The sequence below is a fragment of the Streptomyces sp. NPDC090045 genome (assembly GCF_044747975.1).
Classification (GTDB): domain Bacteria; phylum Actinomycetota; class Actinomycetes; order Streptomycetales; family Streptomycetaceae; genus Streptomyces.
On sequence record NZ_JBIVFA010000002.1, the window covers coordinates 150,525 to 206,258 of the forward strand.

General features: G+C 70.6%; 58 protein-coding genes (1 of these 58 cut by a window edge). 41 read left to right on the forward strand and 17 right to left on the reverse strand.

Going from position 1 to position 55,734, the window contains the following annotated elements; genetic code table 11:
• Positions 1-149 precede the first annotated feature (149 nt).
• On the reverse strand, positions 150-410 hold the full coding sequence (locus ACIPYQ_RS05600) for a WXG100 family type VII secretion target (protein ID WP_361753810.1): 261 nt from the start codon (positions 408-410) through the stop codon (positions 150-152).
• Between the two features lie 203 nt (positions 411-613).
• On the opposite strand from ACIPYQ_RS05600, the gene ACIPYQ_RS05605 reads away from it, so the two are divergent.
• Positions 614-1,183, forward strand: a complete 570-nt coding sequence (locus ACIPYQ_RS05605; RefSeq protein WP_401246469.1) for a hypothetical protein — start codon at positions 614-616, stop codon at positions 1,181-1,183.
• Positions 1,184-1,188: 5 nt separating this feature from the next.
• On the opposite strand, the gene ACIPYQ_RS05610 is transcribed toward ACIPYQ_RS05605, so the two are convergent.
• Complete coding sequence (locus ACIPYQ_RS05610) at positions 1,189-1,434, reverse strand: hypothetical protein (protein ID WP_401246471.1); 246 nt, start codon at positions 1,432-1,434, stop codon at positions 1,189-1,191.
• 78 nt (positions 1,435-1,512) lie between these two features.
• Between ACIPYQ_RS05610 and ACIPYQ_RS05615 the strand changes: the two genes are divergently transcribed.
• From ACIPYQ_RS05615 to ACIPYQ_RS05650, 8 genes are all read left to right on the forward strand, one after another.
• Positions 1,513-3,705, forward strand: coding sequence for an alpha/beta hydrolase (locus tag ACIPYQ_RS05615; RefSeq protein ID WP_401246473.1), 2,193 nt, complete (start codon positions 1,513-1,515; stop codon positions 3,703-3,705).
• Between the two features lie 50 nt (positions 3,706-3,755).
• A complete protein-coding gene (locus ACIPYQ_RS05620; protein WP_401246476.1) occupies positions 3,756-4,127 on the forward strand; it encodes a hypothetical protein in 372 nt (123 codons plus the stop codon).
• Complete coding sequence (locus ACIPYQ_RS05625) at positions 4,124-4,474, forward strand: hypothetical protein (RefSeq protein WP_401246478.1); 351 nt, start codon at positions 4,124-4,126, stop codon at positions 4,472-4,474. Before ACIPYQ_RS05620 ends, ACIPYQ_RS05625 begins: the two co-directional genes overlap by 4 nt.
• A 96-nt stretch (positions 4,475-4,570) precedes the next feature.
• Complete coding sequence (locus tag ACIPYQ_RS05630) at positions 4,571-5,791, forward strand: mucin-2 (protein ID WP_401246480.1); 1,221 nt, start codon at positions 4,571-4,573, stop codon at positions 5,789-5,791.
• Positions 5,792-5,801: 10 nt separating this feature from the next.
• Complete coding sequence (locus tag ACIPYQ_RS05635) at positions 5,802-6,383, forward strand: hypothetical protein (protein ID WP_401246483.1); 582 nt, start codon at positions 5,802-5,804, stop codon at positions 6,381-6,383.
• A 95-nt stretch (positions 6,384-6,478) separates the two neighbouring features.
• Complete coding sequence (locus tag ACIPYQ_RS05640; protein WP_401246486.1) at positions 6,479-7,072, forward strand: hypothetical protein; 594 nt, start codon at positions 6,479-6,481, stop codon at positions 7,070-7,072.
• A gap of 34 nt (positions 7,073-7,106) precedes the next feature.
• A complete protein-coding gene (locus ACIPYQ_RS05645) occupies positions 7,107-7,898 on the forward strand; it encodes a hypothetical protein (protein ID WP_401246489.1) in 792 nt (263 codons plus the stop codon).
• A 20-nt stretch (positions 7,899-7,918) separates the two neighbouring features.
• Positions 7,919-8,614, forward strand: a complete 696-nt coding sequence (locus ACIPYQ_RS05650) for a hypothetical protein (protein WP_401246492.1) — start codon at positions 7,919-7,921, stop codon at positions 8,612-8,614.
• Between the two features lie 112 nt (positions 8,615-8,726).
• Here the strand turns inward: ACIPYQ_RS05650 and ACIPYQ_RS05655 are convergent, their stop codons facing one another.
• Genes ACIPYQ_RS05655 through ACIPYQ_RS05665 form a run of 3 tightly spaced genes read right to left on the reverse strand, consistent with a single transcriptional unit; the run spans position 8,727 to position 10,822 of the window.
• Positions 8,727-9,773 carry a hypothetical protein gene (locus tag ACIPYQ_RS05655; protein WP_401246495.1) on the reverse strand — a complete coding sequence of 349 codons (1,047 nt, stop codon included), beginning with the start codon at positions 9,771-9,773 and terminating at the stop codon, positions 8,727-8,729.
• Entirely contained in the window at positions 9,761-10,414 is a 654-nt protein-coding gene (locus ACIPYQ_RS05660) for a hypothetical protein (RefSeq protein WP_401246498.1), read from the reverse strand. The genes ACIPYQ_RS05655 and ACIPYQ_RS05660 overlap by 13 nt, the downstream gene beginning before the upstream one ends.
• A 45-nt stretch (positions 10,415-10,459) precedes the next feature.
• A complete protein-coding gene (locus ACIPYQ_RS05665) occupies positions 10,460-10,822 on the reverse strand; it encodes a hypothetical protein (protein WP_401246501.1) in 363 nt (120 codons plus the stop codon).
• 250 nt (positions 10,823-11,072) lie between these two features.
• Between ACIPYQ_RS05665 and ACIPYQ_RS05670 the strand changes: the two genes are divergently transcribed.
• From ACIPYQ_RS05670 to ACIPYQ_RS05730, 13 genes are all read left to right on the forward strand, one after another.
• On the forward strand, positions 11,073-11,795 hold the full coding sequence (locus ACIPYQ_RS05670; RefSeq protein ID WP_401246503.1) for a hypothetical protein: 723 nt from the start codon (positions 11,073-11,075) through the stop codon (positions 11,793-11,795).
• A 27-nt stretch (positions 11,796-11,822) separates the two neighbouring features.
• Positions 11,823-12,689: a hypothetical protein gene (locus ACIPYQ_RS05675; RefSeq protein WP_401246505.1), complete on the forward strand. Its 867-nt coding sequence runs from the start codon at positions 11,823-11,825 to the stop codon at positions 12,687-12,689.
• Positions 12,686-13,993 (forward strand): CpaF family protein, encoded by a 1,308-nt coding sequence (locus tag ACIPYQ_RS05680; protein WP_401246508.1) that lies wholly within the window; start codon positions 12,686-12,688, stop codon positions 13,991-13,993. Before ACIPYQ_RS05675 ends, ACIPYQ_RS05680 begins: the two co-directional genes overlap by 4 nt.
• A gap of 7 nt (positions 13,994-14,000) precedes the next feature.
• Entirely contained in the window at positions 14,001-14,942 is a 942-nt protein-coding gene (locus ACIPYQ_RS05685; RefSeq protein ID WP_361753776.1) for a type II secretion system F family protein, read from the forward strand.
• Complete coding sequence (locus ACIPYQ_RS05690) at positions 14,939-15,874, forward strand: type II secretion system F family protein (protein WP_361753774.1); 936 nt, start codon at positions 14,939-14,941, stop codon at positions 15,872-15,874. The genes ACIPYQ_RS05685 and ACIPYQ_RS05690 overlap by 4 nt, the downstream gene beginning before the upstream one ends.
• Before the next feature lie 47 nt (positions 15,875-15,921).
• Positions 15,922-16,167: a hypothetical protein gene (locus tag ACIPYQ_RS05695; RefSeq protein ID WP_361753772.1), complete on the forward strand. Its 246-nt coding sequence runs from the start codon at positions 15,922-15,924 to the stop codon at positions 16,165-16,167.
• 105 nt (positions 16,168-16,272) lie between these two features.
• Positions 16,273-16,650, forward strand: a complete 378-nt coding sequence (locus tag ACIPYQ_RS05700) for a TadE family protein (protein ID WP_401247657.1) — start codon at positions 16,273-16,275, stop codon at positions 16,648-16,650.
• Between the two features lie 13 nt (positions 16,651-16,663).
• The gene (locus ACIPYQ_RS05705) at positions 16,664-17,089 is read left to right on the forward strand and encodes a TadE/TadG family type IV pilus assembly protein (protein WP_401246513.1); all 426 of its coding nucleotides are present in this window, start codon (positions 16,664-16,666) and stop codon (positions 17,087-17,089) included.
• Entirely contained in the window at positions 17,086-17,550 is a 465-nt protein-coding gene (locus ACIPYQ_RS05710; RefSeq protein WP_361753768.1) for a Tad domain-containing protein, read from the forward strand. Before ACIPYQ_RS05705 ends, ACIPYQ_RS05710 begins: the two co-directional genes overlap by 4 nt.
• A 49-nt stretch (positions 17,551-17,599) precedes the next feature.
• The gene (locus tag ACIPYQ_RS05715; protein ID WP_401246516.1) at positions 17,600-20,569 is read left to right on the forward strand and encodes a BTAD domain-containing putative transcriptional regulator; all 2,970 of its coding nucleotides are present in this window, start codon (positions 17,600-17,602) and stop codon (positions 20,567-20,569) included.
• 12 nt (positions 20,570-20,581) lie between these two features.
• Positions 20,582-21,319 (forward strand): prepilin peptidase, encoded by a 738-nt coding sequence (locus ACIPYQ_RS05720; protein ID WP_401246519.1) that lies wholly within the window; start codon positions 20,582-20,584, stop codon positions 21,317-21,319.
• A 105-nt stretch (positions 21,320-21,424) separates the two neighbouring features.
• Positions 21,425-22,624 carry a cyclic dehypoxanthinyl futalosine synthase gene (gene mqnC / locus ACIPYQ_RS05725; protein WP_401246522.1) on the forward strand — a complete coding sequence of 400 codons (1,200 nt, stop codon included), beginning with the start codon at positions 21,425-21,427 and terminating at the stop codon, positions 22,622-22,624.
• 13 nt (positions 22,625-22,637) lie between these two features.
• Entirely contained in the window at positions 22,638-23,282 is a 645-nt protein-coding gene (locus ACIPYQ_RS05730) for an imidazolonepropionase-like domain-containing protein (RefSeq protein ID WP_401246525.1), read from the forward strand.
• Here ACIPYQ_RS05730 and ACIPYQ_RS05735 read toward each other — a convergent pair.
• Both ACIPYQ_RS05735 and ACIPYQ_RS05740 read right to left on the reverse strand, forming a co-directional pair.
• Positions 23,248-23,613 carry a response regulator transcription factor gene (locus tag ACIPYQ_RS05735; RefSeq protein WP_401246528.1) on the reverse strand — a complete coding sequence of 122 codons (366 nt, stop codon included), beginning with the start codon at positions 23,611-23,613 and terminating at the stop codon, positions 23,248-23,250. The genes ACIPYQ_RS05730 and ACIPYQ_RS05735 overlap by 35 nt on opposite strands.
• 48 nt (positions 23,614-23,661) lie before the next feature.
• Complete coding sequence (locus ACIPYQ_RS05740; RefSeq protein WP_401246531.1) at positions 23,662-24,561, reverse strand: DUF3152 domain-containing protein; 900 nt, start codon at positions 24,559-24,561, stop codon at positions 23,662-23,664.
• A 289-nt stretch (positions 24,562-24,850) separates the two neighbouring features.
• Here ACIPYQ_RS05740 and ACIPYQ_RS05745 point away from each other — a divergent pair, with 289 nt between their 5' ends.
• Together ACIPYQ_RS05745 and ACIPYQ_RS05750 are read left to right on the forward strand one after the other, a co-directional pair.
• Positions 24,851-25,543, forward strand: a complete 693-nt coding sequence (locus tag ACIPYQ_RS05745) for a demethylmenaquinone methyltransferase (protein ID WP_361753754.1) — start codon at positions 24,851-24,853, stop codon at positions 25,541-25,543.
• Between the two features lie 32 nt (positions 25,544-25,575).
• Positions 25,576-26,472 (forward strand): glutaminase, encoded by an 897-nt coding sequence (locus ACIPYQ_RS05750; protein ID WP_401247660.1) that lies wholly within the window; start codon positions 25,576-25,578, stop codon positions 26,470-26,472.
• Between the two features lie 104 nt (positions 26,473-26,576).
• Here ACIPYQ_RS05750 and ACIPYQ_RS05755 read toward each other — a convergent pair whose 3' ends face one another.
• The gene (locus tag ACIPYQ_RS05755) at positions 26,577-27,104 is read right to left on the reverse strand and encodes a GNAT family N-acetyltransferase (RefSeq protein ID WP_401246535.1); all 528 of its coding nucleotides are present in this window, start codon (positions 27,102-27,104) and stop codon (positions 26,577-26,579) included.
• Between the two features lie 97 nt (positions 27,105-27,201).
• Here ACIPYQ_RS05755 and ACIPYQ_RS05760 point away from each other — a divergent pair, with 97 nt between their 5' ends.
• Positions 27,202-28,485 carry a geranylgeranyl reductase family protein gene (locus ACIPYQ_RS05760; protein ID WP_361753750.1) on the forward strand — a complete coding sequence of 428 codons (1,284 nt, stop codon included), beginning with the start codon at positions 27,202-27,204 and terminating at the stop codon, positions 28,483-28,485.
• A gap of 37 nt (positions 28,486-28,522) precedes the next feature.
• Here the strand turns inward: ACIPYQ_RS05760 and ACIPYQ_RS05765 are convergent, their stop codons facing one another.
• The 5 genes from ACIPYQ_RS05765 to ACIPYQ_RS05785 form a co-directional block, all read right to left on the reverse strand.
• Positions 28,523-28,840 carry a hypothetical protein gene (locus ACIPYQ_RS05765; RefSeq protein ID WP_401246539.1) on the reverse strand — a complete coding sequence of 106 codons (318 nt, stop codon included), beginning with the start codon at positions 28,838-28,840 and terminating at the stop codon, positions 28,523-28,525.
• 51 nt (positions 28,841-28,891) lie between these two features.
• Entirely contained in the window at positions 28,892-30,112 is a 1,221-nt protein-coding gene (locus tag ACIPYQ_RS05770) for an ABC transporter permease (RefSeq protein WP_401246542.1), read from the reverse strand.
• Complete coding sequence (locus ACIPYQ_RS05775; protein WP_401247663.1) at positions 30,109-30,855, reverse strand: ABC transporter ATP-binding protein; 747 nt, start codon at positions 30,853-30,855, stop codon at positions 30,109-30,111. Before ACIPYQ_RS05775 ends, ACIPYQ_RS05770 begins: the two co-directional genes overlap by 4 nt.
• Positions 30,856-31,190: 335 nt before the next feature.
• The gene (locus ACIPYQ_RS05780; protein ID WP_401246545.1) at positions 31,191-32,831 is read right to left on the reverse strand and encodes a peptidoglycan-binding protein; all 1,641 of its coding nucleotides are present in this window, start codon (positions 32,829-32,831) and stop codon (positions 31,191-31,193) included.
• A complete protein-coding gene (locus tag ACIPYQ_RS05785) occupies positions 32,828-33,280 on the reverse strand; it encodes a hypothetical protein (RefSeq protein ID WP_401246548.1) in 453 nt (150 codons plus the stop codon). Before ACIPYQ_RS05785 ends, ACIPYQ_RS05780 begins: the two co-directional genes overlap by 4 nt.
• Before the next feature lie 252 nt (positions 33,281-33,532).
• On the opposite strand from ACIPYQ_RS05785, the gene ACIPYQ_RS05790 reads away from it, so the two are divergent.
• Both ACIPYQ_RS05790 and ACIPYQ_RS05795 read left to right on the forward strand, forming a co-directional pair.
• Entirely contained in the window at positions 33,533-33,943 is a 411-nt protein-coding gene (locus tag ACIPYQ_RS05790; protein ID WP_401246551.1) for a hypothetical protein, read from the forward strand.
• A 23-nt stretch (positions 33,944-33,966) separates the two neighbouring features.
• Entirely contained in the window at positions 33,967-34,926 is a 960-nt protein-coding gene (locus ACIPYQ_RS05795; RefSeq protein WP_401246554.1) for a hypothetical protein, read from the forward strand.
• A 78-nt stretch (positions 34,927-35,004) separates the two neighbouring features.
• On the opposite strand, the gene ACIPYQ_RS05800 is transcribed toward ACIPYQ_RS05795, so the two are convergent.
• The gene (locus tag ACIPYQ_RS05800) at positions 35,005-35,856 is read right to left on the reverse strand and encodes an NlpC/P60 family protein (RefSeq protein ID WP_361753736.1); all 852 of its coding nucleotides are present in this window, start codon (positions 35,854-35,856) and stop codon (positions 35,005-35,007) included.
• 790 nt (positions 35,857-36,646) lie between these two features.
• Between ACIPYQ_RS05800 and ACIPYQ_RS05805 the strand changes: the two genes are divergently transcribed.
• Genes ACIPYQ_RS05805 through nuoN form a run of 14 tightly spaced genes read left to right on the forward strand, consistent with a single transcriptional unit; the run spans position 36,647 to position 52,553 of the window.
• A complete protein-coding gene (locus ACIPYQ_RS05805; RefSeq protein WP_030010013.1) occupies positions 36,647-37,006 on the forward strand; it encodes an NADH-quinone oxidoreductase subunit A in 360 nt (119 codons plus the stop codon).
• Between the two features lie 15 nt (positions 37,007-37,021).
• Positions 37,022-37,576, forward strand: coding sequence for an NADH-quinone oxidoreductase subunit B family protein (locus tag ACIPYQ_RS05810; protein ID WP_361753734.1), 555 nt, complete (start codon positions 37,022-37,024; stop codon positions 37,574-37,576).
• Positions 37,573-38,310 (forward strand): NADH-quinone oxidoreductase subunit C, encoded by a 738-nt coding sequence (locus ACIPYQ_RS05815; protein WP_401246559.1) that lies wholly within the window; start codon positions 37,573-37,575, stop codon positions 38,308-38,310. The genes ACIPYQ_RS05810 and ACIPYQ_RS05815 overlap by 4 nt, the downstream gene beginning before the upstream one ends.
• A complete protein-coding gene (locus ACIPYQ_RS05820) occupies positions 38,310-39,650 on the forward strand; it encodes an NADH-quinone oxidoreductase subunit D (protein ID WP_401246562.1) in 1,341 nt (446 codons plus the stop codon). The genes ACIPYQ_RS05815 and ACIPYQ_RS05820 overlap by 1 nt, the downstream gene beginning before the upstream one ends.
• Complete coding sequence (gene nuoE, locus ACIPYQ_RS05825; RefSeq protein WP_361753728.1) at positions 39,647-40,429, forward strand: NADH-quinone oxidoreductase subunit NuoE; 783 nt, start codon at positions 39,647-39,649, stop codon at positions 40,427-40,429. Before ACIPYQ_RS05820 ends, nuoE begins: the two co-directional genes overlap by 4 nt.
• Complete coding sequence (nuoF, locus tag ACIPYQ_RS05830) at positions 40,426-41,823, forward strand: NADH-quinone oxidoreductase subunit NuoF (protein ID WP_361753726.1); 1,398 nt, start codon at positions 40,426-40,428, stop codon at positions 41,821-41,823. The genes nuoE and nuoF overlap by 4 nt, the downstream gene beginning before the upstream one ends.
• On the forward strand, positions 41,820-44,324 hold the full coding sequence (locus ACIPYQ_RS05835; RefSeq protein WP_401246566.1) for an NADH-quinone oxidoreductase subunit G: 2,505 nt from the start codon (positions 41,820-41,822) through the stop codon (positions 44,322-44,324). The genes nuoF and ACIPYQ_RS05835 overlap by 4 nt, the downstream gene beginning before the upstream one ends.
• Positions 44,321-45,688 (forward strand): NADH-quinone oxidoreductase subunit NuoH, encoded by a 1,368-nt coding sequence (gene nuoH, locus ACIPYQ_RS05840; protein ID WP_361753722.1) that lies wholly within the window; start codon positions 44,321-44,323, stop codon positions 45,686-45,688. Before ACIPYQ_RS05835 ends, nuoH begins: the two co-directional genes overlap by 4 nt.
• Positions 45,689-45,691: 3 nt before the next feature.
• Entirely contained in the window at positions 45,692-46,303 is a 612-nt protein-coding gene (nuoI, locus tag ACIPYQ_RS05845; RefSeq protein ID WP_361753720.1) for an NADH-quinone oxidoreductase subunit NuoI, read from the forward strand.
• On the forward strand, positions 46,300-47,106 hold the full coding sequence (locus tag ACIPYQ_RS05850; protein ID WP_401246570.1) for an NADH-quinone oxidoreductase subunit J: 807 nt from the start codon (positions 46,300-46,302) through the stop codon (positions 47,104-47,106). Before nuoI ends, ACIPYQ_RS05850 begins: the two co-directional genes overlap by 4 nt.
• On the forward strand, positions 47,103-47,402 hold the full coding sequence (nuoK, locus tag ACIPYQ_RS05855; protein WP_030653455.1) for an NADH-quinone oxidoreductase subunit NuoK: 300 nt from the start codon (positions 47,103-47,105) through the stop codon (positions 47,400-47,402). Before ACIPYQ_RS05850 ends, nuoK begins: the two co-directional genes overlap by 4 nt.
• A gap of 9 nt (positions 47,403-47,411) precedes the next feature.
• Positions 47,412-49,307: an NADH-quinone oxidoreductase subunit L gene (nuoL, locus tag ACIPYQ_RS05860; protein WP_401246574.1), complete on the forward strand. Its 1,896-nt coding sequence runs from the start codon at positions 47,412-47,414 to the stop codon at positions 49,305-49,307.
• A gap of 1 nt (position 49,308) precedes the next feature.
• Positions 49,309-50,901, forward strand: a complete 1,593-nt coding sequence (locus ACIPYQ_RS05865; RefSeq protein WP_361753714.1) for an NADH-quinone oxidoreductase subunit M — start codon at positions 49,309-49,311, stop codon at positions 50,899-50,901.
• Positions 50,902-50,906: 5 nt separating this feature from the next.
• On the forward strand, positions 50,907-52,553 hold the full coding sequence (gene nuoN / locus ACIPYQ_RS05870; protein ID WP_401247666.1) for an NADH-quinone oxidoreductase subunit NuoN: 1,647 nt from the start codon (positions 50,907-50,909) through the stop codon (positions 52,551-52,553).
• Positions 52,554-52,621: 68 nt separating this feature from the next.
• Here nuoN and ACIPYQ_RS05875 read toward each other — a convergent pair whose 3' ends face one another.
• The 3 genes from ACIPYQ_RS05875 to ACIPYQ_RS05885 form a co-directional block, all read right to left on the reverse strand.
• A complete protein-coding gene (locus ACIPYQ_RS05875) occupies positions 52,622-53,242 on the reverse strand; it encodes a Uma2 family endonuclease (protein ID WP_401246577.1) in 621 nt (206 codons plus the stop codon).
• Positions 53,243-53,364: 122 nt separating this feature from the next.
• Positions 53,365-53,973: a hypothetical protein gene (locus ACIPYQ_RS05880; protein WP_401246580.1), complete on the reverse strand. Its 609-nt coding sequence runs from the start codon at positions 53,971-53,973 to the stop codon at positions 53,365-53,367.
• Positions 53,974-54,095: 122 nt separating this feature from the next.
• Positions 54,096-55,734, reverse strand: partial view of a fumarate reductase/succinate dehydrogenase flavoprotein subunit gene (locus tag ACIPYQ_RS05885; protein ID WP_401246583.1) — the 3' portion only. The gene runs 1,094 nt beyond the window's last position; the window shows 1,639 of its 2,733 coding nt (coding positions 1,095-2,733); its start codon lies off the right edge, out of view; its stop codon occupies positions 54,096-54,098.

Sequence of the window (55,734 nt, forward strand, 5' to 3'; positions counted from 1 at the left end):
CACACCTTCCGCCGCCACCCCCCCCCACCACACTCGCCCCCCCCACACCCAAATCACACCCCCCACCCGGCCCCCCGGGGGGGGGGCCCCCCCCCTCTTTCCGGGGGGCCCCCCCCGCCGCCGTGTGTGCCCAACGGTCGCAGGACCGATCAGGTGGCGCGCTCGATGTTGTCGGCGCTGGTGGACGCCGACTTGCTGGCGTCGTTGAGGGTGTCGACCCACTTCGTGAACGTTCCGCGAGCGGTCTCCCACTCCTGGCGGAACTGGTCCGACTTCGGACCCTTCCAGTAGCCGGTGCTACCGGAGGTGGAAGAGTTCAGGTTGTTGATCAGCGTCTGAAGGTCTCCGGCCTTCGTGCTGAACAGCTTCGACAGTGCCCTGAGCTGCTTGATATCTGCGCCACGATCCATGGCGGCCCTCCCCGTGTAACTGTGAACGACGGACGCTCCGTTCGCATCAACGGACGCTATCGCAACTCTAAGCGAAATGGATCCCTCTTCCGAACGCGCGTCCGTGACTATGCTGAGCCCGTAGGGACCAGAGTGGCGGCCCAGCACCGCCCTGACCGGGTGCCGGTGACCGACGGAACCAGGACGGTGACGAAGAGTTGCGTATGGGAACCATTCGGAAGATCTCGTGCTCCGTCCTCGTGGCGGCGGCGCTCTCCGGTTGCTCGGTGCTGCCCGGTTCCGGGTCGGAATCGGGGCCGAAGAAGGGTGACGAGAGCGGCCTCACGTACCAGGACGCCCTGGAAGCCATGCTCCCGGGTGTCCGGGACGCGATGAAGCCGGCGATGCCGGGGGTCGAGCCTCAGGAGGGCTTGCGGAGCAACGCCGACTGCGGAGGCCCGGACCTTCTCGACGGCAAGGACGCCAGCAAGGTGAAGTCCACCTTCGATGTCGACCTGACCGGAGTGGCCCCGGACGGACGTTCGCCGGAGGAGCTGGCGAGTGGAGTGGTGAGCCGTCTCGTGAGTCAGGGAGAGTGGAAGGCGGGTCAGCGGCAGGACACCACGCCTGTCAGCAAGCCGGACGGAGTGATCAAGTACGTGGACAAGCCCGGCGCCGGCAGCGTCATGGTCATCGCGTACCCGTTCAAGACGACATCGGGTGCGGTCATCCCGAAGCTCTCCGCCGTTATCGTGACGGACTGCCTCCGGAACCCGAAGTACATGAAGGAGTGAGCAGGTCAGTTGGGCTGGTTCGGGGAAGTCTTGTCCTTCCGGCTACCGGCCTCCTTCTCCAAGTCGGTGGCCATCGTTCCCAGGCGTGTCTTTCGCGTGGCGAGTTCCCCGCGAACGTGGGTCGCGGTGGGGCCCTGCCATTGCTCGCCCGGCTTCGCGTTGCGGTCCGCGGCGATCTCGATGGGCTCGTCGAGCAAGACCCTGATGTCGGCGGCCAACTTCCGCAAATCGGCTGCTTCGTTCGCCCCCATGGCAAATCGCCCCGCATCTCCGCCTAGTTGATCGCTTCGCTGGTCATCCAATCGCCCGCAGCAGTACGATACGCCGCCATGGCCATGGTTTTTGCTGATCCCGAGATGCTCGACCGACTGGCGAAATCGCTGGACAGCAAGGCCGGCGCGATTCCCCAGCTGAAGAGCAGGGCATCCGCACTCGATGCGGGCGGACACGTAGCCGGTCTGCTCGCGATCGCCTCCTGGCTGGGGGACACGGCCAAAGACCTGCGGCGCCGCGCGAACATCCTGCGGTCCCCCTCCGAATCGCCCTTCGACACTCTCGCGGCGTTCGGGCTGCCCCCGGGCGTGGCCGGTGATCCGGAGGCGGGCAAGAAGCTCCAGACCGATCTGAAGGTACTTCTCGACGAGCAGAAGAACGGCACTCCGCAGCAGCGTGCCCAGGCGGTCAAGGACTACTTCGCCAAACTCTCTCCCGCACAGCAGGCGGCGCTCGCGGCCACGGATCCGTTGCTTGTCGGGAACTTGGACGGTGTCCCGGTCAATGTCCGCTTTGCGGCCAACCGGCTGACGATTCAGTCGGAGTACACCAAGGAAGCCGCGTACCTGGCGACGCTCAAGCCTACGGACGCCGCGTACAAGCGCACCAAGGAGCGCGTGGACACGCTGCGGAGCTTCATGAACCCGCGCGTCAAGACCTTCCTCGACCCGAACACGGGCCAGAAGATGCAAGTCGAGGTGCCAAGGCAGTTCCTGGTCTTCGATCCTCACTTCGGCTCGACTGCCGATGCCAAGGCGACGCCCTTCCCGGATGGCCGGATCGCCGAGGTGGTGGGTGACCTGGAGAAAGCGGACAATGTCGCGTTCCGGGTTCCGGGCATCACCAACCGTCTCGACAACTTCAACGGTTTTTCGGACGGCGGGTACCAACTCGTCGCCGATGAGGACGGGGTCGAGCAGCCGGGTACGGCCGTGGTCAGCTGGCTCGGCTACGACACCCCGGAGCTCGGCGACTCCGTGGACCCGGCGAAGGCCTTCACGGGCGGGGCGGCCCTGAACGCGTTCCGCCAGGGCATATCCGTCAACCTGAAGCCGAACGCCGGGCTGGACATCTTCGCCCACAGCTACGGGACGCTGGTCACGAGCAAGGCGCTGCAGGCGGGGCTGACGAACGTCGACAACGTCACCTTCATGGGCAGTCCGGGCCTCGGCCCCAACATCAACTCCGTCGCCGACTTCAAGATGCCGAACACCAAGTTCTTCGCCATGCGCGCGCCCGGGGACTGGGTGTCGTACACGCAGGGCCACGGCAACGACCCTGCGGACTTCAAGGACATCACCCGCCTCGCGACCGACGGCGCGAGCGGTCACTCGCAGTACTACAGCTCGAAGACCGGGTCGCTGGCCAACATGCACCGGATCTTCTTCGGCGGCGACGCCAAGTCCCTGACCTTCACGCACACCTCCCTCGACGACGAGCAGGTCGGCGCGGCCGAGGCGCGCGAGATGGTCGGCTTCCTCCACGGGAAGATCCCGCCGGACGTCGTGGTGAAGATGGGCGGCGACCTCGACGCGGCGGTGCAGGCCCACTTCGCGGGACGCATGGGGGTGAAGGAACTCCTGGTCGAGGTCCACTCCGTGCTGGGCAAGCACAACATGTGGGACCGCGTGCCGCCGGACGAGCTGTTCGGCAAGATCAACGACCTCGCCGGCAACCTCGCGTACAAGCAGGCGTACCAGGCGGCGAAGGACAAGGGTGTCCCGGACCTCGTCGCCGCCGCGGCGGGCAAGGCGGCGGAGATCGCCTCGGAGCACCTGCTGTACGTGACCACGTGGCCGGTGGTCAAGCTTCTGGAGGTCGACCGGATCGCGAACAACGTCAAGCAGTTCGGCGACATCGTCGACCAGGGGGCCGAGGAGATCGGCGGGCACGTCAAGGAAATGGGTACGGAGCTCGGCAAGGACGGCGCCCAGATCTACAACGACACCAAGGACCTGACGGGAGGGCTCTTCAAGGACGGCGGGAACGTGGTCCTGGAGCTCGGCGACACCTTCGTGCGGCCCTGGAAAGCGGGCGAGAACGCCGGGGACATCTGGAAGATCGCGGACGGCGCGCAGGACAAGATCTTCGACAAGGTGCCCGACATAGCCGGGGGCTTGAACGACGCCAAGAACACGTTCGTGGACAAGAGCGGTGATATCGCCCGCTCCGCGGCCGAGACGGGCGGCAAGGCGGTCGACAAGGGCAAGGACATCGGGAAGAGCGTGGTCAAGTTCGTCTTTGGCTAGGCTCACGGCGGGGGTGTGCGGGGAATCGGGAAGGACTGGTGGGACAGGGCATGGGACAGCACAACGGGCAGGGCAAGAGGGACCGGAACCGCCTGGTGAAGGAGGCCGGGGCGGTGCTCACTGCGGTCCTCGCGGACGCCACGCTGATGAACCTGCCCTCGCCCGTGTCGCCGGAGGCCGTCTCGGTCACCGCCTTCGACGAGTCCGAGACCCGGTCGTTCGAGGACCTGACCGCCGCCCTCGTAGCGGCGCTGGGTGAGGCCGGCTGGACGATCCAGGAGGCCGAGACCGACTCCTCCGCCCCCTCGGCCCCCTCCGCCGACTCCGCGCTGTACGCAGTCCTGCCCGGCCTGGGCAGTGGCTCCTTCGCAGTCCAGCCTCCCGCGATCTCCTTCGCCGGTCTGCTGGAGGGCGACGCGTGACCGGCGTGCCCGAGCCGAGCCGGGAGACCGTCCCGGAGGCCGTCCTGTCCGCCGAGATCCGGGCCGCGATCAGGGCGGCCGCACCCGGGGCCGTGTACCCGGACGACGAGTTCGACGCCGACTCCGCCCGCATCGCGGGCTGGGACCCGCAGGAGACGGCGTCCAACGCCTCACTGCTGCGCGCGAGTACGGAGTACCTGGCGGAACACGGCTGGCGCGTGGCTCCCGAGGCGACGGACAGCGACGACCGGTCCGCCAGGGTCTCCAAGGCGGGCGTGGGGCGGGGCCGCCTGTACGCCTCCGGCCGCGGGCTGACCTTTACCGGAAGCGTCACTCCGCTTCGCTGACGCGATGTGGAGGCCCCTTGGTCACTTTGGCTCAACCGCCCGTATATGCTGCGCAGTTTGTAGGACTGTACGCATGTTCGCACGGGGGAGTTAGCGATGCGGAAGGCCAACCCGAAGGACCTGGAGCAGCTCGCGAAGCTGCTGGACGGCAGGGGCGGATCGCAGGACAAGATCGCCGAGGCGTTCACGCGCGCGGCGTCGCTCGGCGTCACGGCGAAGCTCGGCCCTCTGAGGCCGATCCAGACCTGGACGGGAGAAACGGCGCCGGACCTGCGCAAGCGCGCCGGCATCATGCGCGCGGAGGACGGGGACCCGACGGGCGGCTTCCTGTGGGCCGGCTTCTCGGCCGAGGACGCGGCGCTGCTGGCGCTCAACCCCCAGCTGGCGATCCTGGCGGGCGCGGCCTCCCTGGCCGACGACGGCAAGTTCGACTGGGTGAAGCGCCAGAAGGGCGAGACGTACACCGACTGGCAGAACCGGATGAAGAGCGACGCCGTTGCCAAGATCACCGGTGACAAGAACATGGGCGAGGTCGTCGCCGATTACTACGACTTGGTCGAATTCATCTCGACAGCTCCCACCGCTCTGTTCAAGGGCGGCAAGGCGCTGTGGGACCTCAAGAAGTACTGGGGGCCGGATGGCAAGGCGCTGAAGGCGCCGGGCACCTTCCTTGCGCAGATGCTGCGCGGCCAAGGGTCGACCTTCACCCATGGAATGGCCCGTTACGGCGGACGGGTCGGCCGGATGATGCCACCTCCCCTGCTCAACTTCCTGGCGGGCAACAACGCGTACGCCGCTCTCCACGGTGGCAAATTGTGGGCCTGGGAAGCGAATCTCCTCAAGGTTGCAGGACCGGCGGCGCGCCTGCAGGGGGCGATGGGCGGCGGGGGCTTCTCGCGATTCGCCGCAGGCGCAGGAGCCACTCTGAAGACCGCTGGATGGATTCGAGGCGCCGGCGTTGTGGGCAGCGTCGTCGCCACGGGTGTGGGTGCCTTCGAGCTGTATCAGAAGGGCAACCCGGTCGAGGCCTTCAAGAAGGACAAGGTCGGATACGCGAAGGACGTCTCGGGCGTGCTCTTCAACGCGTCACTGACGGCCGCGATGATTGCACCCAACCCGTGGACGATCGGTGCGGTCGCGGTTACCGGACTCGTCTACGGAGGGCTCGCGATATGGGACAACTGGGATAAGGTCAAGCAGTGGCCGGGCAAGGTGGCGGACGCTGCGGGCAAGGCGGGTGAGGTGATCTCGAAGGGTGCGGGAAAGCTGGCCGATGGCGCCAAGAACCTGGTGAGCAAATACAACCCATTTGACTGAGGGTTGCCGAATGAACACCATGCGCATCGGGCTCGCATACGTGGACCACAACAACACGCACCACCCCGCCGTGCTCACTCACTCGTGGTCCGGTTCGGTGTCGGGACTTGGTCCCATTTCGTTGGCGTTTCCGGTCAACCGGGATATGGGGGGATTCTCCGGTCATACCACGGTCTCCGGAGTCGGGCTGCCGCACGTCTTGTTCAGCGGAGTGCCGTTTCGCGGATACCCGCGGATGGCCGGCATTGAGCTCAGCGTCGACGGCCGCCCGGCACGGGTCTCGCGTCGGCATCTGGGGCTGACGAAACGGGGGCGCGCGCTGCGCATCAGGATCGACGGACGGGACTACCGCTACCAGGTGCTCGGGAGCAAGCGGCAGCATGAGCTGAGCCGGGCCGGCGCCGCCGTCAGGATGTCCCGTTCGGACTGGAGACTGCCCAGCACCATTTCCGGTACCGCCCAGGGGCAGGCCGACGGGCTCGATGTCGCCTTGGCCGTCGTGCTGGAGGGCGTCTACACGCGCAACCTGTCCTTCTCGGGTGCGGTCTACTCCTGGCCCGGGCGCTTCTTCAGCAGGTTCGACGCGATGTGACGTCGATCATCCCGGGCCGTAGCCTCCCGTGCTCCCATCGGAGTCGCCAGGAGACCGGGCAGTAAACTCGATCCATTCGACTAAGGGGGCGCCGAATGCACCACATTCCATTCGAACTTACCTACCGAGGGCCGGCCGAGGGATACATCGAACGCGTCACGACTCACGCATGGTCGGGAGATGTGCCCGGATTCGGGCAGATCGAAATGAAGTTTCCGATCAAGATTATCGACAGGAACCAGAGCGTCCTGCTCTCCGCAGCCTGGGGAGAGCAGTTCCCCTCCGTCACCTTCGCCGGAGTCGGCTTCCGCTACTACCTGCGGATGGCCATGATGAAGTTGACCGTCAACGACGAGTGGGAAGCGGTGTTCAAGCGGCGGCGCCTGGCCGTGACGCGGCGGGGGCGCGCCCTGCGCATCAACATTTGTGGGCGTGACTACCGCTACCAGGTGCTTGCAAGCAAGCGTGAGCACGCGCTCACGCGTGACGGCGCCACCGTCACCACGACCCGTTCGGAGTGGAGACACCCCCGGACGATCTCCGGCGTGGCACAGGGGGACATCGACAACGTCGACATCGCCCTGGCGGTCGCCTTGCAGAGCATGTACACCCGCAACCTCACTTTCGCCGGCGCTTTGTATTCCCTTCCCGGCCGAATGCTGAGCCGGGCAGATCTGCCGGACATCTGAGCACCGAACCGACTTAGTCCCAAAGGAATATGACATGCCCTCGATTGACGCAGCCCGACGTCGACTGCGCCTCGCCGATTCCCACATCAGCGTGCTCGGCCTCCTCGTGGAAGAGGAATCAGTGCCAGGCGAGCTCGACACAGCGCTGACCGAACTCCGTTCGGCCGGAATCGTCGGAGACGACGGATCCATCACCGGCGAGCTCTACCCGCTGGTCGCCACGCTGATGGAGCCGCGCGTCATCGTCAGTACGGAGATAACCGGTCCCCAGGGCGTCCTGGAGAGTGGCGCGGTGATCGGCAACGACTTCGTCTTCGTGCACGAGGGCTGGCCCGGCGAGTCCGAGTCCGAGTACCTCCCGGTGGAGGCACCCCTGCTCGTCCCGGCCCTCGCCCGGAGCGTCGACCTGCACGAGGACGTCCTGAACGGCCTGGACTTCACCGAGGTGATCACCTCGACCACCGGTGAACTCGACGCGCTGATGGTGCGCATGGAGTCCGGCCGGGGGAGCGTGGAGACCGAGGAAGTCGTACGGGAGACGGGCGCCCCGGCGCGGCTGGTCGAGGTGCTCGCGCAGCTCAACTGCATGTGGCGGATGACGGTGGTGTGGAAGAACGCCCACGTCGAGAACCCCGAGCCGACCTTCACGGGTCTGGCGGTCTGGGACTGCGGGATGGAGGGCTACTGGGTCCGAGAGCTGCCCGTGGAGCCCGTACGCGAGGGGGACGTCACCCTGGAGAGCCCGCTGCGGGTCCGCCGCACCAACGCCAAGGAGCTGTGGCAGGCGATCGCCGACCTCCTCCCGGAGGGCTCGGAACTCGGCTGACCCTCGTGAGGGCGCAGTGCGTGGCCGCCGCCCGCCAGGTTTCCCCGGCGGGCGGCGGCCCCGCACTGTTCACGGTCCTGTCCGGCCTGGGCAGTGGCTCTTTCGGCTCGACTGAGGGGCGCCGGATGCACAGCATCCCATTTGAACTTTCCTACGCGGGCGCCACCGAGGGGCTCGTCTACAAGGCATCCACCCATGCATGGTCAGGATCCGTGCAGGGATTCGGACCCATCGAGCTGAAGTTTCCGCTGGAGCGGGTCGACCGTCACGCCAACCTGCTCGTCGGAGCGGCCTGGGGCGAGAATTTTCCGACGGTCACCTTCATCGCCATAGGCTTCCGCAACTACCTGCGGATGGCCGAGATGCAGTTGAACGTGAATGAGTGGCCGGCGCTGTTCAAACGACGGCGCCTGGCCTTGACGAGGCGCGGACGCGCACTGCGCATCAACGTCTGTGGGCGCGACTACCGTTACCAGGCGCTGGCCGGTAAGCGTCAGCACGTACTCCTGCGTGACGGAGCCAGCGTTACCACGAACCGTTCCCAGTGGAGACACCCTCGGACGATCTCCGGCGTCGCGGAGGGGGACATCGACAATGTCGACGTCGGTCTCGCGATTGCGCTGCAGAGCATGTACACCCGCAATCTCACTTTCGGCGGCGCCTTGTACTCCCTGCCAGGGCGCATGCTGAGCCGAGCTGACTTGCCGGACTTCTGAGCACCCAGCTCGTCCCGTCCCTTGCCCGGAATCTTCTTGGTGCAGGCGTGAAAAAGCCCGTCGGGATGGTTCCCGGCGGGCTTTGTTCGGGTTGCTTCTCGCGCTTGTGCGGTCAGCGGGTGACGGCCTGGATCTCCTGGACCGTCACGTTCTGGGGCTCGCCTTCGAAGGTGCCCGGGGGAAGCTGGGTGGGGGCCGCGTTGTTGGTACTCGTCCAGGAGACCGCCCAGGTGACGGTGGCCTGGAGCGGGTACGTGCCGCTGCCGGAGGAGCGCAGGTAGGTCACTCCACACGGAGGGGTCTGGCTCTCCGAACCCGCTGCGAACGGGGCTCCGATACTGCCGTCGTTGATCGTGCACTCACCCGAGCCGGGGTGGAGCGTGGCGTCCTGGGTGCCGGGCTTCAGCCGCATCGACTGCGGGGTCGCGGTGACGGTGGCCGAGAGAGTGGTACCACCCGCGTCGAGTGTGGCGGTGACACTGACCGGCTTGAAGACGCCCTTGTCGAGCCACGCCCACGTGGGCAGGTTGACCTTGGTGTTGGCAGCGGGAGCCAGCGAAACCTCGGAGTCCGGGATCGAGATCCGGCTGTAGGCGGCCTCCGCGAGGATCTGCGGTGTGATGGCCTGACGGAAGGGGGGAGGGGTGCCATTCGGCACCCACTCGGGCAGATCACTACAGGCAGAGGCTGCAGGATCGTTCCTGCGGGCAGGGTCGTAGGCGGCGACCCAGAAGGCTCCTTGGCCGGCCTTGTCGAGGTTGTAGTTCTTGTACTTGCCGTTCTTGTAGATGTCCCGGTACTGCCCCACGGCGGTCTTCGCGTAGCTGTGCTGGCCGGGATAGTTGACGGTGTCGTTGTAGAAGGCCTCGACGGCCGCCTGGAATTCGGCGGGAGAGCGGGGCTCGTACCAGCACGCAGGGGGCGTCCAGTTGTTGGCGGCGACGAAACCCTTGCCCTTGTTGCCCCCTGATCCGTTGGTGGACCCGCTGAAACTGACCTTGGATTCCAGGGCCTGGCCCTGCCGCGTGCCGGTGGTCTGACCTCCCTGAGAGTCCGTCGGTGGCCAGTCTGCCGCTGCGGTTCCCGGCAGGAGTGCAATCGCGGTGGCTACGGTTCCAGTGGCCAGCCAGTTCCGCCAAGGTCGTCTTACGGCGTGCATTTCTTGTCCCCCCTCTGCGAGACGAGCTGCGTCGTTTGCCATACACCCTGCGGGTTCTTGTCCACCCTGATCCTGTACGTGACGTATGAGTTGTCGGTAACGGGAGTGGTGAGAACCTTGCCGGTCTTTCGCTCCTTGGCGAACGCCTTGCCTTCATCCGAGCAGTAGCCGACGCCTGCGGAGGTTTCGTTGAACATCTCGATCTGCGGGTTGAAATAGCGCGCAGACCCTGTCGGCGTCAGCCCGTCGTTCTTGAGCTTCGCGATCCATGTCGAGGCGCCGAGGAGCGCCTCACCCTTGTAGTAGAAGGGGATGGCGGCAGACTCGGCCTCATCGCTTGCGATCGCGGCGTCGGTGGCGTTGATCCGCTGGCTGATGTCCGAGAGGAGGGCGTCCTTCACGGGATCCCCCGTGGTCCAGCCCTCGAACTCGTTCTTGAAGTCCGCCGGCAGCGTGATCTTCGGTCGGCCCGCCGTGTCGGACGGGCTCGCGCTCGCCGACGCCGGCGCCGACGGCGTCGCGCTCTGTTCCGAGCCCGCGATCTTGTCGTTGGTCTTGCCGCCACCCCCGCCGCATGCGGACAGGAACAGGGCGGCAGTTGCCGCAGCGGCGACTGCAACGGGCAAAGTGCGGCGGTTCACTGGGCGGCTCCTGTTGGGGCGAGGGTCATCCGAAGCGTTCAGACGCTACCCGCGCGGAGAATGGTTTCGCCAGGGCGAATGTGACTGGATCCCGACGGGATCGGCGCCGCGCCGCCGGGCGAGGAGGATTGCGGCGAACGTAGCGACTGCGACGCACCCGCACACCGCCGCGGCGATGAAGGGCCCATGCGGCCAGGCGGGCGCCTGGTAGCCGGGCTCGTAAGGAGTCTTCGCGCATTCGGTGGTGGCGTCGCATGCGAAGTGCTTGCCCGTGGTGAGGAGTAGGCCGGCGGTCACGCCGACACCCGTGAGGGCGAGGGCGGCGAGCAGCAGTGCCGCCGGTGCGGCGTACCAGGCTCCGTGGGGCCGGGTGCGCGGCCGGGGTGGGCCGGTCGACGGGGTGTGCATCGCGAGCTCCTCCGGCTGTGGGGTGGTCGTGGCCCCATCCTCCCCACTTGGAGGGGGCGTCGTCTGAGTACGCGTACTCATTTATGGGCCGCCGCGCCCCACAGAGGCGAACTCGCCTTGAGGTGCTTATGTGCTACTGCTACCGTGCGATCATCTTGCTTTTCTATAGTCCGGTCAGCTCATCAACAGGCAATGTTCTGTTCATGGATGACCGGTTTTGTCTGTCGCGGGTGCACGGGGGAGCGTTGGAGTGAAGGTCCAGGAACGTGCGGGCTCGCCGAACCACAGGGGTTCCGGGTCCGCCCAGGGCGTTGGTGAGCGGCTGCCCTCCTCGGGGCGGGAGCGCAAGCCCGCGCTCGCCGCGTTGGCGGTGCTGCTCATCCTCATCGGCGCCCTCGGCGCCACCGTGCTCGTCCTGCGGGCCGGTGATCGCATCGAGGTCGTCCGGATCTCGGCGGACATCCCCGCGGGCAAGTCCGTCACCAACGGCAACATGACGCCCGTGATGGTGGCGGACGACCCCGCCGTCCACTACGTCCGCTGGGAGCAGCGGGAATCGCTGAAGCAGCTCCAGGCGAAGAACACGTTGGTCAAGGGCACCATCGCGATCGGCGAGATGTTCTCGGAGGGCAAGGGCCTGCCGGACGGCAAGGCTTACGTCGGCCTGTCCCTCAAGGAGGGCCAGTACCCCACCGGGCTCAAGGTCGGCGACCACGTCTCCGCCTACCGCGTGACCGCGGACTCGGCCGCCGCCAAGCCCGGGAGCACCGGCTCGCCCGGCGCCGGCGAGGCCAACACGCTGCTCGTGAAGGACGCCAAGGTCAACGACGTCGTCGTCAGCAGCGACGAGACCATCGGCAGCGGCAACCTGCCCGTCACCGTCATGGTCAGTGCCAACGAGATCGCGCCACTGACCCAGGCGGCCGCGGCCGGACAGGTCGCCCTGGTGCTGATCCCGTCGGCCGCCAACTGATTCACGGGCGCACAGGAAGCAGAAGAAATGGCGCTCATCGCACTCGCCGCCGACAAGGGGTCACCTGGCGTGACCACCACGGCCGTTGCGCTCGCGGCCGTCTGGCCGCGTCGCGCGCTGCTCGCGGAGGCGGACCCCGCGGGCGGGGACCTCGTATACCGCAGCTCGGCCGCCCACGGCGGACCGCTCAACCCCAACTCCGGCATGCTGTCGATCGCCGCGACCGCGCGTCGCGGCCTCGCCCCCGACCAGCTCTGGGACCACGCCCAGACGATGTCCGGCGGCCTCGACGTCCTCGTCGGCCTCGGTTCCGCCGAGCAGTCCGCGGGCCTCGTCGGCCAGTGGCCGCTGCTCGGCCGGGCGTTCGCCACGCTCGCGGAGTCCCCGCACGCACCCGCCGACGTCATCGCCGACTGCGGACGCGTCAGCGGCGACGGCCCCGCGCTGGAGCTGTTCGCCCACGCGAGCCTGGTGCTGCTGGTGGCCCGGACGCAGCCCGAGAGCATCGCCCGGGTGCGGGACAGGGCCCTCGCCCTTTCCGCCCGGCTGCAGGGCTCGCAGCGTGGCGCCGCACAGTTGACCGGCCCGCAGCTGGGGGTGCTGCTGGTGGCCGACCCCAAGGACTCGTCGAAGGTGTCCAACCAGGTCAACGACATGCTGGTCGCCTCCCGTTCGGGTGTCCGCGTCATGGGCACCCTCGCGTACGACCTCCAGGGTGCGGAGCAGTTGGCAGGGCGCCGGCGAGGCCGGCTGGACAAGTCCCTGCTGATCCGGTCCGCCCGTCAGATCTCCTTCGATCTGAACCAGCAGTACGGGGCCGCGTGGGCCGTTCCCACTGGCCCCGGTGGCTACGGCGGTCCCTCCTCCGGCTCCGCCCCGGGCACGGCCCGATGAGCGCCGTGGACCACCAGCTCGTCAAGCGGTTCCGGCAGGAGGCGGGCGACCGCATCGCCGAGCAGCGCCGCGTGGACCAGCTGTCGGGGCTCATGCAGATGTCCGGCGAGGACGAGCGCCAGTACGCTCGCGCCGTCATCGCCCAGATCCTGGAGGAGTACGCCCGCGGCGAGATCAACGCGGGCCGGACCCCCTTCGACGCCGAGACCGAGGAGCAGTTCGCGGCGGCCGTCCACGCCGCGCTCTTCGGCGTCGGCCGGCTCCAGCCCCTGCTCGACGACCCCGAAGTCGAGAACATCGACATCAACGGCTGCGACCAGGTGTTCGTCGGATACGCGAACGGAAACGAGGTCCGCGGCGAGCCGGTCGCCGAGACCGACGAGGAACTCGTCGAGCTGATCCAGGTCCTCGGCGCCTACTCCGGACTCTCCTCCCGCCCCTTCGACTCGGCCAACCCCCAGCTCGACCTGCGGCTGCCCGACGGCTCCCGCCTGTCGGCCGTCATGGACGTGACCCGCAGGCCTTCGCTTTCCATCCGACGGTCCCGCATGGGCAAGGTCTTCATGTCGGACCTGGTCGGCAACGGCACGCTCACCCCCGAGCTGGGCCACTTCCTGTCCTGCGCGGTCCGGGCCCGCAAGAACATCATGATCGCGGGCGCGACCAACGCCGGAAAGACCACGCTGCTGCGCGCGCTCGCCAACGAGATCCCGCCGCACGAGCGCCTCATCACGGTGGAGCGGGCCCTGGAGCTGGGCCTCGACACCTTCTCGGAGCTGCACCCCAACGTCGTGGCCTTCGAGGAGCGACTGCCCAACTCCGAGGGCCACGGCGCCATCATGATGTCCGAGCTGGTGCGCCGTTCGCTGCGTATGAACCCTTCCCGGGTCATCGTCGGCGAGGTGCTCGGCGACGAGATCGTCACCATGCTCAACGCGATGTCCCAGGGCAACGACGGCTCGCTCTCCACGATCCACGCCAACAGCTCCAGCGAAGTCTTCAGCCGCATCTCCACGTACGCGCTGCAGGCGGCCGAACGGCTGCCCATCGAGGCCAGCCAGATGCTGGTGGCCGGAGCCATCAACTTCGTGGTCTTCGTCCAGCGCCGCAACGCCTTCCAGAGCGGGGGCCGGCTCCGCCGTGTCGTCACCTCCGTGCGTGAGGTGAACGGCGTCGACGGCCGGGTGCTCTCCAGCGAGGTGTTCGCGGAGACCGCCGACGGCCGGGTCGTCGCGCACGCCCCGATCTCCTGCATAGACGAGCTCGTTCCCTTCGGTTACCGACCCAGCGGATCCTGGGGGTGAGGCGGACATGAACGGCATCACCTCCATGGGCGGGCTCTTCTCGCTGCCCGTCCTGTACGCGCTGGTGTGCGGCCTGGTGGTCGGCGGCGGGCTCGCCCTGCTCACCGCCGCCATCCGCGGCCTCCCGGTCAAGGCCGAACACGAGAAGGCCAGTTCCCGAGAGCGTCTCGCCGAACTGGCCCGGTTCGCCGGCCGGCGGGGCTCCCTCGCGATCGGTGCCGGCCTGGCCATCCTGCTGCTGACCCGCTGGGCGGTGGCGGGCATCGCCACCGGTGTACTCGTCTTCTTCTGGGACCGTCTCTTCGGCGGCGCCGCCGAAGAGCGGACCGCGATGCGCCGCGTCGAGGCCCTGGCGTCCTGGACCGAGTCGCTGCGCGACACCATCGCAGGGGCGGTCGGCCTGGAGCAGGCCATCCCCGCGTCCGCCCGCGCCGCGGCCCCTGCCCTGCGCCCCCACCTGGACACGCTGGTCGACCGGCTGCGGGCCCGCATGCCGTTGCCGGACGCCCTCCAGCACCTCGCCGACGAGATCGACGACGCGTCCGCCGACATCATCGTCGCCGCGCTGATCCTCAACGCCCGGCTGCGCGGCCCCGGTCTGCGCCAGGTCCTGGGCGCGCTGGCCAAGTCGGCCCGCGAAGAGGTCGACATGCGCCAGCGCGTGATGGCCCAGCGCTCCAGCACCAGGCGCAGCGTGCAGATCGTCGTCGGCGTCAGCGTGTCCTTCGTCCTCGGCCTGTCGATCTTCAACCCGGACTTCGTGTCCCCCTACAACTCGCCGGTGGGTCAGATGGTCCTGGCCTGCGTGTGCGGCCTCTTCGCCCTGGGCTTCTGGTGGCTGCGCAAGCTGTCCACGATCGAGACGCCCGAGCGCTTCCTGGTCCACGACGCCCAGCCGGTGCGCTTCGTGCAGCCCCCGTCCGAACGTGAGGAGGTCGGTCCGAGGTGAACCTCACCCTTCCCGTCGTGATCGGGGCGATCCTCGGTCTCGGCATCTACGCGCTCGTACGGGCCCTGGTGCCCTCGAAGCGCGGCGCGGTGGCGACCGTGGCCCGGATCGACGCGATGCGGGCGCGCGGCGCCCTGTACGAGTCGCCCACGCGCACGGCCCAGCAGGACGAGGACTCCGGGCGGCTCGGTGCGTTCCGGGCCGGTGTCGGCGTCCGGATCGCCGACTTCTACCGGCAGCAGGGCTGGGAACAGCGCTCCCTGCGGGCCGACCTGAACGTGCTGGAGCGCAGCTGGGAGAACTTCCTGGCGACGAAGATCCTGCTGGGTGCGGCGGGCCTGTTCTTCGGCCCGTTCCTCTTCGCGATCGTCTGGACGCTCAGCCTCGCCAGCGGACCCGTCATCCCGGTCTGGATGGCTCTGGTCTGCGGAGCCGTCTTCTTCTTCCTCCCCGACCTGGAGGTACGGCGGGACGCGGCGGACAAGCGCCGTGACCTGAGGCGCGTCATCGGCGCCTATCTCGACCTGGTCGCGATGAACCTGGCGGGCGGCCGCGGTCTGCCCGAGGCGCTCATGGCCGCTGCCGAGATCAGCGACGGCTGGGCGCTGCGACGCATCCGCAACACCCTGGCGGACGCCCGGATCACCGGCACCAGCCAGTGGCAGGCGCTCGGCACGCTCGGCGAGGAGCTGGGCGTGGAGGAGCTGAAGGACCTGGCGAGCGCGCTCGGCCTCGTCGCGGAGGACGGCGCGAAGGTACGGGACTCCCTGGCCTCCCGCGCCGAAACGATGCGGCACCGGGAGATGGCCGAGATCGAGGGCAGCGCCGGCGAGAAGTCGCAGTCGATGCTCGTGGCCCAACTCCTGCTGTGCGCCGGCTTCCTGGTCTTCCTGATCTACCCGGCGGCGATGCGCGTCTTCCAAGGCGCCTGACCCCCCCGAACCACCCCCCTTCCCCCACTCTTCGAGAGGACTTCCTCGTGAACGGCTTCCGCAACAGCCACCCGGCTGTCGATTTCCTGGTCATCTTCCTGCAGGGCCGTGTGCAGCGCGCACGCTCGGGCGAGCTGGACCGCGGCGCGTCGGCCGTCGAATGGGTCATCATCTCGGCGGTCGTCGTGGCGATCGTCGGGGTCGTCGCGGCGATCATCAACGCCGCGCTCGGCGAGGGCGCCAAGAAGGTCGGCGACTGCATCAAGGGCGCCAACCAGTCCAAGACCTGCTAGCAGCAGTCCCATCCCGTGACCGACGCCGTGATCCGCTGCGCAGCCCGGCTGCGCGGCGCCGTACGCCGCAGGACGGAGGCCGCCTCCGTCCGGGGCGACTCCGGCATGTCCGCGATCGAGTTCGTCTTCCTCACACCGCTGCTGTTCTTCATGATCTTCGCGGCGGTCCAGTTCGCCATGTACTCCTTCGCGGAGCAGGTGGCGCAGGCAGCGGCCCAGGCGGGTGCCCGCGAGGCGCGGGCGTCGGCGGACGCCAACCCGGGTGGCTGGCGGGGCAAGGCGCGTGCGACGGTGGACAGCTACATCGAGCAGCTCGGGCCGCAGCTGGTGCTCAGGCCGGTCGTGGTGACCGACCAGCCGGCGCCGGACACGGTGCGCGTAGAGATCACGGCCCACGCGCCGAGCATCGTGCCCGGGCTCGACCTGACCATCCACGCACAGTCGAGCGGGCCGGTCGAGCGTTTCGTGCAGGACGGGGGGTGACGGTCCGTTGACCATGTGGACAGAACAGTGGGCACGTGACCGCGTGGCCGGCGACCGGGGGATCTCCACCATCGAGGTGGTCATCATCGCCCCCGTCTTCTTCCTCTTCATCCTGGTCCTCGTCGCGTTCGGCCAGTTGGCGAACGGGCGCGGGGCGGTCGACGGCGCCGCGCGCGACGCGGCCCGGGCCGGTTCCATCCAGCGGGACCAGAACACCGCGATGGCCGAGGCCCGCAGGGCGGCCGAGGCCGATCTGCGCGATGTCTGCTCGGGCCCGGTGACGGTGACGAAGACCAGCGCGGGGTTCGAACCCGGCGACGTCTTCAAGGTGGAGGTCTCCTGCGAGATCCGCGGCCTCGCCATGCTCGGCCTCGACGTCCCGACCCGGATCAGCGGCAAGGCCATCTCGCCGCTCGACCCCTACCGGAGGGCGGCATGAGAAACCTCCTGGACGGGCTGCGGGCCCGCCTCGCGGCGCGCGGAGCGGCCCTGGACGACCGCGGTTCCGGCGCCGGCGCCCTGATCATCTTCAGCATCCTCTTCCTGGCCCTGGCCGCCTTCGTGGTCGACGGCGGCATGTCGATCGCCCAGCGGGAGCGGGCGGCGGACATAGCCGAGCAGGCCGCGCGGTACGCGGCGCAGGACATCGACCGTGCCGCCCTCTACGCGGGCACGGGCGGCGCCCCGATCAGGTACCAGAACTGTGGCGCCAGGGTGCGTCAATTCACCCAGAAGGCGGAGATGTCGCTCCCTGACCAGACGGCGTCCGGCTGTATCGCGGCCGACGCACAGCGGGTCCAGGTCGAGATCCAGCTCACCTACCGTCCCGTGCTGGGCCTGTACCACCGCGGACCGGTCACGGTACGCGGCAGAGCGACCGCCGAGTCCCTGACCGGATAGTCCGCCCCACCCGTCCCGCCCACCGCACCTCTCCACACAGGAAGCCGCCATGGCACGCAGAACCTCCCGTACGAGCGCCGCACCGAGACCCCGACGGACCTTCGGCGACTTCGTCAAGGCGTTCCTCGCGTTCCTGGCGCTGGCCGCCCTCGTGTTCGGCGTCCCCGTGGCGCTCGCGTCGCAGATCGGGTGGCCGTTCCCGGACGAGGTGCCGTCGCTGGACCTGCTCCAGCAGCAGATCACGGTCGACACCTTCATCTACGTGCTGTCCGTGGTCGTGTGGCTGGCCTGGGCACAGTTCACGGCGTGCGTCCTGGTCGAGGTCAAGGCCGCCGTGTCCGGCTTCGGCATGCCGACGCGCGTGCCCGCCGCGGGGGCGAGCCAGGCCCTCGCCCGGCAACTCGTCGCGGCCCTGCTCCTGGTGACCGCGGGAGCGGCGAGCTTCGCCCCCGGTCTCTCGCAGCTCGGCCAGTCCCTGGAGGACCAGCACCGCCCGGGCGTGACGGCCTCCGCCCAGCAGACCCCCGGGCAGCAGGCGCAGCAGGCGGCCCAGGACCGGGCCGCGGAGCAGGCGGAGTCCGACCGCCAGGCGGCCGAGCAGGCCAAGCAGGACGGCACGAAGTTCTACCGGATCCAGCCTCCCGAGGGCCGCCACCACGACTCGCTGTGGGAGATCTCCGAACGGCACCTGGGTGACGGCCGCCGCTACTCCGAGATCTACGAGCTCAACAAGGACCGGGTGCAGCCGGACGGCGAGAAGCTCTCGAAGGCCAGCCTGATCCGGCCCGGCTGGATCATGGAGATGCCCGCGGACGCGTACGGCGGCGACCTCGTGGAGATGCCGGACGAGGCGCCGAAGGTGTCCGAGAAGGTACGCGAGCAGATCGTGGAGTACTCCAAGAGCGGCGACCACGCGCTGGGCTCGGGCAACACGGCCGAGAAGGGCGCGGCCGCGTCCACGGGGTCCGTGGACCGCGACACCACGCAGATCGTCCTCCCCCGGGACTGGGCCACGCAGGACAGGTCCGGGGCCGCGGACAGCCACGCCGACGCCGCGAAGGGCTCCGCCGCCGGAACCGGCGACCATGCGCAGGCAGCGGACGCCGACGACTCCTCCTTCGGCCTCCCCGAGGCCCTCCTCGCGTCCCCGCTGCTGGCCGCGGGCCTGCTGGCCGCGCTCGGCCGCCGTCGCCGCACCGCCCTGTGGCAGTCCGCGATGGGCGCGGTCACCGGCCGCGCTGCCACGCCGCCGCCCGTCCCCACGGGTGAGGCCGCCAACGTGCAGGACGCACTGTTCGTCGGCGCCGACCCCGAGGCCGTACGCCGCCTCGACCGCTCCCTGCGCCGCCTGTCCGAGGCGCTCACCGCCGCTTCCCGCCCGCTGCCGACCGTGTACGCGGCCTGGCTGGTCGGCGGCGAGATCCACCTCCAGCTCGGCGACGGGGAGGACGCCCCGCCCGCGCCGTGGCAGCAGGGCCAGGACCAGACGGTCTGGCGCCTGGACGAGGCCGCCGCCGAAGCCGCCCCGGCCGGCGACACGGCGGCCCCCTACCCCGGGCTGGTCAGCCTCGGTACCGTCGACGGGAACCGGCTGCTGCTGAACCTGGAATCCGTACCGGGCGTGGTCTCGCTGACCGGCGGCCCGGAGGACCGGGCCGCGGTCATGTCCTCCATCGCCGCCGAACTCGCCACCAACGGCTGGTCGGACCGGATGGCGATCACCCTGGTCGGCTTCGGCGAGGAGCTCGGCGCGCTGGCCCCCTCCCGGCTGCGCCACCTGCCCACGATCGAGGACCTGCTGCCCGTCATGGAGGCCGAGACCCGGCAGCGGGCCGGCGCGCTGGGCGCGGCGGGCCACGACTCCATCCTCACCGGCCGCAGCGGCCACGCGCAGAACAACCGGTGGGCGCCGCACCTCGTGCTGCTCGCCGCCGAACCGACCGAGGCCCAGGCCGCCGAGCTCGCGGCACTGGGAACGGGCGCGGCCCGTCTCGGCATCGGCTACCTCATCGGTACGGCCGTGAACAACCTCCCCGGTGCGGTCTGGGAGCTGGAGGTCACCTCCGACGGCCGGCTGCTCGCCCCGGTGCTGGGCCTCGAACTCCGGGCCCAGACGTTGCCCCGGGCCCAGCACGAAGCCGTCGTACAGCTCTTCAGGGACGCCGACGGCGGGGCCGGTCACGACCCGAACCCGGACCCGGGTGCTCCGCCGTTCCTCGTGGACGTCACCGAGCAGGGCCGCCCGGCGGTCTACGCCCGGCTCATGGGCCCCTTCGAGATCATCGGCCTGGAGTCCCCGGATCCCGACCGCGCGGCCCTGATGCGCGAGGCGCTGGCGATGCTCCTGCTGCACCGCGAAGGGGTCAACCCGCGGGTGCTCGCCGCCGCGCTGTGGCCCCGCGGTGTGACCGACGACGTCCGGGACGCGCTGATCGAGCGACTGCGGGAGTGGCTCGGTTCCGATCCCGACGGCACTGCCCGGCTGCGCGCGGGAGCCGCCGGCCGGCTCACCCTGGCCCCTTCCGTCGTCTCCGATCTCGACGTGGTGCGGTCGCTGCACCACGAGGCCACTCAGGGCCGCGGCACCCGCAACGCCGGCATCCGCGAGCGTCTGCTCAGCGACGCACTGGACCTCGTACGGGGCGGCCTGCTCCCGGACCGGCCCGAGGGACGGTACGGCTGGCTCTCCCACGAGATCATCGACGCGCAGCTGCCGCTGCTCGTCACCGATGTCGCCCTGGCCCTCGCCGAGCACCGGCTGGGCAACGACCAGCCCGAGCAGGCCATCGCCGCACTCTCCAGCGCCCTGACCCTGTCGCCCGCCGACGAGAGGCTGTGGAACGAGCTCCTGCGGGCCACCCACGCCACCGGCGACACGGGGCGCCTGACGTCCCTCGCCGCCTCGCTGACCACGCGCGCCGCCGAACTCGGCGGCGGCCGGGGTCTGCCGCCGCGCACGACGGCCCTCCTCGACGAGCTGCTGCCCACCTGGCGGGACGACAGCGCGGCGGCGGGCTGACGGATGGACGTCATGGAGGCCTTCGTGGTGGCCGGCGCCGCCGGGTGGGGCGCCGCCACCGGCCTCCTCGTGCCGCGCGCCGCCTACCGGCTCTCCGTCGGCCCCGACGACCCGTGGCGTACGCGGTGCCCGGCCGGGCATCCGCTGACGGGCCCGGCCGGAGGATGGCTCGGCCGCGCGGTGTGCCCGTCCTGCGGCGTGCACACCGGGGCGTACGCACCTGCCCCGGTCCCGGTGCTCCTCGTCGTAGCGGCGTGCACGGCCCTCGCCGTGGCCGTCGGCGCCCGCCCCGAACTGCTCGTGTGGCTGGCCCTCACGCCCTTCGGCGTCCTGCTCGCCCTCGTCGACCGGGCGGTGTTCCGGCTGCCCGACGTACTGACCCTGCCGCTCGGGGCCGCGACGGCGGCGGGCCTGGGCCTGGCCGCGCTGCTCCACGGGACAGCCGGCTCATGGCCGACGGCCCTGCTCGGCGGTGTCGCCCTCGGAGCCTGCTATTTCACGCTCTTCCTCATCAACCCCCGTGGCATGGGCTTCGGTGACGTCAAGCTGGCGCTCACACTGGGCCAGGTCCTGGGCTGGTACGGCTGGCCCGTGCTCTTCGCCGGGACCTTCGCGGCCTTCCTCGCGGGCGCGGTCCACGGCCTCGGCCTGATGCTGCTGCGCCGGGCCGGCCGCAAGACCGCGATGCCCTTCGGCCCGTACATGCTCGCCGGGGCGCTGGCGGGTGTGGTCTACGGCGGGCTCGGCTGAGCCGAGCGGCCTTCGGGGGGTGTGCCCGAAACCCGCCCGAGCCCTGGCGTAGGCTGGATCGGTCCGGACCTTGACACAGACACACCGCCGAAAGGTGACGCACCGGTGACCGACCAGGCCGTTCTCCAGTCTGTCCTCGACCGCGCCGCCGCGGGGGGCCGGATCACCAAGGAAGAGGCGCTCGACCTCTACCGCCACGCGCCGCTGCACGCGCTCGGCCAGGCGGCGGACGCGGTGCGCCGCCGCCGCTACGCCGGTACCGAGCACATCGCGACGTACATCATCGAGCGCAACATCAACTACACGAACGTGTGCGTCACGGCGTGCAAGTTCTGTGCCTTCTACGCGGCTCCCAAGGACACGAAGAAGGGCTGGTCCCGCGACCTCGACGACATCCTGCGCCGCTGCGCGGAGACCGTCGAGCTCGGCGGCACGCAGATCATGTTCCAGGGCGGGCACCACCCGGAGTACGGCGTCGAGTACTACGAGCACCACTTCTCCGCCATCAAGAAGGACTTCCCGCAGCTGGTCATCCACTCCCTCGGCGCGTCCGAGGTCGAGCACATGGCCCGCATCTCGGGCGTCTCGGCGGAGGAGGCCATCCAGCGCATCCACGCCGCCGGCCTCGACTCCTTCGCGGGCGCCGGCGCCGAACTGCTGCCGGAGCGGCCGCGCAAGGCGATCGCCCCGCTCAAGGAGTCCGGCGAGCGCTGGCTGGAGATCATGGAGATCGCCCACAAGCTGGGCGTGGAGTCCACCTCCACCATGCTGATGGGCACCGGCGAGACCAACGCCGAGCGCATCGAGCACATCGCGATGATCCGGGACACGCAGGACCGCACGGGCGGCTTCCGCGCCTTCATCCCGTACACCTACCAGCCCGAGAACAACCACCTCAAGGGCCGCACCCAGGCGACGATCTTCGAGTACCTGCGCATGATCGCGATCGCGCGCCTGTTCCTCGACAACATCGCCCACATCCAGGGCTCCTGGCTGACCGTCGGCAAGGAGGCGGGCCAGCTCTCGCTGCACTACGGCGCCGACGACCTCGGCTCGATCATGCTGGAGGAGAACGTCGTCTCCTCGGCCGGTGCCAAGCACCGCTCCAACCGCCAGGAGATCATCGACCTGATCCGCAAGGCGGGCCGCACCCCGGCGCAGCGCGCGACGACCTACGAGCACCTGCTGGTGCACGACGACCCGGCGAACGACCCGGCCGACGACCGCGTCGTCTCGCACATCTCCTCCACCGCCATCGAGGGCGGCACGGCGCACCCCGAACTGAAGCTCATCTCCACGAACTGAAGCGTCCGAGACGATGCTGACGCTGCACACCGCCGAACTCCTCGTCCCCGGCCCGGGTTCCGCACCGCTGCCCGGCGGTGCGGTCGTCGTCGACGGCGACCGGATCGCCCGCGTGGGGCCGTACGAGGAGCTCGCCGCGGCCTTTCCGCACGCGCGCACCCGCCGCTGGCCCGGGGTGCTCACCCCGGGGCTGCAGGTGCGCGGGGCGGACGAGCTGCTGGAGCGCACGTACTACCCGGACGACCCGTACGAGGTGCCCGAGCTCGGCGCCGAGCCCATCAGCGGTGAGGCCGCGCTGGAAGCGTTGAAGATGACCGAGGCGCGCTGGGGCAACAGTGCCCGGCGCGGCACGCAGAAGCTCCTCGCGCGCGGGGTGGTCGCGGTGTGCGGCCGCTTCGCGATCGCGTCGGTGCGCACGGCGGTGACCCGCTCGGGGCTGCTGATCCTGCCGCCGGCCGCCTACGAGGGGCGGCCCGCCCTGGATCCCCTCGCCGGCCGCGACACGGCCGGGGAGGCCTTCCACGGGCACCTGGAGCCGGGCGTCGTGGCCCGCTTCGCGGTCTTCGCGGTGGCGGACGAGGCCGAGCTGCTCGCGCAGGGCGCGACCACGTGCGTGGCCACGGTCATCGGCGGGCGACTGCTCCACCGCCGCCGCTGAGGCGTGCGTCCTCGGTGCGCCGGGTGTCCTCGCGGGCGAGGGCCGCGAGCAGGCAGGCCTGGAGGCGGCTGATCCCGCCGAGCTTGGCTCTTATGTTCACCACGTGGAACTTGACCGTGCTGACGGACAGTTGCAGCTCGACCGCGAGTTCCTTGTTGGAGGCACCGGTGGCCAGGCACAGGAACACGGCCGACTCCTGCTCGGTCAACAGGGTCTCGGTGGACGGCGCGTCGGCGGGCAGGACCTCGTCCGGCGTCTGCGGCCCGGCCGGTTCCCCGTACGACTCGTAGGAGGGGAACCATGTGGGGACGCTGAAGCTGACGACGCGCACATGATCTCCTAGCCCCGGCCGACCCGCCCTGTGATCGGCTCTCTCCCCCTATAGGACGGACGGACCGGACAGGTAGGTTCCATTCGAGTCGTACGGCCAGGCGTTGGACTTGCAGCCGAGGAGTCCCTTGATCTGCTGCATCATCGCCGGAGCGGGCTGGCCAGGGCCCGGGCACGACTCGTGCCCGCGGCCGAGCTCGTGCCCGACCTCGTGGTTGACGATCAGCGCCCGGTACTCCTCGGGCGAGCCGTTGAACTGCGGCGAACCCTCCTGCCAGCGCTTGAGGTTGACCACGACGGTGTGACCCAAGCTGCAGTTCGTCTCGCCTATGAGCTCGGGCGTTTCCACGTTGCACAGGCTGTCGGTGGTCTTGGGCGTCGCGATCTTGACGGTGAAGTCGACGGGCTGGCCCGCCGCGACGAGCTGGAAGCCGTACCGCGGGTCCTTGGTCCAGCCGCGCGGGTCCCCGAGGATCGCCTCGACCGAGCGGGCGGCCGCCTCCGGGTCGACCCCGCTGCCCTCCTCGACCTCGATCCGCCAGCGCCGCGCGGGCCCCTTGCCCTGCGCCTTGCCGGCGGCGGCGGAGGCCTTGAAGACACCCGGCCGGGCGGCCGGCGGGGAGGACTGCGGCGAGGGCGACTCCGCGGGCTTCACCGACGGCGACGCGGAGGGCTGGGGGGAGGGGGACTTCTGGCCGCCCTGCGGGACCGCGTTCCCGGAGCCGTCGTCGGACTCCGCGTCCGTCGGGTCGGGCGAGGCCGAGGTCCGGCCCGCGGCGGTCTTCGCGCCGTCGTCCTCGGGAAGCAGCGTGTACGCGGTCGCCGAGACCACGACCAGTGCCGCCGAGCCGAGGAGGATCGTGCGCCGCAGCCGCTTGCGCCGCTCGGCCCGGCGCTTGGCGCGCGGGCCGCTGCGGCTGGAGCGACCGGTGGAATGGCCTGCCGGCATCGTGAAGCTTTCTGTTCGCGGCGGCCACTGCCGGGCCGGCCACGATTCGGGTGCCGGTCCGGTGGGTGACCCTCACCGGGCCGCACTCTGTCAGTCAACGGGTCCGCGGGGTCGCGGCGTAACTGTCCTTCGGAACAGTTTCCGACATCCGTGCGGTGGGTGGACCCGCCGGGGGCCGCGCGGGCCGTCGCCCGGGGGTGGCGGAGCCCCGGCGGCCCGGAGGGGGCGCGGCCTGAGAGGATGGGGCCGTACCCGCCGATCCGCATCGCACACCGAGGGGCGAACGCCAGTGACAAGGGCCTCCCTGGACAAGCAGCCGCACGAAGTCGCCTCCATGTTCGACAGGGTCGCGGCGAACTACGACCTGACCAACGACGTGCTCTCCCTCGGCCAGGACAGGGTGTGGCGCAAGGAGGTCGCGAAGGCGGTCGGCGCGCGCCCCGGGCAGAAGGTCCTCGACCTGGCCGCCGGCACGGCGACCTCCTCGCTGCCCTTCGCCGCGACCGGCGCGTATGTGGTCCCCTGCGACTTCTCCCTGGGCATGCTCCAGGAGGGCAAGAAGCGGAACTCCTGGCTTCCGCTGACCGCCGGCGACGCGACGAAGCTGCCGTTCAAGGACGACGTCTTCGACACCGTGACGATCTCCTTCGGCCTGCGCAACGTCCAGGACACCGACGCCGCCCTGCGCGAGCTGTACCGGGTCACCAAGCCCGGCGGCCAGGTCGTGATCTGCGAGTTCTCGCAGCCCACGTGGGCGCCGTTCCGGACCGTCTACACCGAGTACCTGATGCGCGCGCTGCCGCCGGTGGCCCGCGCCGTGTCGTCCAACCCCGACGCGTACGTGTACCTCGCCGAGTCCATCCGCGAATGGCCCGACCAGCCCGCGCTCGCCGCGCTGCTGCAGAAGGCCGGCTGGTCCAAGGTCGCCTGGCGCAACCTCAGCGGCGGCATCGTCGCACTGCACCGGGGCACCAAGGCCTGAGGGTGGACACCGCACCCTTCGACTACGGTGCGCTGCTGGAGCGGATCGTGGCGGACATCGCCCCGCTGCTGGGCAGCGGCACCCCGGCCGAGTACATCCCGGCGCTCGCCTCCGTCGACCCGGGGCACTTCGGGATGGCCGTCGCCGACCTCGACGGGAACGTCTTCGGGGTGGGCGACTGGCAGGTCCCGTTCTCCGCGCAGTCCATCACCAAGGTCTTCGCGCTCGCCCTGGCCCTGGCCGAGGGCGGCGACAGCCTGTGGGAGCGGGTCGGCCGGGAGCCCTCCGGCAACCCGTTCAACTCGCTCGTACAGCTGGAGTACGAGAACGGCATTCCGCGCAACCCGTTCATCAACGCGGGCGCCCTCGTGGTCACCGACCGGCTCCAGACCCTCACCGGCGACGCGAGCAGCGAACTGCTGGAGTTCCTGCGGCAGGAGAGCCAGAACCCCGCCATAGGCTTCGACGCCGACGTCGCGGCCTCCGAACAGGAGCACGGCGACCGCAACGCGGCCGTCGCCCACTTCATGGCCTCGTACGGGAACATCGACAACCCGGTGCCCGCACTGCTGGAGCACTACTTCTGGCAGTGCTCCATCGAGATGAGCTGCGCCGACCTGGCCCGCGCCGGACGGTTCCTGGCCCGGCACGGGCTCCGGGCGGACGGCTCGCGGCTGCTGACGCGCAGCGAGGCCAAGCAGATCAACGCGGTGATGCTGACCTGCGGGACGTACGACGCGGCCGGCGAGTTCGCGTACCGCGTCGGCCTGCCGGGCAAGAGCGGCGTCGGCGGCGGCATCGTCGCGGTCGTCCCGGGCCAGTGCGTCCTGGCCGTCTGGAGCCCCGGCCTCGACGCCCGCGGCAACTCGGTCGCAGGCGTAGCCGCCCTGGACCGCTTCACCACCCTGACAGGCCTCTCCGTCTTCTGACACGGACCCGCGCGGCGCCGCTGCCGGGGGCACCTCCCAGCGGTAGCTGGGGGAGAAACGGTGAAAGGGCGGGGCGGGGAGACGGCTCCGCGCAGCGGCCCCGGTCAGCTCCGGCCGAGCGCCAGCTCGTAGCGGCGGGCCGGGTTGCCGGCCGGCGTGGTGAACTCCTCGGCCAGCTCCATTCCGATCCGCTCCGCCACCGCGACGGACCGCGCGTTGCGGGCGTCGATCATCGCCACCACGTACGGAACCCCGGCCGCCCGGACCCGGTCCAGCGTGGCCAGCGCAGCGGCATACGCGTAGCCCTGCCCCCACGCGGAGCGCCCCAGCCGCCACCCGATCTCGATCTCGCCGACCGGCCCCCACGACTTCTCCGCCGGCCACGGCTGCGCGCCGGTGAAGCCGATCACCGCGCCCTCCCCGTCCAGCAGGGTCCACAGGCAGTAGCCGAGCTGGGCGTCGTGCATGCGCTGGCGCGCGGACAACTCCTCGTACGCGGACAGTTCCGCGGGACCGCCCAGGAACTCCATGACGTCGGGGTCGGCGAAGGCCGCGTGCCAGGCATGCGCGTCCTCGTCCGTGGGCACGCGGAGCTGTACGGCGGGGAGCGGCCGGGTCGGCGAGGTGTTCATGGGAGGCACCCTTCGGATCGTGATCTCTCTCGCTGCATAGACTGCACATGTCCGGTGCCGTTGGGCACCCTTTATCGAGCCTTCGGGAGACCCCGCAGTGACCGAGCTCCTCTCCGAACACTCCGCGGACGTGATCGTCGTCGGGGCCGGGCCCGCCGGCTCGACCACCGCCTACTACCTCGCCAAGGCCGGATTGGACGTCCTGCTGCTGGAGAAGACGGCGTTCCCGCGCGAGAAGGTCTGCGGTGACGGCCTCACCCCGCGCGCCACCAAACAGCTGGTGGCGATGGGCATCGACATCTCCGAAGAGGCCGGCTGGCTGCGGAACAAGGGTCTGCGCATCATCGGCGGCGGCCAGCGGCTGCAGCTGGACTGGCCGGAACTCGCCTCCTACCCGGACTACGGACTCGTCCGCAAGCGCGACGACTTCGACGAGACCCTCGCCCGCCAGGCGCAGAAGGCCGGCGCCCGGCTGTACGAGCGCTGCAACGTCGGCGAGCCCGTACGCGACCCGCGCACCGGCCACATCACCGGCGTGCAGGCGAAGCTCGGCGACGAGAAGACCCCGGTCACCTTCCACGCCCCGCTCGTCGTCGCCGCCGACGGCAACTCCTCCCGGATCTCCCTGGCGATGGGCCTGCACCGGCGCGAGGACCGCCCGATGGGCGTCGCCGTCCGCACCTACTTCACCTCCCCGCGGCACGACGACGACTACCTGGAGTCCTGGCTGGAGCTGTGGGACCGGCGCGGCGCGCAGGACCGGCTGCTGCCCGGCTACGGCTGGATCTTCGGCATGGGCGACGGCACCTCCAACGTCGGCCTCGGCATCCTCAACTCCTCCTCCGCCTTCAAGGAGCTGGACTGGCGCGAGGTCCTCAAGGCCTGGTGCGCCTCGATGCCCGCGGACTGGGGCTACACCCCCGAGAACATGACGCAGCCGATCCGCGGCGCGGCCCTGCCCATGGCCTTCAACCGGCAGCCGCACTACACCAAGGGCCTGCTGCTGGTCGGTGACGCGGGCGGGCTCGTCAACCCGTTCAACGGCGAGGGCATCGCGTACGCCATGGAGTCGGGCCAGATCGCGGCCGACGTCATCGTGCAGGCGCACGCCCGGGCCACCCCGGCCCAGCGCGAGCTGGCGCTGCACAACTACCCGAAGGTGCTCAAGGAGACCTACGGCGGCTACTACACGCTGGGCCGCGCCTTCGTGAAGCTCATCGGCAACCCGAAGGTCATGAAGGTCGCCGCGCAGCGCGGCCTGACCCACCCGGTCCTGATGCGGTTCACGCTGAAGATGCTGGCCAACCTGACCGACCCGACGGGCGGCGACGCGATGGACCGCATCATCAACGGCCTGTCGAAGGTGGCCCCGAAGGCCTGAACCGGACGGCGGCGGCGCCCGCGCGGGCGCCGCTCGTTCAGTCCTCCGTGTCCGCGGTCGTGGCCTGGGCCGCGGCCGCGCCCGCGTTCACGTCCGGGTCGGTGCCGGTGCCGGTTTCGGTGTCCGGGCGGCCGTGGACCGTACGCACGCACCTCGCCAGCAGCACCAGCCCGCACACCAGCAGCACGCCCGAGGCGGTCCAGCCGAGCCCCAGCGTGAGCGGGTGCCCCGGCTTCTGCCAGGGGCGGGCGGTCGTCAGCAGCCAGCCCCCCACGGCGAGCAGGCCGAGCCCGAGCGCGGCCGGGACGGCGGTGGGGTCGCCGGCGCCGTGGGACTCGTACGGCTCCGGGTTCACGGGACCACCACCTCCGGTGACGGGTCGGCTCTGACGTTCAGGGCGCCGCCGCTATCTTCGCAGGGCCTCGGCCGGTTCCACACGGGCCGCCCGCCAGGCGGGATAGAGCCCGGCCAGCAGCCCGGTGACCAGGCCGACGAGCGGGGCCGCGGCGACGGTGACCGGGTGGATCACCGGGGTCCAGTCCCGGGCGAGGGAGACGGCGACCACGGTCAGCTCGCCCAGCGAGGTGCCGACCAGCCCGCCGAGGGCCCCCAGGGCCGCGGACTCGGTGAGGAACTGTGCCGACACGTGCCGGCCGCGGGCGCCGAGCGCACGGCGCAGTCCGATCTCGCCGGTCCGCTCCAGCACGGCGACGAGCGTGGTGTTGGCGATCCCGACGGCCCCGATGACCAGGCAGATCCCGGCGAGCAGCAGGAAGAGCGCGCTCAGGTCGGAGGTGACGCCGGAGCGCAGCGTGCGCGGGTCCGGCGGCGGGACGGCCTTGAGGTACTCGGGATGGTCGGGGCGCAGCGCCAGCGGGGCCAGGTCGGCGACCTGCCGGGCGGCCCCGAGCTCGGTGGCGATCAGCATGGTCGCGGAGCCGGGCGACGGGGGACCCCACAGCTGCTCCGCGGTGGTGCGCGGGACGAGGACCGACATCAGGTGCTCGGGCCGGCGCTCCAGGTCGGCGACGATGCCGGCCACGGTGAAGGGCTCCTGGCCGATGTAGAGGGCGGGCCGGGTGGCCAGGGTGGTGATGCCGAGGCGGGCGGCGAGCCCGCTGCCGATGACGACGACGCGCTCGTGGCCGCGCTCGGCGAACTCGTCGTAGAGCCGTCCCTGCTGGAGGGTCGGCACGAGCGCGGCGACGGCCCCGGGGGAGGCGGCGACGACGGCCACGCCGGTGGTGGCCGCGCCGGCGCCGGACGGCAGGGGGCCGACGGAGGTCCGCGAGTCCAGCCGCACCGTCCACATCACCCCGGCGTGCTCGATGCCCGCGACCGCGCGCAGCCGGCGGTCGGCGTCGGCGGGGAAGCCGGGGCCGGCGAACTCGTCCTGTTGGCCGGCGACGTCCTCGATGCTCACCTCGGTCGCGGTCAGGACGTTGAACCGGCCGTCGATCTGCGAGGAGATGGTGGCGGTGAGGCCGAGGACGGCCACGAAGCTGCCGACGCCGAGAACGGTGCCGAGGGCGGTGAGCGCGGCCCGGCCGGGGCGGCGCAGCATGCCGGCGACGGCCTCGGACAGGGCGTCGCGCACGGACAGCCGGGTCGGTTCGACGGTGCTCACAGGTGCAGCCGCCCGTCGCGGATGGTGACGGTCCGGCGGCCGCGCCGGGCCACCTCGAGGTCGTGCGTGATGACGAGGACGGTCATTCCGGAGGCGTGCAGTTCGTCCAGCAGCCCGAGGACGGAGGCGGCGTTGGCGGAGTCGAGATTGCCGGTCGGCTCGTCGCACAGCAGCAGCGAGGGCCGTCCGACGAGGGCGCGGGCGATGGCCACGCGCTGCCGCTCACCGCCCGACAGCCGCCCGGGCACGGCCCCGGCCCGGTGCGCTAGACCGACCTGGTCCAGGGCCTCGCGGGCCCGTACGAGGCGCTGGGCGCGCGGAATTCCGGTGTAGAGCATGGCGAGGGTGATGTTCTCCAGGGCGGACCGGTGGGGCAGCAGGTGGAAGGACTGGAAGACGAAGCCGATGCGGCGGCCGCGCAGGGCGGTGCGCTCCCGGTCGGGGAGGGCGGCGGTGTCGATCCCGTCGAGGAGGTACCGGCCGGTGGTGGGGGAGTCGAGCAGCCCGGCGACGTTGAGAAAGGTGGACTTCCCGGAGCCGGAGGGCCCGACGACGGTGATGAACTCCCCCCGCCGCACGAGCAGCTCGCAGGGGCGGAGCGCCTCGACGGGCGGCGGCCCGGGGTAGACGAGCCCAACCCCCCGAAACTCGATCACAGGAACGCCCCCGCCACCGGTCCCCTGGCCCCCGTCCCCGGCCGCGGCTTCGGATGCCCCGGCTCCGGCCACGGCAGCGGGCGCCATGGCCCCGGTGTCGGACGCGAGCGTGCGGGCCCCAGCCGCGGAGCCGAGCGCCTCGGCTTCGGCCCTGATCCCGGCCCCGGCCCCGGCCCGGTCCTCGGCTCCGGCCTCGGACACGGGGGCCTCGGACCCGGGTGCGCCGCCTCCGGCCTCGGCAGTGGGCGCCCCGGCGCAGGTGTCGGACCCGGGTGTGCGGGCCCCGGTCGCGGTGCCGAGCGCCTCGGCCTCGGACACGGGTGCTCCGGCGCCGGCCTGCGCAGCGGGTGCCCCGGCTGCGGGCTGGGCCTCGGGGGCCTTGGGGGCAGGGGAGGGGGTGTGGGAGTGGCGGGGGAGGAGTCTCATTTGGTCGTCCCGCGGGTCTCGCGGGTTCCGCGGGGTGCGACCCCGATCACGACCCGGGTGCCGGCCGCGAGGGAGCCCGCCTGGGCCGGGGTGACGGCCACGAAGCCGTCGCCGCTGGTGCCGGTGCGCACCTCGATGCGCCGCTGGGTGCCCTCGGCGGACACGGCGGTGACGACCGTACGCCCGTCCGCGCCGGCCGACACGGCGGTGACGGGGACCACGAGCGCCTCGCCGTCGGTGGAGGCGGACTCGATGGTCAGCCGGACGTCCTGGCCGGCGAATCCGGCGGGCAGCGGCTGGTCGGCGCGGACCACCATCCGGTAGCCCAGGTCGGCGCCGCCGCTGCCGCCGCCCGTGCCGTCCCCGCCGCCGCCCTTGGAGTTCTGGCCCTGGGCCTGCTGCTGGGGCGGCCCGGCGGGCTGCGCGGCGGACCGCTCGGCGGCGACCGCCGCCACCTTCCCGCGGATGTCGGTGCCGGAGACCTCGGAGGAGACCACCACCGTCATGCCGGGGCGCAGCAGCTGCTTCTTGTCGTCCTTGAGGTAGGCCTCGACGACGAGCTCCCCGGCGGAGAGCGTGAGGACCGGGCCCGAGACGGGGGAGCCCACGCGGGCGCCGACGGAGCTGACGCGGGCCGGGAAGGAGCCCAGGAACACGGTCTCGGCGGCGGGCAGCATCGGACCGTCGGCGGCCTCGGCGGCCGCCAGCGCGGCCTGTGCCTCCGTGAGGGCCTGCCGCGCCCGCACCAACTCCCGCCCGGAGCCGGAGCCGGAGCCGGAACCCGAGGTCCCCGCCGCCGCTCCGCCCTTGCCGGAGCCGGTGCCCGCGGGTGCGCCCGTCGGGCCCGCGCCCGGACCGTTGGCGGAGCCGACGCTCGCACCCGCGGAACCGGCGGAGCCACCCGGCCCGCTGGTGGAGCCGCCGGCCTGACCCGCGGAACCGGCGGAGCCCACCGCGTCCTCGACGGCCCACGTCGCCGTCCGCACCGCCTCGCGCGCCGACTTGAGCGCCGTGCCGCCGTCGGCGACCGCGGGCAGCGGCTCGTACCCGATGGCCCGGTAGCGGGCGGCGAGCGCGGCCTTCGTACCGGCCCCGAAGACGCCCTTCGGGTCGGAGCCGGTGCCGTGTCCGAGCTCGCGCAGCGCCTGCTGCACCTGCGCGACGTCGTCCCCGGTGGCCCCCGGCTTGAGGTCCCGGTACATCGGCTGGGTGCCGTGCAGGGTGAACACCGGCCGCCCGGAGACCTCGGCGAGCAGCTGCCCCGCCGTGACCGGGTCCCCGGCCTTCGGCGGCAGCTTGGTCACCACGGCCGCCCCCGACCCCGAGCCGTCACCGGAGCGCACCCCCTGCGGGGACACCTCGACGCTCTGGTCGGCGACGACGGAGCCGCGCATCACCAGCGTCTGCGCGAGCACCCGCCGTTCGACCTCCGCCGTCAGGGCCCCCTGCGCGGGCGGTCCGGTCTCCGCGGCCACCTGCGCGGGGGACTTCACCAGGGTGGTGGCCAGCAGCCCCCCGATCGCCATCAGCGCGGCCCCGCCGACGACGCCGAGCACCACGCGCCGCCCCCGCGCCAGCCCGCTCCGGTCGTCCTCCGGGACCTCGGTGTGCTGCACGACCTGCTCCAGTTCGCTCATCTCTCCGGCCGGCACTTCCGCAACGCGTCCAGGTGGTCGCGCTTGAGCGCGGTCCACTGCTCGGGAGTGCCCTTGGTCTGGTCGATCTCGCCGGTGACCGGGTCCGGATCCGGATACCAGGACACGCCCTCCGCCCGCAGGCACGCGGCCTCCTTCTGCGCGGCGGCGAGCACCTCCGGCTCGGCCGGCTGGGGCTTCGCCGCGGCCGGCAGCATCGACTCGCAGGCCTTGTGCGCCTCCTCGTTCCAGGGCTTCGACTTGTCCACGCGGGGCGCGCCGTAGTCGGTGTAGACGATGGCCACGCCCTGCTTCTTCAAACAGTCGTGGTAAGCGATTTCCTCGGCGGTGGGCGGCGGACTGTCGCTCGCCTTGGGTTCGTCGTTCCCGCCGCCGCATCCCGTCAGCGAAATGCATATGAGGACGAGCGGAGCGAAATAGCGTGCGTGCACGACGGGAGTTCCCTTGCGGCGGTAGAAGTGGGATCGGCGCGCCCGTGCGAGAAGTGCGAGGAGTGCGCGCCGGGCGATAGTAGGTAGCAGAAAGTGCGCGCACAAGTTCCTGGTCAGTAACCAGACATGACTGTCCATCAGGTGAGAAGGGCTTGGTTTTCCGGCGCCTTGACCTGTTGAATCCCGCCGGACGGAGAGTCGTGATCACGGTTGCGGCTCTGCGCCACCATTTCACCTGCAGAGGGGCAGATCATGAACAAGGCATTCCGCGCGCTGACCACGGGCGGCGTCGCCGCCGTATCGATGGGCGCGATTCTCCTGGGTGCGGCCGGACCGGCGGCGGCCATGGGCAAGGACGGAAATCTGGAAGTCCACGAGTTCGGTCTTTTCTACTACCAGAATCAGTCCGGTTGTGTCTTTGACCTGTACGGCGAGGACCTGAACTTCAACGACAACTACTTCAGGAGCGGGTGCACGGGTGCCGGGGCCCTCGTGAACGACAACACCGAGTCCTACAAGAACCGCGACGTATACGCCTGGAAGGTCGCCACCGACGCGAACATCGACGGCAATGTCGGTGAGATCCCGTCGAACTACTCCGGCAACGCCTCGGCCACCTTCAAGAACAAGATCAGCTCGGCCACCTACACCCTCCACCCCTGATCCGGACGAAGGAGTTCCACGCTATGCGCACCGCCCGGCGCCTCCGTTCAGCCGCCCCGGTCGTCCTGCTGGCCTCGGTGCTGGCCGGATGCTCCGGCGCCGGCGGTGCGGAGGACGGCGAACCGGAGCTCGGCCCCGTCGAGTCCAATCCGGCGACGGCCGCGCTGTCCTTCCCGATGGACGCGTACACGGACACCGACGCCGAGCGGATCCGCATGGGCCAGGTCCAGCAGATGCTGGTCTCCCGGTGCATGGCCCGGTACGGGTTCACGTACGAGGGGGTGAGGGCGGCCGCCCCGTCCGGCGGCGGGGCGGCCGAGGACCGGCACCGGTACCTCTTCGGCCTGGCCGATCCGGCGTACGCGGCGGCCCACGGGTACGACAAGTCCGCGGGGGAGGGAATGCCGGCCAAGCCCCCGGCCCCGCAGCTGAGCGACAGCGCCTACGTCGTGATGAACGGCGAACAGCCGGGCGCCCAGGGCGGCGCGGCGCCCGACGCGAACACCGAGGAGGAGGCCGCGCAGCTGGACAGCGGCCTCACCGCGGGCGGGCAGAAGGTGCCGGCGGGCGGGTGCGCCCGGGAGGGGTACCGGAAGCTCTACGCCCCGACCAAGGACAGCGTGGACCTGCTCTTCACGTTCGGCCTGGCCTCGGAGGCGCACGAGCGGTCCCGGCAGGACTCCCGGGTCGTCGGCATGCTGAAGAACTGGTCGGCATGCATGGACAAGTCGGGATACGGCGGAATCGCCACGCCGTACGAGGTCATCGAGAAGGTCGGGCTGGAGAACGACAAGGGCGGGGCGAAGGCCGTCACGGCGGCCAGGGCCGATGTCGCGTGCAAGCGCGAGGTGAACCTCGTCGGGATCTGGGCCGCGGTCGAGAAGGCCCACCAGGAGCGGCTCGTCGAGGAGCACGCCGAGACGCTGGCGCTCTACAAGAAGCAGCGCGACGCCCGCTTCAAGCTGGCGGCGAGCCTCGTCTGAGGCGCGCCGAAGGGCCGGTGCTCCACCCCCGAGCGGGGGAGCACCGGCCCTTCCGTGCGTTCGTGACGATCCGGAGGATCAGAGGACGCGGACGGCGCCCGTCGGCTTGTCGTAGCTCAGGTTGCGCTCGACGATGCCCGTGCTGGGGTTCTGCGCGCCGACGAACTTGCCGCCGCCGACGTAGATGGCGACGTGGTACGCGCTGCCCTTGGAGCCCCAGTACAGGATGTCGCCCGGCTGGAGGGCGTTCAGGGACACCGAGGTGCCGGCCGAGGACTGCGCCTGGGACATGCGCGGCAGGGAGATGCCGGCCTGGCGGTAGGCGGCCTGGACGAGGCCGGAGCAGTCGAACGAGGACGGGCCGGTGCCGCCCATGACGTACGCCTTGCCGACCTGCGCGCGGGCGAAGTTGACGATCGCGGCGGCGGAGCCGGTGGCCGGGGCGGTGACGGTACCGGTGCCCTGGGAGGCGGCGGAGCCGGAGCCGGAGCCGGAGGCCGAGGTGGTGTTGAGGGAAGTACGGGCGGAGGAGCGGGTGGCGCGCTCGGCCGCGGCCTTGCGGTCCGCCTCCTCCTTCGCCTTCTTCTCCTCGTCGGCCTTCTTCTGGGCCTCTTCCTTGGCCTGCTTCGCCTCGGCGGCGGCGCCGGTGCGGGCGCTCTCCTCCTGGGCGGTCAGTTCGCCCTCGACGGCGGCCAGGCGGGTGTGATCGGCCGCCTGGGTGACTGCGGAGGAGACCTCGGCGGCCAGATCCAGGTTGAGGACCGGCATTTCGAGCGTCGTCTCGGCCACGGGCTCGGACGGGGACGCGCTCGCGGTGCCGGCCATGGCCAGGGTGCTGAGGACGCCACCGGCAACTCCGGCGCGGACCGCGAGCTTCGAGGCGCTACGACGGGGCTTCCGGTGGCTGGGTATGTGAGCGGTGTGGGACATGAGGACAACCGCTATCAGGGCGCCCGGGGTCCCTTCAAGAAACGTGGGTTGCGCCACAGTTGCCCGCGAACGGCGCTAACCGGGCGCGTCCGGCTCCTTATTGACGCCGTAACGGGCGAAACGGACAGGCCTTCACAAGCCTGTGATCATGGGGTTTCTGCAATAAGTCCGAATTGATCCACGACCTACCATCCCTCCGTACAGATGGCCAAGCCCTCTTTCGGAAGCGCAGATTCATAGTGGCGCAGGTCACAGGAGCGTCACGCGATGCGGACGCTGTGGTCCGTCCGTGACCTTCCTGTGAAGAGGTCGAGAGGTGGCCGAGAGGTTCGTGAACGGATGCACGCGCTCGGCGCGCTCCCCGGCCCCCCGTCTGCCCCGCGTCCACCTCCGTACGCACCGGCTCCCCCGACCGGGCGACGCCGATCCCCTTACCACCCCCGTGCCCGTGGTGCCAATTTGCCTGCACCGGCCACCATTTGATAGTGCTGCGCGCCCTCTACCTGCGGTAACGGGGCCGGATGTCACCTTTGGTGATCATGTGGATGCTTCACGTATGAAGATCACCACTCATTGGGCTTCATGATCGTTCGTCAGGTGGTGGAGATCACAAACTCGGTGTTGTAACCCGTGTCGCAGATCACAGACGGGCAGGCATAAGATGCGCACCAGTCCGGCTTGTGAACTGCCTCACATGCGAGCGCTCGATCACGGCGCGATCTTCGCGAGGCGGTGCACGCGGTGCCGGCGGCGGTCCAACGGTCAAGGACGACTGGAAGGAGCGAGGAGCGTGAATGCGTACGCACCCATCCTCGTGCTCGGCGCCCTCGGCGCAGGGTTTGCGATCTTCTCCGTGGTCATGGCCACGCTGATCGGCCCAAAACGGTACAACCGGGCGAAGCTCGAAGCCTACGAGTGCGGCATCGAGCCGACGCCGATGCCGGCCGGCGGCGGCCGCTTCCCCATCAAGTACTACCTGACGGCGATGCTCTTCATCGTCTTCGACATCGAGGTTGTCTTCCTCTACCCCTGGGCCGTCACCTTCGACTCCCTGGGGATCTTCGGGCTCGTCGAGATGCTGCTCTTCGTGCTCACCGTCTTCGTCGCCTACGCCTACGTGTGGCGCCGCGGCGGCCTGGAATGGGACTGAGGGGCTGAATTTTCCATGGGACTGGAAGAGAAGCTGCCGAGCGGCTTCCTGCTGACCACCGTCGAACAGGCCGCGGGCTGGGTGCGCAAGTCGTCCGTCTTCCCGGCGACCTTCGGCCTGGCCTGCTGCGCCATCGAGATGATGACCACCGGAGCGGGCCGGTACGACCTGGCCCGCTTCGGCATGGAGGTCTTCCGCGGCTCCCCGCGCCAGGCCGACCTGATGATCGTGGCCGGCCGGGTCAGCCAGAAGATGGCGCCGGTGCTGCGACAGGTGTACGACCAGATGCCCGCTCCCAAGTGGGTGATCTCCATGGGGGTCTGCGCCTCTTCGGGCGGCATGTTCAACAACTACGCGATCGTCCAGGGCGTCGACCACATCGTCCCGGTGGACATCTACCTGCCCGGCTGCCCGCCCCGCCCCGAGATGCTGATGGACGCGATCCTCAAGCTCCACCAGAAGATCCAGGGCGGAAAGCTCGGCGTGAACCGGGAGCAGGCGGCACGTGAGGCGGAGGAGGCGGCCCTCAAGGCCCTCCCCACCATCGAGATGAAGGGGCTGCTCCGGTGAGCGAGACCCAAGAGCCGGAGAACGGCACCACGGGCGAGAACGGCAGCAACGTCCCTGCGCCGCGCGACCAGGGCCCCGAGATCATCGGTGTCCGCAAGGGCATGTTCGGCGCCAGGAACGGCGGCGACACCAGCGGCTACGGCGGCCTGGTGCGCACCGTCGCCCTGCCCGGCGCGACCGGCCGCCCGTACGGCTCCTACTTCGACGAGGTGGCCGACGAGCTCGAAGGCGCCCTGGAGGAGCAGGACCTGGTCCCCGAGAACGCCATCGAGAAGACGGTCGTCGACCGGGGCGAGCTCACCTTCCACATCGCCCGCGAGCACCTCGTCCGGGTCGCGCGCACCCTGCGCGACGACCCCGCGCTGCGCTTCGAGCTCTGCACCGGCGTCTCCGGGGTGCACTTCCCCGAAGACAAGGGCCGCGAGCTGCACGCCGTCTACCACCTGCGCTCGCTCACCCACGGCCGGATCGTGCGGCTGGAGGTGTCCGTCCCGGACAGCGATCCGCACGTCCCCTCGCTCGTCTCCGTCTACCCGACCAACGACTGGCACGAGCGCGAGACGTACGACTTCTTCGGCCTGGTCTTCGACGGGCACCCGGCCCTCACCCGGATCATGATGCCGGACGACTGGCAGGGCTTCCCGCAGCGCAAGGACTACCCGCTCGGCGGCATCCCCATCGAGTACAAGGGCGCCCAGATCCCGGCTCCCGACCAGCGGAGGTCGTACAGCTGATGTCCACGTCAAACCACGCCTCCGCCGACCACGCATCCGCGCGCGAGACGACCGAAGGCACCGTCTACACCGTCACCGGCGGCGACTGGGACGAGATCGTCCAGTCCGCGGCCAGGGCCGACGACGAGCGGATCGTCGTCAACATGGGCCCCCAGCACCCCTCCACCCACGGGGTGCTCCGCCTGATCCTGGAGATCGACGGCGAGACGGTCACCGAGGCCCGCTGCGGCATCGGCTACCTGCACACCGGCATCGAGAAGAACCTCGAATACCGGAACTGGACGCAGGGCACCACCTTCGTGACGCGCATGGACTACCTGACGCCGTTCTTCAACGAGACGGCGTACTGCCTCGGCGTCGAGAAGCTGCTCGGCATCACCGACCAGATCCCGGACCGCGCCACCGTCATCCGCGTCCTGCTGATGGAGCTCAACCGGCTCTCCTCCCACCTGGTGTGCATCGCCACCGGCGGCATGGAGCTGGGCGCGACCACGATCATGATCTACGGCTTCCGCGACCGCGAGCTGATCCTCGACATCTTCGAGCTGATCACCGGCCTGCGCATGAACCACGCGTTCGTCCGCCCCGGCGGCCTCGCCCAGGACCTGCCCCCGGGCGCCGTCGACCAGCTGCGCGAGTTCGTCAAGACCATGAAGAAGAACCTGCCGGAGTACGACAAGCTCGCCACCGGCAACCCCATCTTCAAGGCCCGCATGCAGGACGTCGGCTACCTCGACCTCACCGGCTGCATGGCGCTCGGCGCCACCGGCCCGATCCTGCGCTCCGCCGGCCTGCCGCACGACCTGCGCAAGTCCGAGCCGTACTGCGGATACGAGAACTACGAGTTCGACGTGCCGACCACCGAGAGCTGCGACTCCTACGGCCGGTTCCTGATCCGCCTGGAGGAGATGCGCCAGTCGCTGCGGATCGTCGAGCAGTGCCTGGAGCGCCTGGCGCCGGGCCCGGTGATGGTCGCCGACAAGAAGATCGCGTGGCCGGCGCAGCTGGCGATGGGCCCCGACGGCCTCGGCAACTCCCTCGACCACATCAGGAACATCATGGGCACCTCCATGGAGGCCCTCATCCACCACTTCAAGCTGGTGACCGAGGGCTTCCGGGTACCGGCCGGACAGGCCTACGCGGCCGTCGAATCGCCCAAGGGCGAGCTCGGCGTGCACGTCGTCTCCGACGGCGGCACCCGCCCCTACCGGGTCCACTTCCGCGACCCGTCCTTCACCAACCTGCAGGCCATGGCCGCGATGTGCGAGGGCGGCCAGGTCGCCGACGTCATCGTCGCCGTCGCCTCCATCGACCCCGTGATGGGAGGCGTCGACCGATGACCGCCAGTCCTCAGAACCAAGGGGTCTCGCTGGGCATGCCCCAGCTGCCCGCCCCCGACTTTCCGGCGGAGGTACGCGAGCGCCTCGAAGCGGACGCGAAGGAGGTCATCGCCCGCTACCCGGACAGCCGCTCCGCGCTGCTGCCGCTGCTCCACCTGTGCCAGGCGCAGGAGGGCCACGTCTCGCGCACCGGGGTCCGCTTCTGCGCCGAGGTGCTGGGCCTGACCACCGCCGAGGTCACGGCCGTCGCGACCTTCTACACGATGTACCGGCGCAAGCCCTCCGGCGACTACCAGGTCGGCGTGTGCACGAACACCTTGTGCGCCGTGATGGGCGGCGACGCCATCTTCGAGGAACTCAAGGAGCACCTCGGGGTCGGCAACAACGAGACCACCCCCGACGGCAAGGTCACCCTCGAACACATCGAGTGCAACGCGGCCTGCGACTTCGCCCCCGTGGTGATGGTCAACTGGGAGTTCTTCGACAACCAGACCCCCGCATCCGCCAAGGCCCTCGTGGACGACCTGCTGGCCGGCCGCGAGGTCTCGCCGACCCGGGGCGCGCCGCTGTGCACGTACAAGGAGACCGCCCGGATCCTGGCCGGGTTCCCGGACGAGCGAGAGGGCGCCGTCGAGGCGACCGGCGGCGCCGGTCCCGCCTCCCTGATCGGGCTGCGCATCGCCCGCGGCGAGTCCCCGCACGCCTCGATCGTGCACCCGCGCACCGAGGTGCGCGGCGAGACCCGTGGCGACACCACCACCGAGGGAGGGGAGGGATGACCGTGTCCTCCGAACTGAGCAATGGGGGCAGCACCTCCCGGCCGGAGGCCGGCGGAGGCACGAGCCCTGAGAAGCTCCTCGCACCCGTGCTCTCGGCCTTCTGGGACGAGCCGCAGTCGTGGACGCTGGAGACCTACCGCCGCCACGAGGGCTACGAGGGCCTGCGCAAGGCCCTCGCGATGACCCCGGACGACCTCATCGCCTACGTCAAGGACTCGGGCCTGCGCGGACGTGGCGGCGCGGGCTTCCCCACCGGAATGAAGTGGCAGTTCATCCCGCAGGGCGACGGAAAGCCGCACTACCTCGTCGTGAACGCGGACGAGTCGGAGCCGGGAACCTGCAAGGACATCCCCCTCCTCTTCGCCAACCCGCACTCCCTCATCGAGGGAATGATCATCGCGTGCTACGCGATCCGCTCGCAGCACGCCTTCATCTACCTGCGCGGCGAGGTGGTGCCGGTCCTGCGGCGCCTGCACGAGGCGGTGCGCGAGGCGTACGAGGCCGGTTACCTCGGGAAGGCTGCAGATAGGGAGAAGAGCGGCCTGGGGAGCGGGCTCGACCTCGACATCACGGTGCACGCGGGAGCGGGCGCGTACATCTGCGGCGAGGAGACGGCGCTGCTCGACTCCCTCGAAGGCCGGCGCGGTCAGCCCCGGCTGCGTCCCCCCTTCCCTGCCGTCGAGGGGCTCTACGCCTGCCCCACTGTCGTGAACAACGTCGAGTCCATCGCCTCGGTTCCCGCGATCCTGAACAAGGGCAAGGACTGGTTCAAGTCGATGGGGACCGAGAAGTCCCCCGGCTTCACGCTGTACTCGCTCTCCGGGCACGTCGCCGGCCCCGGCCAGTACGAGGCCCCGCTCGGGATCACCCTGCGCCAGCTGCTCGACATGAGCGGCGGCATGCGGCCCGGGCACCGGCTGAAGTTCTGGACCCCGGGCGGCTCCTCCACCCCGATGTTCACCGACGAGCACCTCGACGTCCCGCTCGACTACGAGGGCGTCGGCGCGGCCGGCTCGATGCTCGGCACCAAGGCGCTCCAGTGCTTCGACGAGACGACCTGCGTGGTGCGGGCCGTGACCCGGTGGACGGAGTTCTACGCCCACGAGTCCTGCGGCAAGTGCACGCCGTGCCGCGAAGGCACGTACTGGCTGGTCCAGCTGCTGCGCGACATCGAGGCCGGCAAGGGCGTCATGTCCGACCTCGACAAGCTGAACGACATCGCCGACAACATCAACGGCAAGTCCTTCTGCGCGCTCGGTGACGGCGCGGCCAGCCCGATCTTCTCCTCGCTCAAGTACTTCCGCGAGGAGTACGAGCAGCACATCACGGGCAAGGGCTGCCCCTTCGACCCCAGGAAGTCGACCCTCTGGGCCGACACGGAGGTGAACGCATGACCGTCACCACTACGGCCGCCTCCGGAGGAGACGCGGCCGTTCCGCCCGAGGATCTGGTGTCGCTGACCATCGACGGGGCCGAACTGTCCGTGCCCAAGGGCACCCTCGTCATCCGGGCCGCCGAACAGCTCGGCATCGAGATCCCCCGGTTCTGCGACCACCCCCTCCTCTCCCCGGCCGGCGCCTGCCGCCAGTGCATCGTCGAGGTCGAGGGCCAGCGCAAGCCGATGGCCTCCTGCACCATCACCTGCACCGACGGCATGGTCGTCAAGACCCAGCTGACCTCCGAGGTCGCCGACAAGGCCCAGCGCGGGGTGATGGAGCTGCTGCTCATCAACCACCCGCTGGACTGCCCGGTCTGCGACAAGGGCGGCGAGTGCCCGCTGCAGAACCAGGCGATGTCGCACGGCAACGCCGAATCGCGGTTCGAGGGCAGGAAGCGGACCTACGAGAAGCCCGTCCCGATCTCCACGCAGGTGCTGCTGGACCGCGAGCGGTGCGTGCTGTGCGCCCGCTGCACCCGCTTCTCCAACGAGATCGCCGGCGACCCGATGATCGAGCTGCTGGAGCGCGGCGCGCTGCAGCAGGTCGGCACCGGCGAGGGCGACCCCTTCGAGTCGTACTTCTCCGGCAACACCATCCAGATCTGCCCGGTCGGCGCCCTCACCTCGGCCGCGTACCGGTTCCGCTCCCGCCCGTTCGACCTCGTCTCCTCCCCGAGCGTGTGCGAGCACTGCGCGGGCGGCTGCGCGACCCGTACCGACCACCGCCGCGGCAAGGTGCTGCGCCGCCTCGCCTCGGAGGACCCCGAGGTCAACGAGGAGTGGATCTGCGACAAGGGCCGCTTCGGGTTCCGCTACGCGCAGCGCCCGGACCGGCTCACCACCCCGCTGGTGCGCAGCGCCGCCGGGGTGCTGGAGCCGGCGAGCTGGCCCGAGGCCCTGGAGGCCGCGGCCAACGGGCTCGCGGCCGCGCGCGGCCGGGCCGGGGTGCTCACCGGCGGCCGGCTCACGGTCGAGGACGCCTACGCGTACGCCAAGTTCGCCCGGGTGGTGCTCGACACCAACGACATCGACTTCCGGGCCCGCGTGCACAGTGCGGAGGAGGCCGAGTTCCTGGCCGCCACCGTCGCCGGCACCGGCAAGGACCTCGACGGGAAGGGCGTCACGTACGCCTCGCTGGAGGCGGCGCCCGCGGTGCTGCTCGTCGGCATCGAGGCGGAGGAGGAGGCCCCCGGCGTCTTCCTGCGGCTGCGCAAGGCCCACCGCAAGCGCAAGCAGCGGACCTTCGCCCTCGCCCCCTTCGCCACCCGCGGCCTGGAGAAGACGGGCGGCACCCTGCTGGCCGCCGCCCCCGGCACCGAGCCCGAGTGGCTGGACGCGCTGGCCTCCCGGACCGGCCTGGAGGCCGGCGGGGCCGTCGCCGCGGACGCGCTGCGCGAGCCCGGCGCCGTCATCGTGGTCGGGGAGCGGCTCGCCGGGGTGCCCGGCGCGCTGACCGCCGCCGTACGGGCCGCCGCGGCGACCGGGGCGCAGCTCGTGTGGATCCCGCGCCGGGCCGGAGAGCGGGCCGCCGTCGAGGCGGGAGCGCTGCCGTCCCTGCTGCCGGGCGGCCGTCCGGCCACCGACCCGCGGGCCCGCGACGAGGTCGCCACCGCCTGGGGCCTGGACGAACTCCCGCACCGCTACGGCCGCGACACCGGCCAGATCGTCGAGGCCGCGGCCTCCCGCGAGCTCTCGGCCCTGCTGGTCGCGGGCGTCGAGGTGACCGACCTGCCGGATCCGGTCCGCGCGCGGATCGCCCTCCAGGAGGCCTTCGTGGTCTCCCTGGAACTGCGGCCCGGCGAGGTCACCGCCCACGCGGACGTGGTCCTCCCGGTCGCCGCGGTGGCCGAGAAGGCGGGCGCGTTCATCAACTGGGAGGGCAGGGTCCGCCCGTTCGAGGCGGCGCTCAAGCCCGACCAGATGACCCGCCGGCTCGCCCCGGCCGACGCCCGCGTGCTCCACATGCTGGCCGACGCCGCCGACCGGCCGATCGCGCTGCCCGACGTGCACGCCGTACGCCGGGAGCTCGACGCGCTCGGTCCGTGGGCCGGGGAGCGCGCCGCCGAACAGTCCGCCGACACCGCGGCGCTGCCCCGCCCGGGCGCCGGTGAGGCGGTCCTCGCGGGCCACCGGCTCCTCCTCGACCTGGGCCGGCTCCAGGAGGGCGACGAGGCCCTGGCCGGCACCCGCCACGAGGCGAGCGCCCGGCTGTCGGCCGCCACGGCCGCCGAGACGGGCGTCAAGGACGGCGACGTCCTCGCGGTCACCGGACCGGCCGGCTCCGTGGAACTCCCGATCCGGATCACCGAGATGCCCGACCGCGTGGTCTGGCTCCCGCTGAACTCCACCGGCTCCGGCGTCCTCGCCGACGCCGGCGCCCGCCCGGGCAGCCTCGTACGCATCGGCCCGGCGACCCCGGCCGGCACCGGCGACACCACTGCGGAGGTGGACGCGTGAACGCGGTACACGGTGACTTCGTACAACTGGCCGCCGAGGACCTGTCCCTGTTCGGCCGCGACGTCTGGTGGCTCGTCGTCATCAAGGCGGTGTTCTGCTTCGCCTTCCTGATGGTGACCGTGCTCTTCTCCATCGTGTGGGAGCGCAAGGTCGTCGCCTGGATGCAGCTGCGCATCGGCCCCAACCGGCACGGGCCCTGGGGCATGCTCCAGTCGCTCGCCGACGGCGTGAAGCTGATGCTCAAGGAAGACCTGATCGTCAAGCGCGCCGACAAGGTGGTCTACGTCCTGGCCCCGATCATCGCGGCGATCCCGGCCTTCATGGCCATCGCGGTGATCCCCTTCGGGCCGGCGGACGACCAGATCTCCATCTTCGGCCAGCGCACCACGATGCAGCTGACCGACCTGCCCATCGCGATGCTCTACATCCTCGCGGTGGCCTCGGTCGGCATCTACGGCATCGTGCTGGCGGGCTGGTCCTCCGGCTCCACGTACCCGCTCCTCGGCGGACTGCGCTCCTGCGCGCAGATGATCTCCTACGAGATCGCGATGGGCGCGGCCTTCGCCTCGGTCTTCCTCTACTCCGGGTCGATGTCGACCTCGGCGATCGTCGAGGCGCAGGAGGACCGCTGGTTCATCGTCCTGCTGCCGGTGTCCTTCATCATCTACGTCATCACGATGGTCGGCGAGACGAACCGCGCCCCCTTCGACATGCCGGAGTCCGAGGGCGACCTGGTCGGCGGCTTCAACACCGAGTACTCGTCCATCAAGTTCGCGCTGTTCATGCTGGCCGAGTACGTCAACATGGTCACCGTCTCGGCGGTCTCGGTCACCCTCTTCCTGGGCGGCTGGCGGGCCCCGTACCCGATCAGCGCCTTCTGGGAGGGTGCGAACCACGGCTGGTGGCCGATGCTCTGGTTCGTCCTCAAGGTGCAGCTGCTGCTGTTCTTCTTCATCTGGCTGCGCGGCACGCTGCCGCGCGTGCGCTACGACCAGCTGATGAAGCTCGGCTGGAAGGTGCTCATCCCGGTCTCCGTGGTCTGGCTGATGCTGGTCGCGACCGTCCGGGCGCTGCGCAACGAGGCGTACGACTTCAGCGAGATCGTCCTCTACGTCGGCGGCGGAGTCGTGGCGATCCTGCTGCTCTCCTTCGTCGCGGACATCTTCCGCGACAAGCGCGAGAAGGCGCAGGCGGCCGGGGCCGTCGACGACGCCGTGCCCTTCGACCCGCTGGCGGGCGGATTCCCCGTACCGCCCAAGCCCGGCCAGCACCTGGCACCCGTACCGCGCAGGCGGCCCCGCAGCGAGCGGGAGCTGATTGTCAGTGGCGGGACGAATACCGACAGTGACCGAGAGGAGGCTTGAGAGATGTCCGACGACGACAAGTGGCAGAACCCGGTGGCGGGCTTCGGCGTGACCTTCAAGGCCATGTTCAAGAAGCGCCTCACCGAGCAGTACCCGGAGCAGCAGAAGACGACCGCCCCGCGCTTCCACGGACGGCATCAGCTCAACCGGCACCCCGACGGTCTGGAGAAGTGCATCGGGTGCGAGCTGTGCGCCTGGGCCTGTCCCGCCGACGCCATCTACGTGGAGGGCGCGGACAACACCGAGGAGGAGCGCTACTCCCCGGGCGAGCGGTACGGCGCCGTCTACCAGATCAACTACGCCCGCTGCATCCTGTGCGGGCTGTGCGTCGAGGCGTGCCCGACGAGGGCGCTCACCATGACGAACGAGTTCGAACTGGCCGACGCCAGCCGTGAGTCGCTCATCTACACCAAGGAGCAGCTGCTCGCCGGCCTCACCGAGGGCATGGTCGAGGCTCCGCACGCGATGTACCCCGGCACGGAGGACACCGACTACTACCGCGGGCAGGTGACGGGGGCCGCCCCGGGCACGGTGCGGCAGGTCGCGGTCACCAAGGGCGAGAAGCCCGAGGACGAGCCGGTGGACGCCCCGCAGGACGAGGAGGTGCAGGCGTGAGCACCACCGCGGCGAGCCTCACCTCCACCGGCGAGGCCGTGCAGTTCTGGATCCTCGGCACGGTCGCCGTCATCGGCGCCCTGGCCACGATCCTGATGAAGAAGGCCGTGCACAGCGCCCTCAGCCTGGCCGGGACGATGATCATCCTGGCGGTCTTCTACCTCGCCAACGGGGCGTACTTCCTGGGCGTCGTCCAGGTCATCGTCTACACCGGCGCGATCATGATGCTCTTCCTCTTCGTGGTCATGCTCGTCGGCGTCACCGCCGCCGACTCCCTGAAGGAGACCATCAAGGGGCAGCGCTGGATGGCCGCCCTGTGCGGGCTCGGCTTCGGCATCCTGCTGATCGCCGGCATCGCCAACGCCGGGCTCAGCCACTTCAACGGGCTCGGCCGGATCAACTCCGCCGGACACGTCGAGGGCCTGGCGCAGCTGATCTTCACCAAGTACGTCTTCGCCTTCGAGATCACCGGCGCGCTGCTGATCACCGCGGCCGTCGGCGCGATGGTGCTCACCCACCGCGAGCGCACCGAACGGGCCGCCACCCAGCGCGAGCTCGCCGAGAAGCGCGTCCGGGAGGGCGTACAGCTCCCGCCGCTCCCCGCGCCCGGCGTCTACGCCCGGCACAACGCGGTGGACGTCGCCGGCCTCCTGCCGGACGGCACCCCGTCCGAGCTGACGGTCAACAAGACGCTGCGCGGCCGCGGCCAGATCCGCGACGTGTCGAGCGAGGCGCTGAACGACCTGAAGGCACTGGAGCAGGCGTCGGCGGAGCGCCTCGGCCGCGAGGAGGCGTCCAAGTGAATCCGGTCAACTACCTGTACCTGGCGGCCCTGCTGTTCACCATCGGCGCGACCGGCGTGCTGATCCGCAAGAACGCGATCGTGCTGTTCATGTGCGTCGAGCTGATGCTCAACGCCTGCAACCTCGCCTTCGTCGCCTTCTCCCGGATGCACGGCAACCTCGACGGCCAGATCATCGCGTTCTTCACGATGGTCGTCGCCGCCGCGGAGGTCGTGGTCGGCCTGGCGATCATCGTGTCGCTGTTCCGTACCCGCCACTCGGCCTCGGTCGACGACGCCAGCCTGATGAAGCTGTAAGGGGTCGCTGTGGAGAACCTGATTGCGCTGCTGATCGCGGCGCCCCTGCTCGGAGCGGTGGTGCTGCTGTGCGGCGGCCGGCGCCTCGACAAGATCGGTCACTGGATCGGCACCCTGCTCGCGGCCGCCTCCTTCGGGATCGGCGCCGTGCTGTTCGTCGACATGCTGTCGCGCAGCGCCGATGACCGGACCCTGAACCAGAACCTGTACACCTGGATCCCCGTCGAGGGCTTCCAGGCGGACATGGCGTTCCAGCTGGACCAGCTGTCGATGACCTTCGTCCTGCTGATCTCCGGGGTGGGCACGCTCATCCACGTGTACTCGATCGGGTACATGGAGCACGACGAGCGCCGGCGCCGCTTCTTCGGCTACCTCAACCTGTTCGTCGCGGCCATGCTGCTGCTGGTCCTCGCCGACAACTACCTGCTGCTGTACTTCGGCTGGGAGGGCGTGGGCCTCGCCTCGTACCTCCTGATCGGCTTCTGGCAGCACAAGCCCAGCGCGGCCACCGCCGCGAAGAAGGCCTTCCTGGTCAACCGCGTCGGCGACATGGGCCTGTCGATCGCGATCATGCTGATGTTCACCACCTTCGGCACCTTCGCCTTCGAGCCGGTGTTCGCCTCCGTGGGCGAGACCTCCGAGGGCACGCTCACGGCCATCGGCCTGATGCTCCTGCTGGCCGCCTGCGGCAAGTCGGCCCAGGTCCCGCTGCAGTCCTGGCTCGGGGACGCGATGGAGGGCCCGACCCCGGTCTCGGCCCTGATCCACGCCGCCACCATGGTGACCGCGGGCGTGTACCTGATCGTCCGCTCGGCCGCCGTCTTCAACGGGGCGCCGGACGCCCAGCTGGTGGTCACCGTCGTGGGCGCGGTCACGCTGCTCTTCGGTGCGATCGTCGGTTGTGCGAAGGACGACATCAAGAAGGCCCTGGCGGGCTCGACGATGTCGCAGATCGGCTACATGATCCTCGCCGCGGGCCTCGGCCCGATCGGCTACGTCTTCGCGATCATGCACCTCGTGACGCACGGCTTCTTCAAGGCAGGCCTCTTCCTCGGCGCGGGTTCCGTGATGCACGGGATGAACGACGAGGTGGACATGCGCAAGTACGGGGCCCTGCGGAAGTACATGCCGGTCACCTTCGTGACCTTCGGACTCGGGTACCTGGCCATCATCGGCTTCCCGGGCCTGTCGGGCTTCTTCTCCAAGGACATGATCATCGAGGCGGCCTTCGCGAAGGGCGGCACCGAGGGCTGGATCCTCGGCGGCGTGACCCTGCTGGGCGCCGGCATCACCGCCTTCTACATGACCCGGGTCATGCTCCTCACCTTCTTCGGCGAGAAGCGCTGGCAGACCGACGCGGACGGCAACCCGCCGCACCCGCACGAGTCCCCGAAGTCCATGACCATCCCGATGGTCATCCTGGCCTTCGGTTCGGTCTTCGCCGGTGCCTTCTTCGAGATCGGCGAGCGCTTCCTGAAGTGGCTGGAGCCCGTCACGGGCTACTCGCACGGCAATCCGCCGGTCAGCGCCATGACCATCACCGCGGCCACCATGGTGATGCTCCTCGTCGGCGTCGGCATCGCCTGGGCGATGTACGGCAAGCGGCCCGTCCCCGTCGTCGCCCCGCGCGGCTCGTTCCTCACCCGGGCGGCCCGGCGGGACCTCTACCAGGACGACTTCAACCACGTCGTGCTCGTGCGCGGCGGGGAGCACCTGACCCGCTCGCTCGTGTACGTCGACCACAGCCTCGTCGACGGGGTGGTCAACGGGACGGCCGCCTCGGTCGGCGGGCTCTCGGGCCGCCTGCGCAAGCTGCAGAACGGCTACGCCCGCAGCTACGCGGTCTCGATGTTCGGGGGAACGGTGGTCCTGATCGCCGCGACCCTGCTGATGAGGGCGGTGTGAAATGAGTTTCCCGCTTCTGACGGTGACGGCCGCGGTGCCCGCGGTCGGCGCGATCCTGACGGCGGCCGTCCCGGCCGCCCGCAGGACCGCCGCCAAGTGGCTCGCGCTGCTCTTCTCGCTGGCGACCCTGGCGCTGGCCGTGCTCGTCGCGGTCCGCTTCGACCCGAACGGTGACCGCTACCAGCTCACCGAATCCCGGCCGTGGATCGCCGACTTCGGCGTCCGCTACGAGCTGGGCGTGGACGGGATCGGGGTGGTGCTCATCGGGCTCACCGCGCTCCTGATCCCCTTCGTGATCGCGGCCGGCTGGCACGACGCCGACCCCCTGGAGACCAAGAGCTCCCGGTGGCGGCCGACCCAGGGCTTCTTCGCCCTGATCCTGATGGTCGAGGCGATGGTGATCATCTCCTTCGAGGCCACCGACGTCTTCCTCTTCTACATCTTCTTCGAAGCCATGCTCATCCCGATGTACTTCCTCATCGGCGGCTTCGGGGACCGGGCGCACTCCGGTTCCGACGAGAACGCGGCCGCGCAGCGCTCGTACGCGGCGGTCAAGTTCCTCCTCTACAACCTGGTCGGCGGCCTGATCATGCTGGCCGCCGTCATCGGGCTGTACGTGGTCGCCGGGAACTTCTCGCTCCAGGAGATCACCGCCGCCCGCGCCGCGGGCACGCTCGACATGGCGACCAACACCGAGCGGCTCCTCTTCCTCGGCTTCTTCTTCGCCTTCGCGATCAAGGCCCCGCTGTGGCCGCTGCACACCTGGCTGCCGAACGCGATGGGCGAGTCCACCGCCCCGGTGGCCGTCCTGATCACCGCGGTCGTCGACAAGGTCGGCACCTTCGCGATGCTCCGCTTCTGCCTCGGGCTCTTCCCGGACGCCAGCAAGTGGGCCACGCCGGTGATCCTGGTCCTGGCCCTGATCAGCATCGTCTACGGCGCGCTGGTCGCGGTCGGCCAGCGGGACATCAAGCGGCTGGTCGCCTACGCCTCGATCTCGCACTTCGGCTTCATCATCCTGGGCATCTTCGCGATGACCTCCCAGGGCCAGTCCGGCGCCACCCTCTACATGGTCAACCACGGCCTGTCGACGGCGGCGCTGATGCTGGTGGCCGGCTTCCTGATCTCGCGGCGCGGCTCGCGGCTCATCGCCGACTACGGCGGCGTCCAGAAGGTGGCCCCGGTCCTCGCCGGGACCTTCCTGATCGGCGGCCTGGCCACCCTCTCGCTGCCGGGCCTCGCGCCCTTCGTCAGTGAATTCCTGGTCCTGGTCGGCACGTTCGCCCGGTACCCGGTCGTCGGCATCATCGCCACCATCGGCATCGTGCTCGCCGCGCTGTACACGCTGGTGCTCTACCAGCGCACGATGACCGGCCCCGTGAAGGAGGAGGTCCGCACGATGCCGGACCTGCGCCTGCGGGAGCTGCTGGTGGTCGCCCCCCTGATCGCGCTGCTGATCGGGCTGGGCGTCTACCCGAAGGTGCTCACCGACATCGTCAACCCGGCGGTGGAGCACACCATGTCGGACGTGAAGCAGACGGACCCGCAGCCCGAGGTCGACGTCGAAGCGAAGAACGGGGAGGCGGCGAAGTGAGCACAGTGACTTCCGCCCACAGCCTGTGGACAGTGGCGGCCGAGGCGCCGGTCGACCGGATCCCGGCACCGACCATCGAGTACGCGCAGCTCGCGCCCACGCTGATCGTGGTGGGTGCGGCGGTCCTCGGGATCCTCGTGGAGGCCTTCGTGCCCCGCAAGTCCCGCTACTACGTACAGGTGTTCCTCGCCGTGGCGGCGCTGGCCTCGGCCTTCGCGGCGGTCGTCGGCCTCGCGGCCGGCGGGTACGGCTCGACCAAGGCGCACATCGCCGCGATGGGCGCCATCGCGGTGGACGGCCCGGCACTGTTCCTGCAGGGCACCATTCTGCTGGCCTCGATCGTCGCCGTCTTCACCTTCGCCGAGCGGCGCCTCGACCCGGCCGCGCACGGCAACCGGGTGGACTCCTTCGCCGCCCAGGCGGCGTCCGTACCGGGCAGCGAGAGCGAGAAGGCCGCCGTCAAGGCGGGCTTCACCACCACCGAGGTCTTCCCGCTGGCCCTGTTCGCGATCGCCGGCATGCTGATCTTCCCGGCGGCCAACGACCTGCTGACGCTGTTCATCGCGCTGGAGGTCTTCTCCCTCCCGCTGTACCTGCTCTGCGCCGTCGCCCGCCGCCAGCGGCTGATGTCGCAGGAGGCCGCGGTGAAGTACTTCCTGCTGGGCGCCTTCTCCTCCGCCTTCCTCCTCTTCGGCATCGCGCTGCTCTACGGCTACGCGGGCTCGGTCTCGTACGCGGTGATCGCCGACGTGGTCGACGGCACGGTCACGAAGATCGACCCGGCGCTGGCCTCCACCATGGGCAACGACGCGCTGCTGCTGATCGGCGGTGCGCTGATCCTGATGGGCCTGCTCTTCAAGGTCGGCGCGGTCCCCTTCCACATGTGGACCCCGGACGTCTACCAGGGCGCCCCGACGCCGGTCACCGGCTTCATGGCGGCGGCGACGAAGGTGGCCGCCTTCGGCGCGCTGCTGCGGCTGCTCTACGTGGTCCTTCCGGGCCTGCGGTGGGACTGGCGGCCGGTGATGTGGGGGGTGGCCATCGTCACGATGCTGGCCGGCGCGGTGGTCGCGGTGACCCAGACGGACGTCAAGCGGCTGCTGGCGTACTCCTCGATCGCGCACGCGGGCTTCATCCTGGCCGGTGTGATCGCGACCTCGGCGGAGGGCGTCCAGGCGGTCCTCTTCTACCTGGGGGCGTACTCCTTCGTGACGATCGGCGCCTTCGCCGTGGTCACGCTGGTGCGCGACGCGGGCGGCGAGGCGACGCACCTGTCCAAGTGGGCGGGGCTGGGACGGCGTTCGCCGCTGACGGCGGCCGTCTTCGCGGTGTTCCTGCTGGCCTTCGCCGGCATTCCGCTGACGTCGGGCTTCACCGGCAAGTTCGCCGTGTTCACGGCGGCGGCCGAGGGCGGCGCGGGAGCGCTGGTCGTGGTCGGTGTCATCTCGTCCGCGATCGCCGCGTTCTTCTACATCCGGGTGATCGTCCTGATGTTCTTCAGCGAGCCGAAGGCCGACGGCCCGACGGTGGCGGTCCCCTCGCCGCTGACGATGACCACCATCGCGGTGGGCGTCGCGGTCACCGTGGTCCTGGGCGTGGCCCCGCAGTACTTCCTGGACCTGGCGGGTCAGGCGAGCACCTTCGTCCGCTGACCGGTTCACCGCACGGCACAGGGCCCGGCCCCCTTCGGGGGAGCCGGGCCCTTCGCCGTTGCACGGGGCTACTTCTTCGGACGGTGCCGGGGTGTGATCGACGTGAGGTCGACATCGATGGTGAACGGTACGGAGACCTTCAGGCGGTCGTGGAAGATCCCCGTCGCGACGTAGGCTCCCGTGGCGGGATCCAACTCGTAGACGTAGACCACAGCACGTCCGTCCTTGTTCTCGACCCGCCAGAAGTGGACGATCCCGGCCCTGGCGTACTTCAACGGCTTGGTTTCGCGGTCACGTCCGACAGAGTCGGGGGAGACCACCTCGATGGCCAGCACCACTGCCTCGGCAGGGAACCGGGTCTGTTCCAGATCGTCTACGACGTCGGTGCGTACGACCACCACGTCCGGCTCGGGCCGATTCCGTTTGTCGATGTCGATCGTGAACTCGCGAAAGATCTCGAAGTCGGCGGGGGCCGCCGACCGCAACTGCCACTTGAACAAGTCGATCGCTCGCTCGTGGAAGATGCTCTGCGGACTCACGAAGATCAGGCTCCCGTCGATCAGCTCCGTGTGCGGAGGCAGATTCGGAAGCGTGTCCAGGTCGTCCGCTGTCCAGCCGCCCGCAGGTGGGATGGGCCAGCGGGGTCCCGGCTCCGGCTCAGGCGGCGGCGCTGCGGGTTCGACGCTCATCAGTGCTCCCATGGGGCAGAGTCTCGCGAGTGCGTTCAGCGTATCGCCGGAGTTCTCGCGAAACGCCGTCCCTATGGGTGAGTCATATGCGCATGGCACTTGACTCTGCAGGCAGGTGCGGACTAGTGGCCGTGCGCGTGGGCGGCGGGCTTGCCCGGGGTGGGGGCCTTCTTCGGGCAGGTCAGGGCCGGGTTCCAGTTGTGGAAGCGGCCGGCCGGGTTCTTCTTGTACGCCCACATGTGCAGGTCGTAGTGCTTGGGCATGCCCGCCCAGTGGCCCGGCATCGGCCCGTCGAAGGGCAGCCCGAACATGCTCGGCCGGTCGTCGGCGGTCTTCAGGTCCTGGTCCCGGTCGGTGGACATCCACTCCACGGTCTCCAGCCGGCGGCGGCCATTGCGGTCCTTCTCCCGGCTGTAGAGGAGCGCGGTCGGCCTGGCGGGGTCCTTCGAACCCCAGTTGGCCTGCTTGACGTAGTGGTAGTTCATGGCGCCCACCCCGAACGGGTTGGTCATGCACTCCTCGCCGTGGGGGACGTACCCGTCCTTGATGGCCTCCCGCTCGTCCGCGTACTTGGCCGTCGCCGCGATCGCCGTCGCCATGTCCCGCATGGCCTTCGCGTCGCGCGGGTCCGGCGCGGGCCCCTCGACCGCCTGGGCCGGAGCCACTGCGGCCAGGCCGAGCGACACGGCGGCCGCACAGGCGAGGACGGTCTTCAGACTGCGTACGTACATGGCGGGGGCTCCTCGCGGTGGGGGTACGGGGTACGGGTTCCCGCTTCCATTCGTCCGTCCACCATCCAGGCCCCTCCCTCCCGCCGCACGCGGCGCGCCTCCGAACGGGGCTCCCGCACCCCTCAGGCGCGGGCCGCGTACGCGCGGACGTCCGCGTCCGGGTCCGCGACCGCCGAGGCGAGCGCGGTCCGGGCCTCCGCGGTGTCCCGGTGGGCCAGCAGGGACAGCACCGCCGCCTTGCGGACGTCCGCGTTGGCGTCGGCCAGCGCCTCGGCCAGAGCCGGTACCGCCGTTTCCGGGGCGGCCGCCGACAGCCCGGCCGCCGCCCCCGCCCGGACCTGCCAGGCCGCGTCGGCCAGGGCCGCCACCGCGGTACGGGCGTACGGTGCCGGGCAGCCGGCCCGGGCCAGCGCGCCCAGCGCGGCGCCCCGCACCAGCGGGTCCGGGTCGGCCAGCAGCGGGTCCAGCGGGCCCGGGGCCGGGGCGTGCACCGCCGCCAGCCCCTTGGCCACCGCCACCCGGACCTCGCGGGCCGGATCCGCCGCGGCCGTGGCCAGCGCCGTAACCGCGTCCACCGAGACCAGGGCCCGCACCGCGTGGATGCGGACCTCCGGGTCGGCATCGGCCAGCGAGGCGGCGTACAGCTCCGCGTCGCCCAGCCGCAGCGCCCGCAGCGCTTCGAGCGCGGCCGAGCGCACCACCTCGTCGGGCACGCCCAGCGCGGCGCGCAGCCCGGCCGCCAGCTCCGGCCCGCCCGGCAGCACCTCCACCAGCTCGCGCAGCGCGGCCGCGGCGGCCGCCCGTACGAGGGGGGCCGCGTCCCCGAGCCGTGCGGCCAGCGCCGGCCCGGCCCCCGCGGGAACGGTCTCGCCGAGCGCGGCCACGGCGGCGGCCCGTACCGCCGGATCGGGGTCGGCCAGGTAGGGCGTGAGCGCGGCCAGGTCGGGGGACTCCTCGGCCAGGGCGAGCAGTTCGAGGATCCGGGGGGAAGAGGCGGAGCCGTGCGAGGGCGCGGGTACGGCGTCCGGGCCGTCCGGGCCGTCCGGGACCGGGGAGGCCTGGGCGCGGGCCGCCGGGGCCGCCTCCCGGGGGCCCGCCGTGGCCACCGGGACCAGGGCGACCTCGCCCAGGTGCCGCGAGGGGCCGCCGGCCGGGGCGAACCCGTCGACCGGCACCAGGTACGGCTCCACCGGCCGGGCCGTGAACTCCATCGCCCCCGAGGCCGACTTCCGCAGGTCCAGGTGGTGCAGCCAGCCGGTGTCGTCGCGCTCCGGGTGGTCGAGCCGCTCGTGGTAGAGGCCCCAGCGGGACTCCGTACGGGCCAGCGAGGAACGGGCCGCCATCTCCGCGCAGTCGCGGATGAAGGACACCTCCGCGCACCGCATCAGCTCGTGCGCGGTGGTCGCGCCCATCTCCGCGATCTCGCCGGTCATCCGGTCGAAGGCGGCCACGGCGAGCGAGAGCTTCGCGCCCGTCTTCGGCGGGGCCACGTAGTCGTTCACGAACCGCCGCAGCTTGTACTCCACCTGGGGCTGCGGCGGGCCCTCCGGGTTGCGCAGCGGCCGGTAGATCAGCTCGTGGGCCGCCGCCACCTGGCCGGCCGGCAACTCGCCCTCGTACGCCGTGTACCCGGCCGCGTCCGCGCCCGCCAGGTCACCGAAGACGAACGCGCCGATCATGTAGTTGTGCGGTACGGAGGCCAGGTCCCCGGCCGCGTACAGTCGCGGCACGGTGGTGCGGGCGTGGTCGTCCACCCGGACG

Bases quoted from the DNA above. Each gene is read 5' to 3' on its own strand.
- ACIPYQ_RS05685 (WP_361753776.1), top strand. From the start codon at position 14,001: ATGAACGGCATCACCTCCATGGGCGGGCTCTTCTCGCTGCCCGTCCTG.
- ACIPYQ_RS05710 (WP_361753768.1), top strand. From the start codon at position 17,086: ATGAGAAACCTCCTGGACGGGCTGCGGGCCCGCCTCGCGGCGCGCGGA.
- ACIPYQ_RS05810 (WP_361753734.1), top strand. From the start codon at position 37,022: ATGGGACTGGAAGAGAAGCTGCCGAGCGGCTTCCTGCTGACCACCGTC.
- ACIPYQ_RS05665 (WP_401246501.1), bottom strand. From the start codon at position 10,822: ATGCACACCCCGTCGACCGGCCCACCCCGGCCGCGCACCCGGCCCCAC.
- nuoE (WP_361753728.1), top strand. From the start codon at position 39,647: ATGACCGCCAGTCCTCAGAACCAAGGGGTCTCGCTGGGCATGCCCCAG.
- ACIPYQ_RS05675 (WP_401246505.1), top strand. From the start codon at position 11,823: ATGGCGCTCATCGCACTCGCCGCCGACAAGGGGTCACCTGGCGTGACC.
- ACIPYQ_RS05790 (WP_401246551.1), top strand. From the start codon at position 33,533: ATGAACAAGGCATTCCGCGCGCTGACCACGGGCGGCGTCGCCGCCGTA.
- ACIPYQ_RS05610 (WP_401246471.1), bottom strand. From the start codon at position 1,434: ATGGGGGCGAACGAAGCAGCCGATTTGCGGAAGTTGGCCGCCGACATC.
- ACIPYQ_RS05680 (WP_401246508.1), top strand. From the start codon at position 12,686: ATGAGCGCCGTGGACCACCAGCTCGTCAAGCGGTTCCGGCAGGAGGCG.
- ACIPYQ_RS05720 (WP_401246519.1), top strand. From the start codon at position 20,582: ATGGAGGCCTTCGTGGTGGCCGGCGCCGCCGGGTGGGGCGCCGCCACC.
- ACIPYQ_RS05640 (WP_401246486.1), top strand. From the start codon at position 6,479: ATGCACCACATTCCATTCGAACTTACCTACCGAGGGCCGGCCGAGGGA.
- ACIPYQ_RS05875 (WP_401246577.1), bottom strand. From the start codon at position 53,242: ATGAGCGTCGAACCCGCAGCGCCGCCGCCTGAGCCGGAGCCGGGACCC.
- ACIPYQ_RS05795 (WP_401246554.1), top strand. From the start codon at position 33,967: ATGCGCACCGCCCGGCGCCTCCGTTCAGCCGCCCCGGTCGTCCTGCTG.
- ACIPYQ_RS05740 (WP_401246531.1), bottom strand. From the start codon at position 24,561: ATGCCGGCAGGCCATTCCACCGGTCGCTCCAGCCGCAGCGGCCCGCGC.
- ACIPYQ_RS05865 (WP_361753714.1), top strand. From the start codon at position 49,309: ATGAGTTTCCCGCTTCTGACGGTGACGGCCGCGGTGCCCGCGGTCGGC.
- ACIPYQ_RS05820 (WP_401246562.1), top strand. From the start codon at position 38,310: ATGTCCACGTCAAACCACGCCTCCGCCGACCACGCATCCGCGCGCGAG.
- ACIPYQ_RS05620 (WP_401246476.1), top strand. From the start codon at position 3,756: ATGGGACAGCACAACGGGCAGGGCAAGAGGGACCGGAACCGCCTGGTG.
- ACIPYQ_RS05630 (WP_401246480.1), top strand. From the start codon at position 4,571: ATGCGGAAGGCCAACCCGAAGGACCTGGAGCAGCTCGCGAAGCTGCTG.
- ACIPYQ_RS05635 (WP_401246483.1), top strand. From the start codon at position 5,802: ATGAACACCATGCGCATCGGGCTCGCATACGTGGACCACAACAACACG.
- ACIPYQ_RS05715 (WP_401246516.1), top strand. From the start codon at position 17,600: ATGGCACGCAGAACCTCCCGTACGAGCGCCGCACCGAGACCCCGACGG.
- ACIPYQ_RS05605 (WP_401246469.1), top strand. From the start codon at position 614: ATGGGAACCATTCGGAAGATCTCGTGCTCCGTCCTCGTGGCGGCGGCG.
- ACIPYQ_RS05775 (WP_401247663.1), bottom strand. From the start codon at position 30,855: ATGGCGCCCGCTGCCGTGGCCGGAGCCGGGGCATCCGAAGCCGCGGCC.
- ACIPYQ_RS05880 (WP_401246580.1), bottom strand. From the start codon at position 53,973: ATGTACGTACGCAGTCTGAAGACCGTCCTCGCCTGTGCGGCCGCCGTG.
- ACIPYQ_RS05615 (WP_401246473.1), top strand. From the start codon at position 1,513: ATGGCCATGGTTTTTGCTGATCCCGAGATGCTCGACCGACTGGCGAAA.
- ACIPYQ_RS05600 (WP_361753810.1), bottom strand. From the start codon at position 410: ATGGATCGTGGCGCAGATATCAAGCAGCTCAGGGCACTGTCGAAGCTG.
- ACIPYQ_RS05780 (WP_401246545.1), bottom strand. From the start codon at position 32,831: ATGAGCGAACTGGAGCAGGTCGTGCAGCACACCGAGGTCCCGGAGGAC.
- ACIPYQ_RS05645 (WP_401246489.1), top strand. From the start codon at position 7,107: ATGCCCTCGATTGACGCAGCCCGACGTCGACTGCGCCTCGCCGATTCC.
- ACIPYQ_RS05700 (WP_401247657.1), top strand. From the start codon at position 16,273: ATGTCCGCGATCGAGTTCGTCTTCCTCACACCGCTGCTGTTCTTCATG.
- ACIPYQ_RS05705 (WP_401246513.1), top strand. From the start codon at position 16,664: ATGTGGACAGAACAGTGGGCACGTGACCGCGTGGCCGGCGACCGGGGG.
- ACIPYQ_RS05730 (WP_401246525.1), top strand. From the start codon at position 22,638: ATGCTGACGCTGCACACCGCCGAACTCCTCGTCCCCGGCCCGGGTTCC.
- ACIPYQ_RS05755 (WP_401246535.1), bottom strand. From the start codon at position 27,104: ATGAACACCTCGCCGACCCGGCCGCTCCCCGCCGTACAGCTCCGCGTG.
- ACIPYQ_RS05655 (WP_401246495.1), bottom strand. From the start codon at position 9,773: ATGCACGCCGTAAGACGACCTTGGCGGAACTGGCTGGCCACTGGAACC.
- nuoI (WP_361753720.1), top strand. From the start codon at position 45,692: ATGTCCGACGACGACAAGTGGCAGAACCCGGTGGCGGGCTTCGGCGTG.
- nuoF (WP_361753726.1), top strand. From the start codon at position 40,426: ATGACCGTGTCCTCCGAACTGAGCAATGGGGGCAGCACCTCCCGGCCG.
- ACIPYQ_RS05800 (WP_361753736.1), bottom strand. From the start codon at position 35,856: ATGTCCCACACCGCTCACATACCCAGCCACCGGAAGCCCCGTCGTAGC.
- ACIPYQ_RS05835 (WP_401246566.1), top strand. From the start codon at position 41,820: ATGACCGTCACCACTACGGCCGCCTCCGGAGGAGACGCGGCCGTTCCG.